Here is a 57,366-nt window from a genome sequence, read left to right as displayed (position 1 = left end):
CGAACCCTTGCAACCCGAGATACGCCGCGACAAGATCGCCCGGCTCCTGGTTCATCCCGCTGACTCCTCCTTCCCGCGAAGAAAGAAGAGCCATGGATGAACCGGAGCGCCTACGCCGTCAACTCAGACCCGGCACTCCACGGAAAGGTGAGAGGAGCCTCATTTGAGACGCACAAGTCTCCATTATCTGGATCACTGAAGAAGCAGGAGAAGTCGCCACTCGTGTCGGCCGCCGCGACGCCGACGGCGAACTGAGCCTGGCCCGACCGAATCGACCAGCTCAGCGGTGCCAGCCTGTTGAGAACGACAGCGCTGCCGAGGGCTTGGTCGTAGCCCCCGACAAGCAACTCCCGGGTCGGAAGCGCTTCTCGACCCCCGATGACAGGGGCGAGCGAGTTTGTCGGCTCCTCTCGATGTCCCGTGCTGAGACGCTCACAGCGTGATCCTCGCCCACGGGTTGTGGGGTAGCCCGCAGCGCTGGAGGATCTTCAGCTTGAAGTACTCGGGGTCGCGATAGCCGCGGGCCTGGAAGCGCAGGGCGGCGATCTGGCTGTTGCGTGACTCGGCCAGCCCCAGCGGCACGTCGTGCTGGTGGCCGGCGATGACCGCGTCGAGATGGGAGGCGAGCCGGTTCGCAACCGTGCGGAACTCGGGCAGCGCGGCGTCGAACACGGCGAGGATCCACTCCTGCAGCCGCTCGCGCAGGACGCCGAAGTAGCGCCACGGATGCCGGAGGATCGCGCGCAGCTCCTCCTTGAGCAGGTAGCCGCGGTAGAGTGGCTGGTTGAGCTCGACGAGTCGTCCGAGCACGAGCTTGTCGCGGTGCCCGAGGTTCTCGCGCGCCGACAGCAGCAGCCACTTCTTCACCTTCAGGGTCCGCCCGAGTTCATCCCGCGGCGCCGCCGAGAACAGCCGCCGGCGCAGCTCGTCCAGCGCCCGGTTGGCCCACTGCACGATGTGGAAGCGGTCGAGGATGTGCACCGCGTGCGGCAACCGCGCGGCGATGATGCGCAGGTAGCCCAGGTCGCTCACGACCCCGCGCAGGCGACGGCGACCCTTCGCGCCCAGCGCGCGCAGCAGCGGCAGCAGCCCGCGGCGCCCCTTGCCGTCGCCGATCCAGACGACGCGTCCGTTCTCGAGGTCGGTCACGATCGTGAAGTACTCCCGGCCGCCGGTACGCGAGACCTCGTCGACGCCGATCCAGCGCAGCTCGGCCAGCGCCGCGGTGCGGTCCCCGAGCGCCAGCGCGATCGCCCGTCCGTCCACGCGCGCCACCGTCTCCCACGCCAGGCCGGCCATCTTCGCCACCGCCGAGATCGGCAACCGTGTGCACAACGCCGCCAGGCGCTCGAAGAAGCGGCGCGTCATCCGGAAGCCCGGCATCGCGAAGGGAAGCCGCTCCACCCGTGTCCCGCCGCAGCACGCCAGTCGCACCGGCTGCACCTCCAGGTACGTCTCCATGTCGCCGAGCGAGCAGTCCCGCAGCCAGATCGGGACGGGCTCCGTGAACAGTCCCCGCGCGTGGCGCCGCCCGCAGCCCGAACACTCATGCTGCCCCGTGCGCCGCTCGATCCGGACCACCTTCACCCGGCCCCGCCGCGGATGCCGCGCCTGCACCACCGCGACGACTTCGAACCCTTGCAACCCGAGATACGTCGCGACAAGATCGCCCCGCTCCTGGTTCATCCCTCTGCCCCCTCTCTCCCTGGTCGGAAAGAAAAGGGTACGGATGAACCGGAGCGCCTACGCCGTCAACTCAGGCGCTGCGCTCCACGGAAAGTCGAGAGGAGCCTGATTTTTCCCGACCGGTCGAAGCTGAACGAGGTGTTTCTTTGGAATGTGGTCAACGATGAGCGTTTCTGGCAACGCTATGCGACCGCCCAGCCGTTCATCCGCCCCTCCGAGATAAGAAGGTCATGGATTCCGCTTCCCCCACCCGACGAGCAGACCGCCATCGCCCGCATCCTCGACGCCGTGGACACCGCGCTGGAGCGCACCCGCGCGGCGGTCGAGCGGGCGCGCGAGCTTGAACGCTCCGTGCTCGAGGACACCTTCGAGAGCCTGCACGCCCAACACGTTCAACTTCGAGAGTTCACCGCTGACGTGCGCTATGGAACATCAAAGGCGTCGAGCGAGAGAGCGTGGGGGAACCCGGTCCTGCGTATCCCAAACGTCGTTGCCGATAGGCTCTCACTGGGCGACTTGGCGTTGGTGGACCTGCCGACCGGCGATGTCGAGCGTTTGAGTCTGCACGACGGTGATCTCCTGCTCGTACGCACGAATGGCAACCCACACTATGTTGGGCGATCGGTCGTGTTTCGACGTCCCGACGCACGCACATGGGTTTACGCCTCGTACCTGATTCGCGTGCGCCTGAAGGCAGGGCTACTGCCGGACTTCGTGAACGTCTTTCTTGGGCTCGAGCGTGGACGACGTGAGCTACTGCGCCGAGTTACAACCTCTGCGGGCAACCACAACATCAACTCGAATAGCATTCGGCTCCTGAGATTGCCGGTGCCTGCTTCACAGGACGAGCAGGCGCACCTCGTGGAGATCGCGAGCGCGTGCCGGACACACGTCGACGCGCTCAGAGCAAAGGCAGCAGCGCTGGAGGTCTTGAAGAAGTCCCTCATGCACGACCTCCTCACCGGCCGCGTGCGCGTGACGAACCCCGCGAAGGTCGCTGCGTCATGAGCGAGTACCGCTACGTGGAGCAGCCGATCCTCCGTTGGCTGTGTGGCGAACCGAAGCCGCCGGAGTACGCGGCCGGAGGCCTCGGCTGGACGTATCGCGATGAGACTGCGATGGCGGCCTTCGATCGGCCGCTGGATGACCCGCTGGTGGAGAAGCTGCTCGTCGCGGCGATCCTGCGCATCAACTCAGGCGTGACGACCGAGGCGCAGGCCAGGTTCGCGGTCGCGGCCTTGCGCAAGACGATGTCGCAGCCGGACAGGCTGACCGCGAACCGCCAGACGCTCGACCTGCTGCGCGATGGCGCCAAGGTGGTGCTCGCGCCGGGAGCGGACGCGACCACGGTCCAGTTCATCGCGTTCGAGCCGGACCGCCAGCGCCTGAACGATTTCACCGCCACCAACCAGTACCGGGTGCAGGGCGTGAAGCAGTGCCGCGAGGACACGGTGCTGCTGGTGAACGGCATCCCGCTCGTCATCGCCGAGTACAAGAGCTACGTGGCGAGCGGCAAGGACTGGCGCGAGGCGGTCCACCAGCTCCACCGCTACCAGCGCCAGGCGCCGCTCGCGCTGACGCCCAATGTCTTCTGCGTCGCCGCCGACGAGGACGAGTTCCGCTTCGGCACGGTCCTTTTCCATGATGCGGGCAAGGAGGACATCGAGCGGCACCTCGACTGGTGGAGCCGCTGGCTGAGCCTCTATCCCGAGCAGCACGGATGGTGGAACGATCCGGCGTCGAAGGACCCCGACGATCCGCTGGAGGTGCCGGTCAAGGGCCTGCTGCGGCTCAAGCCCGCCCACCTCCTCGACTTCCTCCAGCACTTCGTCGTCTTCGAGACGAAGAAGGGCGTCACGACCAAGAAGGTCGCGCGCTACCAGCAGTTCGAGGCGGTGAACGAGCTGGTGGATCGCACGGTCTCGCTCGCCGGCCGGCCCGTGGACACGCAGGAGCGCACGGGGCTCGTCTGGCACACGCAGGGCTCCGGCAAGTCGCTCACGATGATCTTCGCCGGGCAGAAGCTCCGGCGGCACCCCGCGCTCGGCAACCCGACGGTGCTGATCGTCGTTGACCGGCGCGACCTGAAGACGCAGCTCTCGGATGACTTCGACGCCTGCGATTACCCGAACGTCGAGAAAGCGCTCGGCGTCGAGGACCTGAAGCGCAAGCTCCGCGCCGACTGGCGGGGCACGCTGGTCACCACCATCCAGTCGTTCCAGAAGATGGAGGGACTGGCGCCGCTCACGCGCGACAACATCATCAGCCTGGTGGACGAGGCGCATCGCTCGCAGAAGGGCGACGGCACGGAGAGCTACGCGATGACCATGCGCGTGAAGCTGGCGAACGGCTTCCGCTACGGCTTCACCGGGACGCCCATCGACCGGACGATGCAGAACACGCACCGCGACTTCGGCCCGCTCAAGGACGGCGTCCAGGAGCGCTACCTCAGCTACTACGGCATCCGGCGCGCCATCCAGGACGGCGCCACGCTCGAGGTGCACTACCTGCGCGACAAGGTGCCGTTCAAGGTGGACGAGGCGCCGCTCAGCCTCGGCTTCGAGCAGATCTGCGAGGAAATGGAGCTCGAAGACGAGGAAGCGAAGGACTTCGTCCAGCGCCAACGCTCCCAGTGGAAGGAGCTGGCGCGCCATCCCAACCGGGTGGAGATCGTGCTGGAGAAGATGCTCGCGCATTTCCTCGAGCACCCAGACCCCAATGGCTTCAAGGCGCAGCTCGTGGCCGTCGACCGCAAGGCGTGCGCGGCGTACAAGGCCGCGCTCGACGCGAAGCTCGTGGCCCGTGGCCTGCCGCCGGAATGGTCCGACGTGATCATCTCGTCGGCGCAGAACAGCGAGCCGGAAGTCGAGCACTTCGAGTACGCGAAGGCGAAGCAGGACGAGCTGATTGATTACTTCAAGCTCACGCCCGCGGAGTGGGAGGCCTGGAACCGGGAGCGCCACGGGGTCGACCGGAGCCAGTGGCGGCCGCCGCTCAAGATCCTCATCGTCTGCGACCGCCTGCTGACCGGCTTCGACGCGCCGGTCGAGCAGGTCATGTACCTCGACAAGCCACTGCGCGACCACAATCTGCTGCAGGCCATCGCGCGCACCAATCGGCCGCTGCCTTCGATGAAGAAGCGCACCGGCGTGGTCATGGACTACTTCGGCGTGTTCACGAACCTCGAGAAGGCGCTCAACTTCGACGAGAGCATTCGCGAGGAGTCGCTCATCGACTGGGACGCGCTGCGGGCCCTGGTGCCCGGCGAGGTGGCCCGGTGCATGGAGACGTTCAAGGGCATCACGCGGGCCGACACCCGCGAATGCCTGCTCGCGGCGCTCGCGCGCCTGCGCGACCCCGATGCCGCCAAGAACTTCGAGCAGAACTTCCGGAGCCTCGAGAGACTGTGGGAGGCCATCGCGCCGGACCCGTGCCTGTATCCGCACCGCCACGAGTACAACTGGCTCTGCGGCATCTACGTCGCGCATCGGCGCCGCCAGCGCGGCAGCAAGGACACGTACGGCGAGCTGTCGGCGAAGACGCGGCAGCTCATCCAGGAAAACACCACGTTCCTCGACGTCGCCGAGGCGCTTCCGGTGTTCAAGATCGACGAGGACTACGGGGCGAAGCTGGACGAGCTGCCCACGCCCGCGGACAAGGCCGCCGCGCTCGAAGCCATGCTCACCGGCGAGCTGTCGGAGGACGACCCGAGCTTCATCTACCACCAGCTCGGCGAGCGCCTCCAGCGCGTGAAGGAGCGCAGGGATGCCTCCGATGAGGCGATGGCGAAACGGCTGCGCGAGCTGGAGGAGATCGCAGCGCAAGCCGCGGCGACGAAGCAGGAGCCCGAGAGACTTGGGCTGACGCAGCCGGGCGAGTACGGGCTCTTCACCATCCTGCGCGCCCATGCCCCCGTCGCCGCGGAAGGCTACGTTGCCGAGTGCGCCCGGCGCATGGGGTCGCACCTGCGCACGAACGGGCTGCTCGGAACCGGCTGGAGCAACTCGATCGGTGGCCGGATGCGCGTCGAGCAATCGCTGCTCGCGGAGTCGTGGAATCCGTCCTACGAACAGCTCGGTTTCGATCGCGATGCGGCAGATCCGGCGTTCCTCAAGCCTGCCGTGAACGAGCTGGCGAAGTCCGATGGCGCGGGCTGACGCCATGCAGTCCGCGACTCAGCATCGGATCCGGCTCCGCGGCCGCGTGGTGGACTACCGGCTGGTCCGCTCGAAGGCCGCCCGCAAGCTGCGCGTCCGGGTGGGGCCGAACGGAGTCGAGGTCGTGCAGCCGAGTCGGCGCAACGGTGAGGAAGTCGCGGAGTTCCTTTCGACCAACAGGGACTGGATCCTCGATCAGCTCGAGCGAGCGGAGCGGTTGCGCGGTGCACGGCGGCCGGCACAGCGCCGTGTCGGCGAGATCCTCTTCAGAGGCGAGCCGACCCGGGTTCGGGTCGAGATGACCCCATCGCGCTCAGCAGGCAACATCGTTCGCCTGGTCGACAGCGAGATCGTCGTGTCGCGCGGCCCACGCTCGCGCACCCCTGTCGCGCGCAGCCTCGAGTGCTGGCTACGTCGTGAGGCCCGCCGGGCGATCGAGAGACATCTCGTGGCGGTGATGGGCCGCCTGGGTCAGCGCCGGCGGCGTGTGTACGTGATGGGCCAACGCACCAAGTGGGGCAACTGTTCGGCGCTCAGGAACCTCTCGTTCAACTGGAGACTCATCCTCGCGCCCGACTACGTGCTCCGATACCTCGTGACGCACGAAGCCGTCCACCTGGCCGTCCCGGACCATTCCGCGAAGTTCTGGCTGACCGTGCAGGGCCTTTGCAGCGACACGGAGAAGGCCAAGCAATGGCTGTGCAGACATCAAGCGCACCTGCAGGTCGAGTTGGCGATCATTCTGGATGGGGCGCCCAAGGGCGGGCGTCTAACAACAGCATGCAGCTGACGGCGCCACGCGCCGCCGCTGATGCTGAGCGTTGGGCGCCAAGGGCATGACCGCATGGACACCGCAGGTAGCGTACCAGGGGGCCAGGACAGACATGTCGCGAAACATCGAGACCGTAAACACCTACCTGGACGGCTTTCGCAAGAATGATCACGAGCAAATCCTGTCCTGCCTGACTGACGACATCGAGTGGACCGTGTTCGGCGCCTTCCATCTGACCGGCAAAGCGGCCTACGACAAGGCCATCGACGGGGCGCCTGAGTTCATCGACCCCCCCGAGCTGGAGGTCGTCCGCATGGTTGAGCAGGGGGACGTCGTCATGGCAGAACTCACCGGCAAGGCGAAGCGCGCCCGGGGCGGCGAGATGCGCATGTCGATGGCCGAGGTGTTCGTCATGCGCGGCGGCAAGATCGCTGAACGCCGCGCCTGGGTGATCGTTCTCACGGAGAACGATTACCGCTGAGCATTGGCACGCGTGATAATGAGCCCGCACGAGGATGCACATACGTTGGCGCATGACTTGAGTTGGGCGGACCCGGCTTTACTGAAAGGAGATTCGAGAGTGCTGCGAGGTACGATGAGAGTCAATCCCTCCGATGAGACCATCAAGATTGGTCCCCTCGGGATTCGGTTCCTCCTCACGAGCGATGATTCCAACGGCGGCGCGTCGGTGTTCGAGATGCTCGTACCCGTTGGACAAAAGCTGGCGGCACCGGCCCACAAGAATGACGCCTACGAGGAGATCATCTACGGCATTGAGGGCGTTCTTGCCTGGACAGTGGACGGCACGCCCATCGAGGTTGGCCCTGGACAGGCGCTGTGCATCCCACGAGGCGCGGTGCACCGTTTCGACAATCTCGGCAGCGTGGACGCGAAACAACTCGTTCTCATAACTCCTGCGATCATGGGGCCCGCGTACTTCCGCGAAGCTGCCGAGGTAATCGGCGCCGCGGCGGGCGGCCCGCCCGACCGCGCGAAGATGATGGATGTCTTCAAGCGACACGGCATGACCGTGGCCCCGCCTCCGCTTGGCAAGTAGCGGGCGGGTTACATGGCCTTCCGCGTGGCACACGAACGCGACGTTTTCCGTGTTCGGGAGCCTCGGGAACCGTTTTTGAGAACGAGTGTAGCGACGAAGCCGCCCAACAACCGGTTGCAGCGGACGGTCCGCTGCGCGGCCCGCAGCTGAACCGGAACGTTAGACCGCATGGTCTCGCTGTATTGCTGCCTTCCAGGATGGCCAGTCGGCGTCAAGCAACCCTCTATCTGCCTCAGCCTCATGCGGCCGCAATCGAGCGGCTGCGCATGACCTACAACCCCGTCCAGCACGCACTGATCCGTGCGCATGTCACCCTCTGCCGTGAGGATGAGGTCACGGACTGGCGCGAGGTGGCCCAGCGTCTCACGGCTGTCGGACCGATCGCGATCACCCTGGCGTTTGGCGCCCCGGTGCGGGACGGCCACCTCGTGACCTTGCCGGCAACGGGGTCCACCGCGTCCTTCGATCACCTGAGAGCCATCCTGCTCTCCCGACCCGACGCGCCGGTCCGAAAGCATGCGCCGCACATTACCGTGATACATCCTCGAAATGGCGTCTGCTCGGACGAGGCCTTTGCAGCGATCCTGGAGGGCCAGCCCCCCTTCACCGTCACCTTTCGGGAGGTCACCCTGATCGCTCAGGTGGATGGCGGAGTGTGGCAGGATAGCGTCCTCGGGAGAGATCATTCGTAGGACGCTCGTGCAGTCAAACAACCGCATGCACTTGACGAACGGGCGCCGACAGAGAGAGTTATGAGGATCCCCTCGCTCATGCGTCCGTTCGCAAGCGATGCGGGGCGTCTTGCGGAGATGGCCGAGTAGACCCGCCTCCGTCCTGAGGAGCGGACCGTCCGCTGCACCGCCCGCCGCTGAACCGGAGCGTTGGGCGCCGGAAGGTCGACAGCCAGGCAATCGTTTCTACGCAGATTGGAGCACATGTGACTTCCGAAGCGAAGAACGTTGATCTGGTGCGCGCTCTATACTCTGCGTTCGCTGCCAAGGACATACCGAGTATCCTTACTCTCCTCTCGGAGGACGTTGAATGGGGCGAGCCTGAGAATCCATTCAATCCCGCCGGTGGCACAAGAAGGGGACACCCCGGCTTTCTGGAGTGGATCACTATCGGGAAGAACGCGGAAGAGATCCTCGTTCTCGCACCGGGACAGATGCTGACGGATGCCGATTCAGTTGCTGTTGTCGGTCACATGAAGTGCCGCGCCATATCAACCGGCAAGGTCTACGAGTCCGATTTTGTTCACCTCGTCACGGTCCGCGACGGAAAGATCAGCCGGTTTCAGGAGTTCTTCGACACGTACATTGCGGGCGAGGCGTTCCGTCCATGACTCGCAACTGTACTGGCGCCCCCGTCACATCTCCTTATACCCGGCGACGCCCAACCTCGGCGTGCAGCGGACATGCTACGCTCGCCGCTGCCGCCAGACGTTAGGCGCACCAACACAGAGGGTCTCGTGGACTCGACTAGATCGATTCGCGCCGGCGGCTGGAGCCTCATTCTCGGGGCCATCTCCTTCATGGTGGTCTTCGCGTTTCTCGCAGCACGCTTCGACTACCCGGCTGTCCTTGACGGGCCAGCAAGCACCGTGTTGCCGAAACTTCTGGCCACGGGCAGTACCGGCCGGGCTGTCTGGGCCATATATGCCTTCTTGCCACTCGTATGGATCCCGGCCGGGGTGGGCGCCTATCATGCTCTGCGCCATACTCATCCTGGCGCCATGTTCCTTGCCCTTCACACGGCGATTATCGCCGCACTGAGCATGATGTTGGGTCTGATGCGGTGGCCGAGCATTCACTGGCAGTTGGCAGAGCATTACACCTCGGCTGATGCCATCGAGCGTAGTACCATTGGCACTCTGTTCGACGGGCTGAACTCATACCTCGGCAATTATGTCGGAGAGTTCCTCGGCGAGCTCAGCTTCAGCACGTTCTTCCTGCTGTCGGCGTGGGCGTTGTTACGTTCCCGGGCCGTGCCCCGCTGGCTTGCAGTTGTGGGGTTCTTCACCGGGGTAGCGGGTCTGGTCGGCATGTTCCGCAATGTCACATCCGCCGTGGACATGGTGGCAGCCGTGAACAATTACCTTCTACCAATCTGGATGATCGGGCTGGGCATCATACTTCTCCGGTGGCCTCCACGTGCAGCCCCGGCGGCGGGCGCCTAATTTGAGTTAGACGGACAAGAAGGAGGGTGGGTACTGGTGACCAACGTGCGATCCGAGTTGGCTTCGGACCACGACGCGGTCCGTCAGATCCATACGGCAGCCTTCGCGAGGCCAACCGAGGCCTCGCTGGTCCACAAGTTGCGCGGGTCCTCGGGCAGCATCTCGCTGGTAGCAACTGAGGCCGGTGGGGTCGTCGGCCACATCCTGTTCACGGCCGCGAAGGTCATGGGGAAGCAATTCCGTGTGGCGGGGCTGGGTCCCATGGCCGTCAGTCCGGCGCGGCAGCGAAGCGGCATCGGTTCGGAGTTAGTCCTGCGCGGGCTGGAGGCCTGCCGTATCGCGGGATACGAGGCAGTCGTGGTCGTGGGCCATGCCGAGTACTACCCACGCTTCGGGTTTCAGCGCGGCAGCAGCTTCGAGCTACGGTGTCAGTTCGACGTCCCGGACGAGGTGTTCATGGCCACAGAGTTGCAGCCTGGGGCCTTGTCAGGCGGTGGCGACCTACAATATGCGCCAGAGTTTTCACAGGCATAGGCATGGGGGCGACATGCCACCGAACAACGGCATGCGGGCGACGGCGGGCGCGGACCGCCAGGGCCGGCCCGCAGCGCCTGCCGACGCCCGGCGCGCCTGATGCCGGGCGTTCGACCGACGGAACTTTGAGGCGGAAATGAAGCCGGAAGAACTGCTCGAGCGTATCGTCGACGGCCGCACCGACTTGGTTTGGGACTATGTTGCTCAAGGCCACGCCGCGACCTCTGTAGCCGCCGACGGCCTACCGCTCGTGCGGTGGTGTGCATACTACGGAGACGTGAGCGCGATGCGGTTCCTCCTGGACCGCGGCGAGTCGTTGTCGCCGCTCGGGCAGAACCATGGACTGCACGGCGCGGCCTTCCATGGCCATTGGCAACTCTGTGAGTTCTTGATCGAGCAGGGGGCCGACGTCAATAGAGCCGCGGAAGACACCGGCGAGGCCCCGCTGCATGCCGCGCTGTGCACACCCCGTCGTGGCGCGCACGACCTCGTCCTGCGCGTCTTGCTGGCCCGCGGTGCGGACCCTCATCGTGTGACGAAGCCCGGGGCCACGACCGGGGCGTTCATGCGGGATTGCCGAACCAAGGGTGAGACGCCTCTGCATCGTGCTGCTGCCTTCGGTTCGGAAGATGCGATCGACCTACTCCTTCGTGCGGGTGCAGCACGCGAAGCGAAGGACATGAACGGCGATACGCCGCTCAGTTGGGCAAGTTGGTACGTGCGCCCTGACTCGATCCTGAGGCGATTGTGCTACGGGACGTATACGATTCACCCCGACAGAACGACAATGCAGGCAGCCCTGCTCGGGAGACCCCATGAGCAGCCATGAACGGTCGAACAACCGGTTGCGGAGGACGGCGCTGCGCGCCGCCGCCGAACGGGAACGTTAGCCAGATGCACGACACTCACCGCTCGGGAGACGAATGAGTCACGAGACCGGATCCGTGACCGGTGGGCCGCGCCTCCTGCTTCGCTTGGAAGGGCTTGCGGTCCTGGTGCTCGCGGTGGCCCTCTACGCGCGAAGCGGGAGCTCCTGGTGGCTGTTCGGCGCACTGATCCTCGCGCCTGACCTGGCCCTGCTCGGATACTTCGCCAGCCCGCGCGTCGGGGCCATCGCCTACAACGCGCTTCACACATTTCTAGGACCTACGGTTGTGATTGCCTTCTGTCGGGGTGCAGGGACCGGTACCGCGGTCGCGCTCATCTGGGCGGCGCACATCGGCATGGATCGTTCGATCGGACTCGGACTCAAGTACGCGGCGGGATTCCGGTTCACGCACCTTGGGTCCGTCGGGGCTAGCGACGGCACACGACACACTGACTAACGATGGTTGGTGCCGACGGTCACGGCAGAGAGGCGGCGGCTGCACCGCCGCATCATTGGGAGTGCCCGCAGCACAACCTGACGTTGGGCCGCAGAACGGGTTGCATCCTGATGTGCCGTGGCATCGCGGTGAGGACGTCTTGAAATGAGCTCCACACTCCCAGGGGGTCGGTGCCTCACGCACGCTGACAGAGAGGGCCGCCCGATTCCGGAACACAAACCGCGACGAACCTCGCTCGGGAGTTCGTGAATGGCAGACAAACCGCGAACGGCCGCCACGCCCCAGCCGCCCTCTGGGTCGGAGCGCGTCTCACCGCAGGCGGTGAGCCAGCTGCGCAAGCGGCTCATCAAGGGCGAGGACGTCGTCGACTCGAAGACCTGGGCCGGCTCCATCCCGACCGCCTTCGGGATCGCGCCCCATCTGCGATTCGGCGCGAGCCGATGGTTCAACCTGGTGTGGCTGCTTCCGCTGGGTTGGGTGTTGCTGCTGCTCGGAGTCGCCATGGCGCAGTACCTGCGCGGCATTCCCGCCGTCGAGGCGTTCGTGCAGAGTCATCCCGGCGCGGGCTTCGCAACCACCTTTGCCGCGCCGATGCCGGCCTGGTTGCGCGTCCAGCACTTCCTCAACTTGTTCCTCCTCTGCTTCATCATCCGGGCCGGCGCGCAAATCCTCGCCGATCATCCCAGACTCTACTGGACGCGACACTCGACGCCTGGGAAGGAGTGGCTCCGGATGCAGACGCAGGTTCCATCCACTCCGCTCTGGACGGCGAAACAGGACTCCCTCACGCTGCCCGGGCATCTTGGGCTGCCGGGCATCCGTCATTCGATCGGGCTGGCCCGATGGTGGCACCTCGGCATGGACACGCTGTGGCTCGCGAACGGACTTGTTTTCTACGTGCTGCTCTTCGCGACCGGAGAATGGCGCCGGATCGTCCCGACGAACTGGCACGTGTTCCCCGATGCCGCCTCGGTTCTGCTTCAGTACCTGTCCTTGAGTTGGCCGGCCAACGACAGCTGGGTCGCGTACAACGGCCTCCAGATGCTCGCCTACTTCATCACGGTCTTCATCGCGGCGCCGCTCGCGTTCGTGACCGGGCTGGGCATGTCACCCGCGCTCTCGACCCGGTTCCATGGCGTCAGCAAGAGGCTCAGCATCCAGACCGCCCGCTCGCTGCACTTCCTGGTCCTGTGCTGGTTCCTCTTCTTCATTTTCATTCACGTCACCCTGGTCTTCGCCACCGGCATGTTGCGCAACTTGAACCACATCTATGCAGGGACCGACGCGAACGGTTGGGTCGGTTTCGTCATCTTCGCCGGCTCGATGGTGGTCGTCGCGATCGCGTGGGTGGCGGCCACGCCCTTGACGCTGCGACACCCGCGCTGGGTTCAGAGAGGCGGGTATGCGCTGATCGGCCCGGCGCAACGCCTCTTCGAGCACCTCGATTCCAAGCCGGGGACCTACGCGGAGAAGGACATCTCGCCGTACTTCTGGCACAACGGCGAGTATCCCGAGACGCTGGAGTATCAGGCGCTCTTCGACAACCATTTCGCCGACTACCGGCTGCGCATCGGGGGGCTCGTCGCGAATCCCGTCGCGTTGAGCCTCGAGCAGTTGCGGGACCTTCCGCACCACGAGCAAATTACCCAGCACTTCTGCATCCAGGGCTGGTCGGGCATCGCCAAATGGGGTGGCGTCTCGATGCAGAGCATCCTCGATCTCGTCAAGCCGAAGGCGGAGGCGAAGTGGGTGGTGTTCTACTCGCTCGGCGACGGCGCCGACGGGGGTCGTTACTACGACGCGCACCCCATCGAGCAGATGCGGTATCAGTTGACGATGCTCGCCTACGACATGAACGGAGAACCGCTCTCCTATGGCCACGGCGCGCCGCTTCGACTGCGCAACGAGGTCCAACTCGGCTTTAAGCAGGTGAAGTGGATCGCCGGCATCGAGTTTGTTGCCCGCTTCTCCGAAATCGGTGGCGGCCACGGCGGGTACAACGAAGACCACGAATTCTACGGGTATCGGCAGTCGATCTGACTCCCCTGCGGGGCGGTCCAGCAGCCGGTCGCGGCGGCAGGCGCCGCGCGCCGCCGCTGACGCCGGGCGGCCGGCCGACGAGCTCCAGCGTTGTCCGGCCATTGGCGGTGGAGGCGAAAGGTGACACGAGACACCGACTTCCAGGCTGCTTTGTAGGTCGTGCTGTCCCGCGACACCGGCGTCGCGGCGACCTGTCGCCACTCGTCGAAGGAAGTGCGATGCGATGAGCCCGTGCTGCGGCCTCACTGCGCATTGAAGTTGGCCTTGGGGGCAGCGATGCAGGGCTTGTGGACGATCATCGGAGTCAGGGACGTTCCTCGTAGCGTTGCCTGGTATCAGCGGCTTCTGGGGCAGCCGGCCGCGCGGCCGGCGCATGACTATTTCGGGCAGGTCTTCGACGCGGATGGAACCGTCCTGCTCTGTCTCCACCGCTGGGGCGACCACGGTCACCCATCCCTCGCCAGCCCTGACCGCGCGGAACCTGGCAATGGACTGCTTCTCTTCTTCCGCGTGGAGGCCTTTGATCAGGCGCTGGATCGCGCACGCGGCCTTGTCGCGGCGCTCGAGGCGGAGCCTGGCGTCAATCCGAACACGGGCACCGTGGAGTTCGCGCTGCGAGACCCCGATGGGTACCACGTCACGGTCAGCGCGCTTTCCACGGACTAGCGATCCCTTCGGGCCCCTGCCGCCACGCGGCGGCCTTCGCGCTCCCTGCGCGTCGTGAATCCTCCGGGTTGGACGCCCGGGAGCTTCGGACTGCTTTTGTCTCCGCGGGGAGACGGCTACATTGCGGGGCATGGGTGGCCGGCCGAAGTTGGGGCGGAGGCATTCGCGGGCTTCCGAGTACATTCGTGAACGGGCGGCTTCCGAGGGCAGCGAGGCGCGGCGGGTCAAGGACGCGCTGGCGGCGCGCGGGCTGGCGCCTCGAAAGCGGTTCGGGCAGAACTTCCTCGTCCGCGAGGATCTCGCCGAGCGCATCGTCGAGCACGGCCGGCTGCACGAGGACGACGTCGTGGTCGAGATCGGGCCGGGGGCGGGCGCGCTCACGCCGCGCATTGCCCGGCGCGTTCGCGCGCTCGTCGCGGTCGAGAAGGACGCGGGGCTCGCCGCGTTCCTGCGCGAGGATCTCGAGGGCTGGGCGCGCGTCGAGGTCGTCGAGGCGGACTTCCTCGAGTTCGACCTCGCGTCGGTGGCGGAACGGCATGGCGCGGAGAAGCTGGTCGTCATCGGCAACATTCCGTACAACGTCACGACGCCGATCCTCGAGCGGCTGTTCGAACAGCGGCGGGTGGTGCGCTCGGCGGTGCTGCTCGTGCAGAAGGAGTACGCCGAGCGGCTCGCGGCCGCCGCGGGCAGCCCGGAGTACGGTTCGCTGACGTTGTTCGCGCGCTACCATGCGCTGCTCGAGCCGCTCATGAACATCCGCGCGTCGGCGTTCTGGCCGCGCCCGGACGTGGACTCGATGCTGATCCGCGCGCTGCTGCGCGAGACGCCGCCGGTCGAGGCGTCCGAGGATCTGCTGTTCCGCATCATTCGCGGCGCGTTTCAGCAGCGCCGCAAGCAGCTCGCGAACACGCTCGAAGGCTCGCTGGGGCTGGAGCGCGGGGGCGTCGAGCGGCTCGGGGCGATCGCCGGCGTGGACCTGCGCCGGCGGGGCGAGACGCTCACGCTCGAGGAGTTCGCGAAGCTGGCCCGCGCGGCGGCGGAACGCGCCTGAGCGCGTCCCGCCCGCGGGCGTTTCAGTGCGAGTGCGCGGCCTCGGCGCTGGAACCCGAAGCGGACGTCGCCTTGGGCGGCGTGCGGCGGGCCTTGACGGACGGCTGCTCCTCGTAGGCCGTGACCTTCGCGAGCATCGCCGGCTGGTCGGCGACCGCGGGCCCGAGCATCCACGCGCCGCTCGTGCGCGAGACGATCCGCCCCTTCGCGTCCAGGCCCAGCTCGGTCACGCCCGCGTACTGGCCCTGTTCGCCGCCGAAGACGACGGTCGTGGAATCGATCTGGCGGCTGCGCTGCAGCAGCGGCACGTTGCGGCCGGCGATGGCGACGTCGATGCCGGGAACGGCGACCGAGAGATCCTCGGTTTCGATCTTGCCGAGCGATGACAGCAGCACGATGACGTTCGCGCCCTGCTTGCGCATCTCGGCCACCGCCGCTTTGGCGGCCGCGGTCGGATCGCTGATCTCCAGCGAGTCCGCCGACGGACCCAGGTTCGCCTTGTCGTTGATGAGCCCGAACAGGCCGACCTTGTAGTTCCCGACCTTCCGCACGATCCACGGCTGGACCAGCGTCCGGTGCGGCTGGCGGTCCCACAGGTTGGCGCACACGACGGGCAGCGGCCAGCGGGCGAGCTGCGCGAGGAAGAACGCGCGGCCGAAGGAAAGCTCGCGGTCCCCGACGCCCGTGGCGGCGAGGTCCAGGTCGTGCATCGCCTCGGTCATGAAGACCGCGTCGTCGCGCTCAGAGGAGCCGTCGGGAAAGAAGCCGCCACTGTCCACCACCAGCAGGTTCGGGTGAACCTTGCGGAGGCTGTCGGCGAAGCCGGCGCGGCGCGAGAGTCCGCCCTTGGGCGTGCTGCAGCCGCAGGGGACGGTCTTTCCCTTCACGTCGCTGGTCGAGAGGATGACGATCTCGTCGGCCGGCGCCGCGGCGGTCGCCGGCGCGGCGTGGGCGCCCGCCGCCATCGCGAGGAACGCCGCGGTCGCCGCGAGCGCGGCCACCCGGCGCGAGACGCCCGGGGCGGTCATCGGCTGGTATCGAAACGGCATTCGCTCGCTCCTTCCGGAACTGGGGACGGTCACGCGGAACCCGTGGTCACACCCCATGATTCTGTCCGGCCGCCAGCGCGGCTTCAAGGGCCACCGGCCGCTTTCGCGCCCGTCCGCGTCAGGAGGTCGCAAGAAATCGCGCCGGAGCGCCTCCCGAAAGCCGCGCGCCCCGCGGACGCGAACGTCCGCGGGGCGCGGGTGGAAGTCGCCCGGGAGCGGCGCTCAGGCGGGCTCGACGAACTTGTAGCCGACCTTGTGCACCGCGACGATGAAGGGCTTCTCGAAGCCCTCACCGAGCTTGCTGCGCAGGTTGGAGACGTGCGTGTCCACGGTGCGCGTCGTGACCCCGAGTTCCTCGTCCACGCCCCAGATCTCCTCGAGCAGCTCCTCGCGGCTGACCGTGCGGCCGCGGTGCTCGATCAGGTACTTGAGCAGCTCGAACTCCTTGAACGAGAGCGCGACCTGCTTCCCCGTCTTGTAGACCTCGCGCGGCTCGAAGCGGACTTCGACGTCGCCGAAGGCGTAGATGGTCGTCGCGGGCGCCCCCGTGTTCATGGGGCCGCGGGCGACGAGGCGCTTGACGCGCGCCATCAGTTCCTTGCTGCTGAACGGCTTGGTGATGTAGTCGTCCGCCCCCAGGTCGAAGCCCTTGACGACGTCCGCCTCGAAGTTGCGGGCGGTCATCACCAGCACCGGGATGTCGCGGTGCCGCTGCCGCAGCTCCTTGAGGACGGTGAAGCCGTCCTTCTCGGGGAGCATGATGTCGAGCAGCACGGCGTCCGGCTTCTGCCGGAGCGCGAGCCGAAGGCCCTCCTGCCCGTTCTTCGCCGTGAGGACCTCGTAGCCGTCGTAACGGAAGTTGTGCGCGAGTCCGTCGAGCAGGCCCTCTTCGTCCTCGACGATGAGGATCTTCTTCTGCATGCGTGTCCCTTCCCGGGGCGCGCGGCCCCTGCGGTCCCGCCTCGGTCCGGCTAGCGGACCGCTTCCTGCGGGGAGGAATTGCCGGCCACCGAAACCGGGATCAGCATCGTGAAAATGCTGCCTTCGCCCGGGGTGCTGGCGACTTCGACGCGGCCATGATGCGCGCGGACGATCTGATCCACAAGCGAAAGCCCGAGCCCGGCGCCCTTCACGGTGTGCACCAGTCCCGTTTCGACGCGGACGAACTTCTCGAAGATGCGCGGCAAATCGTCGGCGCCGATGCCGATTCCCCTGTCCCCCACCGCGATGCTGACCATGTCCTCGCGGGCCCGGGCCACGATCCGGATTTCCTTGCGCTCCCGGGAATACTTCACGGCATTGTCCAGCAGGTTCAGCAGGCAGTGCTGCAGGGCGATGGCGTCCGCCTGGATGCGCGGCAGCCCCTGCGGCACGTCCACCTGCCACTGGAACCCGCCGTCCTCGAGCCGCAGGCGGAAACTCTCCAGCACGTTCGCGACCAGTTCGTCCACGCGGATCGGGACGAGGCGCAGCACCTGCTGTCCCGATTCCAGCTTCGAGAAATCGAGGATGTTGTCCACCAGCTGCGTCAGCCGGTCGGTCTCGCGGAGGATCGCGCGCAGGTACTTCTCCTCCTCCTCCGGGCTGCGGAAGCGTCCCATTTCGAGCGTCTCGCCCGCCAGGCGGATGACCGCGATCGGCGTCTTGAGCTCGTGCGTGACGTTCGAGACGAAGCTGGACTTGACCCGCACCAGCTCCATCTGGCGCAGCATGTAGCGCACGCCCACGACGGTCGCGCCCAGCAGCACCGTCGTCATCAGGCCGATGAACAGCATCTGCGCGATCACGAATCGCTGCGCCACCGCCGCCGGCGAGTTCTCGGTCGCGGCCACGCGCACCGAGTAGTGCCCGAAGGGCCCCGAGAGATCGGCGCTGCGGGCGCTGCCCTCGGGACCGGGCGTCCGCAGCCGCACCACCTCGTGTCCTTCGCGATCGAACACCTGCAGGCTCAGGTTGCGCGTGGACTCGAGGCCGCCGTAGATGTTCGTGCCCGTGCCCAGGCGGTCGCGCACGACGTTGGCCAGATTCGCGGCGAGGAAGGCGCGCGGATTGAACCACCAGCCGCCGGCGCCGATGACGTCGCCCCGGGGTCCCTTGAGGACGACGGCCGCGAACGGGTGGTCGTGACGGCCGCTCGGATCCTCGCCGAACAGCAGCATGTTCGACTCGACCATGATGATGGACAGGTTGTCCATTTCGCTCACGGGCACGAAGACCGGCGCCTCGAACCGGCTCGAGCGGCTCGCCAGCGCCGCGACGATGGCCTCGGGCGGGCCGCCGAGCTGCGCGACGTTCTCCGCCGGCATCACCGCCTCGCGCAACTGCGCCAGCAGCTCGAACTCGAACGATTCCGCGACCCGCGAGGCGAGGTAGGCGTTGTAGCGCGCGCTGTCGGCCCGCACCTGCCGGCCGACGCGCAGCGTGAGCGCCGAGGCCACGATCGCCAGCAGCAGCGCGGGCACCGCGACCGCGCCGACGAGCAGCGCCAGCTTGCGCTGGCGCGAGTGCGTGACGGCGGACTCCGGGCGGGCGTTCATGCGGCGGGAGACTAGAGGACTTTCGGGAATCGGACACCCGCGGCCGGGCCGCCGCCCGCGCCGGGGCCGCGAGCCGCCCCAGCACGACGGCCCGGCTCGCCGAGGCGAACCGGGCCGGACGTGCGAATCGTGGGCGTCAGCTGCGGGTGCGCGCCGCGACCTGCGCGCTCGAGCTCGTGTGCACCTGCTGGACGATCGAGCGGTCGCTCGAGGTGATGAGGAGCTGGCAGCCGCGCTCGACGTTGACGACCTCGCGCACCAGCTTGCCGCTCGCCAGCGCGCCGCGCAGCTTCTTGCACGACGAGCAGAGCTTGGCGCCCGACTGGAGCGCCGCGATCACGCGCTCGTTGTGGCGCGCCACGGCCGCCTGCAGGCCGCGCACGTTCTGCGGGTCGTCGAGCGTGTAGACGATCATCGTGCCGTTGCGCAGCGGCACGACCTGCGCGCGCGCGCCGGTGGCGCGGACGTCGTCGTCGCAGGCCATTTCGTCGGAGCACACGGCGCAGTCGGCGTGCGCCGCCATCGAGTGCATGCTGCAGCCGACCGTGGCCGCCGCCTTCGCGCCCTTCGCCGCGCACGCCGCCTGCATCTCGGCCGTGCACGCGCCCGAGGCCATCATCGCCTTGCAGGCCTCGGCGGACATCGCGCAGTTGCCGGAACCGGCCGCGGCCGCCGTCGCGGCCGTCGCGGACTTCGAGCCGCACGACATCGCGCCGGCGGTCTTCGTGCCGGCGGACTTCGAGCCGCACGATGCCGCGCTGGCGGTCACCGTGCTGGCGGACTTCGAGCCGCACGACGTCGCGCTGGCGGTCTTCGTGCCGGCAGACATCGAGCCGCACGATGCCGCGCTGGCGGTCACCGTGCCGGCGGACTTGGAGCCGCAGGACGTCGCGCTCGCGGTCTTCGCGCTGGCGGACTTCATTCCGCACGCGGAGGTGTTCGCGGCCGACTTCGCATCGCCACACGCGAACGCGGCGGCGGCGCACCAGGCGGTTGCGGCGATGGAAAGAGCGAGGAGTCGCAACAGCTTCATGTCCAACCTCCCGGAAGGTGGAACGGGACCGATCTGGCCCCGCGATCGACGCCAGAAGCATCGGCGCGCGTGGGCAAAAGTTTGTTCGTGAGGCGTGCGTGCGGTGTCAGTGAAGTGCAAAAGGTCCGTGCGGAACCCCTCCCAGCGTGGTTTCGGAACGCGGCAATCCCCGCTGGCGGTTCTTGATTCGCCCGGGATAGTGTGCGATCGAACCTCGTCACGTCATGTCAAAACGTCGCCCCGCCAGAAAAAAGACCGGCCGCGCCCCGCTGGTGCTCGGCCTGGTCACCGTGCTCGCCCTGCTGCTCTTCGGGGGCGGCGAGCTGTGGTCGTTCGTGCGTTCCGACACGGGTCGGTTCCTGATCTGGCGGCACCTGCATCTCGGGGACCGCGCGCACGCGATCCGCATCGTCGGCCGGCACGCGCGCGAGGGCCTGGCCGCCGCCGGCGTACCGGCGGCGCGCGTCCGGGAACTGGCCTCCTCCTCCACCGGCGGACCGCCCGTGCGCTGGCGGGTCGAACTGGAGCGCGGCGAGTCGCCGACCCAGGTCAACTTCGCGGTCACCGAGGCGGTCGAGAAGCTGGGCGCCGAAGTGCTTTCCGCGCGCGAGGAGCGCGGCAAGGACGGCGAACTCGCGGTGAAGATGCTGCTCGGGCTGCCCGGCCGGCCCACGCACGAGCTGCTCGTCGTGCGCCCGGGCGTCGCGGCCGAATCCGTCGAGGCCCACGAGACGCGGATCGCCATCGTGCTCTTCGGCCTCGCCGACGACCCGGTGTCCGCATCGGCGCTGCTCGCACGCAGCGAACCGTTCGCGGTCCTCGCGCCCGCGATCGGCCGCGAACGCGACGCCCTGCTCGAGCGGGCGCGCGCCTCGCACCGCGAGCTGGTGCTGCAGGTGCCGATGGAACCCGAGGACTACCCGCGCGCGAATCCCGGCCCGGGCACGCTGCTCGTCAACATGCCGGCGGGCCGGATCGGCAGGCTGACGCGCCAGTACCTGCAGCAGGCCGGCGACGTCACGGCGGTGGCGAACCTGCAGGGCTCCTTCGCCGCCCAGGACGAACCGTTCATGACCGCCTTCTACAAGGAGCTGAAGCGCGAGGGCGTCTCGTTCCTGCACCTCTCGCCGCCCTCGCGCTCGGTCGCGCGCACCGTCGCGGCCAATCTCGGTGTCGCCTACGACGAACCCGACAGGATCCTCGACGACGAGGCGCGAGCCCGGACGACGAAACCGCTGGAACACGCGTGGGAGGGGCTGCTGGCCCGCGTGCAGGACCGGCACCAGGCGATCGTGCTGCTGCGCGCGAGCCCGACGAGCGTGAAGTGGGCGGGCAAGGCCCTGGAATCGGGCCGGGCGGACGACGTGCGCATCGTGCCGCTCTCGAGCGTGCTCCACCGGATGGCGAAGGGCGAGTAGCTCCCGCTTCCGGCGACGCGATCGCCGGGACCGGCCACCCCGGACCGCGCCGGGCGTCGCATCGCGTGCTATGTTCCCGCGCGATGTTCGACGGATCGAACGCACTCCCCGCATTCGCCGCCGCGGCCACCCGTGAATGGCTGCTCTCCGACGGCCTCGGCGGCTACGCCGCCGGCACGCTGTCGGGCGCTCCATCGCGGCGTGCGCACGTGCTGCTCTCGGCGCCGGCCGCCGCCGGCACGCTCGCCGCGCTGCTGGTGCGCTTCGAGGAAAAGCTCCAGCTCGGCTCCGACTCGCACGAGCTGTCCGCATCGTGGTGGGCGCGCCCGGGCGGCGCGCCGGTCGCGCGCGAGGGCGCGTACGCCGCCCTCGTTGCGTTCGCGCGCGAACCCTGGCCGGCGTGGACGTGGCGGTTCGGCGACGCCGTGATCGAGCGGTCCCTGCGGCTGGTCGAGGGGCACCACGCGCTCGTCGCCTCGTGGACGCTGCGCGAGGGCGGACCGGCGCGGCTGAGCGTCGCGCCGCTGCTGGCGGCGCGCGACCCGCTCGCGCTGCAGCGCGAGAGCCCGGAGTTCGGCGGCGCCATGCAGGGCATTCCCGGCCGGGTGAGCATCGGGACGCTGCCGGGTCTTCCGGGCGTGACGCTGTGGCACAACGGCGTCTTCATGCCCGCGCGCGGCTGGGCGCACGGCATCGCCTATCCGCTCGACGCCGCCGACGGCGACGACGGCGATCCGGCCGGCGAGGGCGAGGACGCCTTCCGCCCGGGCTGGGTGCAGGCCGCGCTCGGCGCACCCGGAGCCGCGCTCCACCTGGTGCTGTCTTCCGAGGAGGCGCTCTTCCGCGCGCTCGCGGCCGAGATGCGACTCGGCGCTCCGCCCGCACGCACGCTCGCCGACTGCGTGGCCGCGCTCGACGGCGCCGCGCGCGCGCGCCACGATTCGCGGCGGCGCACGGCGCTCGCGGGCGCCGACTACACCGCCCGCCAGGCGGCCTCGGCGCGCGGCGGCGCGGGCGAGCTGGCGGCCCGCCGGACCTCGCCGTTCGTGGACGCGGGCGATCCGCTCGTCGCCACGCTCGCGGCGCAGGTGCGCGACGCGCTCGTCACGCGCCACGGCCGGCTCACGCTAGTCGGCGCATGGCCCGAACGCGTGGAGCGCGGCGCCGACGTGCTGCGCGCCGCCGCCGCGCTCGTCTCGCTGCGGGACTTCGACGCCGCGCGCGGGATCGCGCGCGGCTACCTCGAGTACCTCGACGAGGGGCTCGCGCCCGAAGGCTTCGATCCCGCCGACGGCGCGCCGCGTTACGGCAGCCCCGAGCCGTCGCTGTGGCTCATCCATCTCGTGGACCTGCTGGCGCGGCGCGGCGAAGGCACGGCCGGGCACGACGAGTTCCTGCGCGGCACGGCGTGGCCGGCGCTCGAGCAGGTGCTGCAGCACCTGCGCGCCGGGGCGCGCGACGGCGTGCGCTGCGACCACGAGGGCTTCCTGTGGTGCGGCGACGGCGCGCGAGCGCGCGCGGCGGCCGGAACGAACGCGCTCTGGTACCACGCGCTGGTCGCCATGGCGCAGCTCGCGCGGTGGGTCGGCAGGCGCGAGAACGCGGCCTTCTACCTCGCGTGGGCGCACGAGCTGCAGCGCAGCTTCGTCGAGCGCTTCTGGGACGAGGAGGCCGGCTGCCTGTTCGAGGCGCTGACCCCCGGCGGCGTCGTTCGCGGACTGTCGGCGCCGCAACTGTGGGCCGCGGGGCTTCCGCCCGCGCTGCTGCCCCTGCCGCTCGCGCGCAGGCTGCTGCGAACCGTGGACCGCGAGCTGATCGCACGCGGCGGGCTCTTCGACCGCCCGGGCGACGGCGAGCCGCGCGGCGAATGGCTCGGCACCTGGGTCTCGGCGATGCTGCGCGTGCTCGCGCGCGAGCCCGGCGAGCAGGCGCCGGTCTACGCGCGTCTCGAGCGCGTCGTGGCGCACGTCCGCGAGCGCGGCGTGCTGCCGGGCGGGGTGCCGGGCCGGCGCTTCTCGACGCTCGCGGCGGCGATCATGCTGCGCGCCTGGATCGAGGACGCGGACCGCGAGGCGCTGACCGCTCCGAGCCCCGCGCTCTAGCCCGTGTGTGTCACCACGAGTGACACCCTGTGTCCAGTCCGTGGGCAGGGGTGCCAACTTTCCTGCGACCCGGGCGGCGGGGCAGCCGACGCGGCTGGCGGCGAATAGGCTGATCCGGCAACAGCCTCCGGCGGCAGGCGGGTTCCCGGCGCGAGAAAGTCGCCAACCGGCACATGCCTTGCTGTGTATTCACTCCAGGCGTGGGCCGCGCATGCATGGGCGCGGGGCAGTTCGCACGTCCAGGGCTCGTACCCGCTTCGCCGGTCGCCGCCGGATGGCAGTCCGGCGGACTCCCGGCGGAGGATTCCAGGCAGGGTTGTGACGAAGCCGCGGGTGAGGGTCCTCCCTCTCGCTCGCGGTCTTCGTTTGCGCCGCGCCGGCTGTCGGCGCCGGCGCTCGCGGTGCCGTCCAGGGCCTCGACCCGGCACGCCCGTTCGAGGCGCGCGCCCCGACTCCGGGATCCGCTAGCGTCCCGTCGTATCGCTGTCGGCCGGCGCCGGCGTGACCGCGGGCGACTCCTTCTTCTTCCCGAAGCCGCCGAAGAAACGGTCCACGGCCGAGCCCGCGGCCTTCTTCAGGCTGTCACGCGCCGCCTCGAGCTGCTGCTGCGCCGTGCCCTTCGTGCTGTCGGCGGCAAGCCCGAGCTTCTGCTGCAGCGCCTGCGCGGCGGCCGCCTTCGCCTCGCCTTCGATCTTCGCGCGCTGCTCGGCGAGCGCCTGCGACGCCCGGCCCGCGAGCCGGTCGCGCATGGCGCGCGTGTCCCACGCGACGCGCGGCGCCTTCGCCGTGCCGCCGACGTGCAGGTCGAGCAGCATGCGGCCCTTGTCGTCGGCGAGCGCCCCGGCCGCGAGCGCCGACTTCGCGTTCACCGCCGCCACCACCTCGGGCGGCAGCGTGACGCTGACCGCGTAATCGAGCGTGCCGTCGAAGCCGATCGCGCCCGAAAGATTCCATTCGCCGCTCGCGCCCGAGATCGTCACCGCGTCGGTGTACAGGCGGCCGTTCTCGACCCGCAGCGGGAGCTTGAGGTCCTTGAACTTCACCTCCTTCAGCTGCGGGATCTTCACCAGGTCGGCGACCGCCTGCAGCGCCGGACCGGGCCCGAGCTGGCCCTGCGAGAGCGCCGCGAGGCCCATCAGCGTCAGCGTCTTCTTCAGGTCCGCCGGCTCGCTGCCCGCGCCCGCGAACGTCAGGTCGGTGCTGAGCGTGCCGCGCAGCAGGTCGCGCGCCGGAGTCCACGCCGAAAGGAGCGAGTCGGCCTGCACGTCCGCCACCTTGCTCTTGACCTCGAACACCGGCCGCCGCGTATCGCGCAGGTCGAACTTCGCGCTGCCGGTGACCGTGCCGCCGTAGCCCCGCAGCGAAAACGCCGGCGATTCGAGGGCCGCGGGCGCGAGCGCGACCTGCGCGTCCACGCCCCGCACGTCGAGCTTGCCCTGCCGGAGCCGGGCGATGCTCACGTGCCCGCCGCCCTTCGCGTTGGGCAGGAACGGCGCGCCCGGCGTCGTCGGCAGCAGTTCGGCGAGGTCCAGGTGTGGCGAGCGGAACTCGAACTGCACGCCCGCCGGCGGCACCGAGTCGGGCTTCGCCATGAGCGCGAGCGGGCGCGTGACCGTGGCGTCGAGCGTGAACGACGAAGCGCCCGCCTTCGCGGTCAGGTGCTGCACCGCCGCGCGCTGCGGCGAGAGCAGCACGACGCCGTTCACGCCCTCGACCTTCCTCGGCAGGTCCTTCGCCTCGACGCTCACGTCCTTGAGCTCCGCGCGGCCGTCGAGCGCGATCGCGCCCGGGTCCTTCGCGCGGCCGCTGCCGCGCACGTCCACGTTCGCGCGGCCGGCGAGCTTCGTACCCGGCGCGGCCAGCATCGGTGCGATCGCGGCGAGGTCCACGTTGCCGCGAACGGCGAAATCCACGATCGGATCGGCGAGCCGCCGGGCGCGGAACGCCGCGCGCACCGGCTGGCCCGAGACGGTCGCCGCGAGGTCGGGAATCGAAACCGTGTCGGGCGCGAAGCGCGTCGTGAAGCTCAGGCCCTCGACGCCCACGGGCGCGCCGGCGTACTTGAAAGCCGCGTCCTTCACGGTGAGCCAGCCTTTCAGCTCCGGCAGCGCCGCCGCGGCGCCCGGCGCCGGGGCCCCGCCCTTCGCGGCGAGGTCGAACGCCATCCTGCCGCGGCCCGAGACGCCCTTCACCGCCTTCGCGTCGGCGACGGCCACCCACGCCAGCACCTGCCCGAAGTCCACGCCGTCGCCCCTCGCGCGCAGGTCGTAGCGCGCCTTCGGGCCGACGTCGTCCACGAGCCCCGAGAGCGCCAGCTGCGTGCGGCCGAGCTCGAGCGCCAGCTTCTCGAGCGCGAGCCGGTTCTGCTTCGCGTCGAACTTGCCCTTGTGTTCGAGCTTGAAGACCAGCTTCGCGAGGCCCTGGTTCAGGTCCGACATGCGCGCCGCCGAGAGCGGCCCGAACGCGAGGTCCGAGATCTCGGTCTCGCCTTCGGTCGCGACGCGCGCGCCGCCGCCTTCGGTGGCGAGCGAGGTCGTCGTGCCGAGCTGGAACGCGGTGCGGCGCCCGGCCGCGACGTCGTCGAGCAGCACGCGGCCGTCGCGGATCGCGAACGTGCGCACGTCGAGGTCCATCGCCGGCGCGGGCGCGCCGGGCTTCGGCGGCGCGCCGAGGCTGTCGAGGTTCGTGGTGCCGTTCGCGCGCAGGACGACGTGCAGCTCCGGCTCGACGATCGCGAGCCGGCGGACCTTCACCTTCCGGCCGAGCAGCGCGAAGACGTCGAGGTCCAGATCGATCGAGCGCGTCGAGAGCGCCGAGCCTTCCGCGAAGCCCCCGGGCTCGGCCAGCTCGAACTTCCTCACGGTCAGCCGCACCGGCGGGAACAGCCCGACCGAGGCACCTTCGAAGCGCGCCTCGCGCCGCAGGGCGGTCTTCATCTGCGATTCGACGAGCGCCTTGACGCGCGCGGGCGGCAGCAGGACGGCGAGCGCGATCCAGGCGACCGCGACGAGAGCGACGACGACGCCCGCGGCGACGAGCAGCGCGCGGGCCGGCGAGGACTTCGAAGGAGTGGCGTTCATGCGCGGGACTATAGCGCCGGCGGGTCGACGGGGAACCCGCCCGACCCGGCGTGGGCGCGATCCGCTTGGACGCGCGCGCGCCGCGGGCTACTCTCGCGGCCCTCATGACCCCCGTCCACGCCGCCGTCTTCGCCACGCTGACCGAGCACCGGCTGGTTTCGGTGATCCGCGCCGCGCGCCCCGAGTGGGCGTACGAGGCGGCGAAGGCCGTGATCCGCGGCGGCATCCAGTTGGTCGAGATCACGTACTCGGTGCCCGACGCGCCCGCGGTGATGGCGAAGTTGCGCGGCGAGAACGCGACGATCGGCGCGGGCACGGTGCTCACGCCGACCGAGGCGCACGCGGCGCTCGAGGCGGGGGCGCGCTTCCTCATCGCGCCCAACCTCTCGCCGGCGGTGGCGGCGGTCGCGCTCGAGTCGGGCGTCCTCTACTGCCCGGGCTCCTACACGACCACCGAGATCGTGGCCGCGCGCGAGCAGGGCGCGCACGTGGTGAAGGTCTATCCGGTCGGCGTCGCGGGCGGGCCCGACTACATCCGGATCATCCGCGACCCGCTGCCGCACATCCCGTACCTGGCCGCGGGCGGCACGAACCTCGGCAACGTCGGGCCGTTCCTCGACGCCGGCTGCGTCGGCGTCGGGCTCGGGGCGTCGCTCGCCGACCCGGCGCTCGCCGCCGCGGGCCGCTTCGACGAGATCGAGGCGCGCGCCCGCGCGTTCGTCGCGCTCATCGGGAAGCGCCGCGCCGGGGCGACCGCGTGACGCGACGGCTGCTCGCGGCCGTCTCGCTGGTCCTGCTGCTCGCGCCCGCGGCGCGTGCGTCGGTCGAGGAGTTCTCGAGCTACCAGCTCGCGCGCATGGAGGAGGACGACGAAAACTTTCTCGATCACTGGCTGACCCGCGTGCCGGATCACTGGCATCGCGAGTTCGCGGCGTCGCCGAACGCCTTCCGTACCAGTCAGGGCTGCTACACGTCGGGTGAGTGGTACATGCGCCACGACCTCAAGGCGCGGGCGGCGCTCGGCGCCAGATCGTGGCTCGACATCGGCTACCTGCAGGTCAACGACAACATGGCGTCGTGGGAATGGCTGCGGCTCGATTTCCGCTGGGCCAGTCGCGGCGCGGGAACGTTCGGGTTCCGCTTCGTGCCCACGCCCGACAAGAGCCGGCAGGACTTCGCAGCGCTCTGGGACTGGGGGGCTCCGGGCGATCCGCTTCAGATCGGGGCGGCGTTCACCCTCGAGGACGCGTTCAACTCCCTCTGGGAGTTCCGGCAGGACCGCGTGGGCAATCACAACGAGCCCTACCGGGCGCATCCTCTTGAGCCGGCGCTGCGGATCGCGTCCGAAGGGGCGCACCACCGCGTGGAGTTCAACGGCAAGTGGCTGACGCCTTCCCGCAAGGCGATACGCGATCCTGATCCCACGAAAGACGGTTCGTATTCTCTACTCGGAACCAAGGCCGACCTGCTCGCGCAGACGACATTCTCCTGTTGGAGCGCTGAGGGCCGTTTCGAGACCGAACAGGTCCGCTCTGCCGAGTCGTCCGTGCTCCTGCCGGGCGATGGCTACCAGTTCCGCCGGCGCTGGCGGGGCGAGGTCGCGCTCCGGCGCGAACTCGGCAGGAGCTGGTCCGCCGAGGCGCGCGGAGCCTACCAGGACCGGGCGCAGGACTGGCGGCCGCCCATCGGGCCTGCGACATTCCGCGCGCTCGACCGCGGACTCTCACTCGAGATGGCGGGCGAGCCGGTCCGCGATTGGCGGCTGCGCGTCGGCGTCATGCACGACCGCGTCGGCATCGCCGAGACCGGCAGCGTCCCCGACTGGACGTGGGGAACGCGCAAGGAGTCGCGCGCCTATGTCGGGCTCGAGGCGCGTTTCGGCAGGGTTCGCGTGCAGGGCATCGAGGGCATCGAGCTCGATCACGAGGCCTACGACGTCACGTTTCACCACGACAAGGGTTTTCTGCAGCTGCAGACGGTCTTCTGACCCGGGGAGGGGAGCATGAAGGGCTTCATCGCATTCCTGAAGGAGACGAACGCGCTGGCTCTGGCGATCGGCGTCATCATCGGCGGGGCCGTCGGCAAGGTGGTCAGCTCGATCGTCGGCGATCTGCTCATGCCCCTCATCAGCCTGGCGATGCCGGCCGGCGACTGGCGCGAGGCCAAACTCGCGCTGACCCACAAGGCCGACGGCAGCGTGGACAAGGCGCTCGGCATCGGCGCGTTCAGCGGCTCGGTCGTGGACTTCGTGATCATCGCGTTCGTGGTCTACGTGGTCACGAAGCAGCTCCTCAAGCCGGCGCCCGCGCCGCCCGCGCCGGCGACCAAGCAGTGCGGCGAGTGCCTCGAGACCATTCCCGCTGCGGCGAAGAAGTGCCGCGCGTGCGGAAGCGCCGTCTAGCCCGACCGGGAACGACACGCGGTGGCCGCGGGACGGGCCGCGGCCACCGCTCACGACTCGATCCCGAGCGATTCCGCGGCCGCCGAATCTGCGGCGGCGGCCGAGTCGGCGGCCGCCTTCGCCAGACTGTCCGCGTAGGCTCTGGAAAGAATCGCCTCCCAGTCGGCGGTGTGGTCGAGCGCGCAGGCCGCGCTCGGCTCGCTGCCCTTCGAGAACGGCACGCGCATCGGCGCTGGGCAGTCCTCGCGCGCGCGCAGGCCCGACCACGGATCCACCCACACCAGCGTCTCGCCCGGCGCGGGCGCGAACGGCTCGGGCGGAAAGCCGTCCAGCACCCGCGTCATGATCCCGGCCCACGCCGGCAGCGCCACGCGCACGGCCGGGCGCGCCAGGCTTTGCGGCTGGTCGTAGCCGATCCACACGGCCGCCGTGACCACGGGCGTGAAGCCCACGAACCAGGCGTCGTGGTAGTCGTTCGTCGTCCCGGTCTTGCCGCCGCACGGGCGCGCGAAACCGTAGGTGGAGACGAGCGGGTTCGAGATGCCGAACGTCACCACGTCCTCGAGCAGGCCGCGGGCGAGCGAGGCGGCCTCGGGCGGCAGCACGTCCACGCGCTTCCCGCCCTCGAGGCGCAGCGCGCGCCCGCGGCCGTCGAACACGGCGCGCACCGGCGTGGGCTCGCGCCGCCATCCGCCGTTCGGAAAGACGGTGTAGGCGTCGGCGAGCGCGAGCGGCGTCACCTCGTGCGTGCCGAGCCCGATGCTCGCGACCGCCGCCGGCCGGCCGAGCCCGAAGCGCTCGGCATAGCGCGACACGGTTCCGGCGCCGACCCTTTCGACCAGGTTCGCGGTGGCGACGTTGAGCGACTTGGCGAGCGCCTTGGCCAGCGTCACGCTCGCGTGATAGTCGCCCTCGTCGTTGCGCGGCTTCCACGGGCCCTCGGGGGTCGCGAACTCGCGCCGCAGGTCGGGCAAGGTCGAGCCGGCGGTGAACTTCACTCCACCGCGGCGCGCATCGAGGGCCGCCGCGTAAACGACCGGCTTGATCGCCGAACCCGGCTGGCGCAGCGCCTGCGTCGCGCGGTTGAAGTCGCCGCGGCCGGGGTCGCGGCCGCCGACCAGCGCGCGCACCTCGCCGCTTTCGTTGTCGAGCAGCACGAACGCGCCCTGCAGCGGACCCCGGCCGCGGCCGCGCCAGCCTTCCTGCGCGTCCACGCCGGCCGCGAGGCCGGCCTCCGCCGCCTGCTGCCAGACCGGATCGAGCGCGGTCATCACGTCGAGCCCCCAGCCTTCGAGCGCGCCCTTCGGCAGTCGAGTCCCGAGATACTGGCGCACGTAGGAGACGTACGAAGGAAAACGCTGGCGCAGTGGCGGCGATGGCTTCAGCCCCAGCGGCCCGGCGGCCGACGCGGCCGCGCTCGCGCTGTCGAGCGCGCCGACTTCGACCATGTCGCGCAGCACCGCGGCGCGCCGGCGCCGCGCCTGGTCCGGACGGCGCAGCGGCGAGTAGAGGTTGGGCGCCGGGATGACGCCGACCAGCAGCGCCGCCTGCGCGGTCGAGAGCGAGTCCACCGGCACGCCGAAGAAGCGCCGCGAGGCGTCGGCGACGCCGGCGATGCCGCCCCACTCGTCGCGCCCGAAGTAGACGCTGTTGAGGTACATCTCGAGCACGCGGTCCTTGCCGATCACGCGTTCGAGCATCACCGCGAGCGGCATCTCGGCGAGCTTGCGCGCCAGCGAGCGCTGCTGGCCGAGAAAAAGTCCGCGCGCGAGCTGCTGCGTGATCGTGCTCGCGCCCTGGCGCACGCCGCCCGCGCGCACGTTCGCGACCAGCGCGCGTGCGTTGCCCTTGAGGTCCAGCCCCCAGTGCGAGCGGAAGCGCCGGTCCTCGGCCGCGATCGCGGCCTGCTGCAGCACGCGCGGGATGCGCGCGAGCGGCACGAACTCGCGCGCCACGTTGTTCGAGTCGGCGAGGGTCGCGATCAGCAGCGGCTCGATCGCCGGCGGGGGCGGCGCGGCGTCGGCGCGATCGGCGCGCGAGGACCGGGCCGTGCCGCGAGCGCGCAGGCTCCGCCCGGTTCGCGGGGCCGCCGGCTCCCCCGCGTCCTGCAGGCGCCGCACGGCGGCGATGCGCCCCTGCTCGATGCGCAGGCGCACGCGTTCGGGCGCGGCGGCGCGCCCCGGCACGGCGGCGAAGCCCCTGAGCCAGATCTCGGCGCCCTCGGCCGTCGGCGCCCACTGGCCCGGTGCGCGGACGACGTACGCTTCGCGGTAGCCGCGCGCCGCCAGCTCGGCGCGCAGCCACGGCACGGGCGCCAGCGCGCCGCGCACGAGCGGAATGTCGGCCGACCAGACGCGCGAGGGAAAGGCCCACGCGGGGCCCGTCGCGTGCCGCGCCTCGAAGGCGCGCACGCGCTCGACGAAGCGCGCGAGCAGCGCGGCGGCCCCGACCAGCAGCAGGACGAGCGCCACGCGCCAGCGGCGCCTGAATCGCCGCGGCGCGGACGCGCCGGCGGGCGCGCCCCGGAACTGAGGAGGAACGGTCGCCATCTGGGCGGCGACTGTAGGGGTCTTTGCCGGAGCGCGAAACCGGGCGAGCGGAGAGTTAACCCGACCTATTCATGAACCGTGAGCCGAGAGTGACGGATGCCCGTGAAGCGCAAGGAGCAGGGCTGGACAGCGACGCAGTCGTGTCGGTGACACGTCGAGGAAGCTGGCCAGCCCTGCGACGCAGCGATTCGCGGGCAGCCGTCACTTGCAGGCCATGGGTTCATGAACAGGTCGGGTTATGGTGCGCGGGTTCGCCTTCGCCGCCGTCCCACCCGGGGCTTTCCCGCCATGCGCCCTTCGACCGCAGGTTCGTTGTTCGTCGTCATCGCCCTGTGCTGCGCCGCGCAGCCCGGCCAGGCCGCGCGCGAGTCGCGTCCGAGCGCGACCGAGCTGGTTTCGCTGCGCGCCGCTTCGGCGCTCGCGCTCTCGCCCGACGGCGGGCGCGTCGCGTTCCTGCTCGCGAGCGCGACGTTCGATTCGACCGCGCAACCGAAGGAGGGCGACGACGGCGCGGGCTGGAAGCGCGAGCGCCAGGTCTGGGTCGTGGACGCGGCGAGCCACGAGGCGCGCGCGCTGACGCACGGAGACGCCGCCGCTTCGGGCCCGTGCTGGTCCCCCGACGGGCGGACGCTCGCGTTCGTGCGCGAAGCCGGAGGCAAGGCCGTCCTGCAGCTGCTGCCTCTTTCCGGCGGCGAGGCGGCGAAGCTCGCGACCGGCGCTCTCGAGCCTTCCGAGCCCGCGTTCTCGCCGGATGGAAGGTTCATCGCGTTTCTCGCCGACGCGCCCCCCGATGCGAAAGAGCGGCGCGCGCGCCGGGCGCGCGGCGGAGCGATCCACTGGGAGCACGAGTTCGCGCCGGCGCGGCTGTGGATCGTCCCCGTGGCGGGCGGCGAGCCCCGGCTCGTCCCGGCGGGGCCCAACGTGGTCTCGTTCGCCTGGTCCCCCGACGGCAGGAGCTTCGCGGTGCTGACGAGCGAATCGTCCGACCCCTACCTCGTCTCGAGCCTCAACCGGCTCGCGATCGTGGACGCCTCCGGCGCACGGCCGGCGCGGCCGGTGCCGCGCGCGCCGAGCTTCCACACCCGGCCCGCGTGGTCCCCCGACGGCCGGTGGGTGGCGACGCTGTCGCTGAACGGCGGGCTGTCGAACCCGAACGCGCTGCTCGTCTGCGACGCCGCGAGCGGGGCGGTGCGCGATCTGGCGCCCGACGCCGATCGCACGTTCATGGGGTTCGCGTGGGCCGCGGACTCGAAGTCGCTGGTCGCGGTGGTCAGCGCGCGCACGGCGACGGTCTTCGAGCGCTTTCCGCTCGCGGGCGCGCCGCGGGCGCTGCCGACCCCCGCCCGCACCGTCACGAGCGCGCTGGTCGCGAACCCGGCGGGAACCCGGCTCGCGTTCCTCTCCGCGACCGATCGCACGCCCGAGGAGGTGACGGTCTGCGACCCGGACGGCGGCGAGGTCTCGGTGCTCACGGCGCTCAACCCGCAGGTCGCGGCCTGGCGCGTCGGCGACACCCGACTCGTGCGCTGGAGGAACGCCGAGGGCATCGCGATCGAGGGCGTGCTCACGACCCCGGCCGGAATGAAGCCGGGCCTGCCCGCGCCGCTGGTCGTGCTGCCGCACGGCGGGCCCGACGAGGTCACCACGACGCGCTTCTCGCCGCTGGTGCAGTACTTCGCCTCGCGCGGCTACTCGACGCTGCGCCCGAACTACCGCGGCTCGTTCGGCTACGGCTTCGCGTTCTACGCCGCCAACCGCAACCGCTTCGGCGAGGTGGAGCAGGCGGACATCGAAAGCGGCGTGGACGAGCTGATCCGCGAGCGGCTCGCCGACCCGAAGCGGCTCTACTTCGGCGGCTGGTCGTGGGGCGGCTACATCACGACCTGGACGATCGGCCACGTGCAACGCTATCGCGCCGCGGTCGCGGGCGCCGCCGTCTCGGACGTCTTCCATTCGTACTCGCTGAGCGACATCAACCACGGCGTCGCCGCGCGGTGGGAGTTCGAGGGCGATCCCTGGAGGCAGCCGGAACATTTCGACCGCGTGAACCCGATCCGCTTCGTCACGAACGTGCGGACGCCGCTGCTGCTGCTGCACGGGCAGGCGGACCGGCGCGTGCCGTTCGCCGAAAGCGTCCAGTTCTACCGCGCGCTCGCCGATCTCGGCCGTGAAGTCGAGTTCTGGGCCTATCCGCGCGAGGACCACGGGTTCGTCGAGCCCGCGCACCGGGCCGACTACATCCGACGCTGGGCCGACTGGTACGACGCGCACTGAGCCGCGGGCGGCGGCGGGAGGCCTTGCGCGCCCCTGCCGCCGCCCGTAACCTGCGCGCCGCCACGCTCAATCAGGCTTTCGAGTCCCGTCGGCCGGGGCTTCGCACTTCCGTACCGCAAGGAGATTCTATGCGCGCACGTCTCTGGCTCCTGCCGCTGCTCGCGACCGCCGTGTTCGGCGTCGGGGCCGCGGTCGCCGAACCCATCGGAGCCCACTGGGAGTTGTCGCCCTTCGGCGGCTTCACGTTGTTCGATCCCAAGCTGCGCTACCCGGGCAGCAACGTGCCGCTCGCCGACGACCTCTACCTGGGCGGCCGGTTGAGCTACGAGACGCGCTCCTGGATCGGCCTCGAACTCGCCGCCGGCACGACGCCGACGGCCGAGGACCTGGCGAGCGGCGCGCTCGGATACGACTTCTTCCACGCCTCGGGCAACCTCGTGATCTCGCCGGCGAAGCGCCGCTGGGGCACGCCCTACGCGTTCGTCGGCGGCGGCTACGCGCAGCTCAAACCGTCCTCCGGCGAGAAGCGGGAAACGGGCTCGATCGAGTTCGGCGGCGGCGTGAAGCTGTGGATGACCGACGGCGTCGGCCTGCGCTTCGAGGCGCGCGACATTTCGTTCAAGCCGCTCGAGAACCTCGGCCCGCAGAACCATTTCCACAACGTCGTGCTGGGCGCCGGCCTGACGCTCGCGCTCGGCGCGACGCCGCGCGACACCGACGGCGACGGCGTGCCCGACCGCAGGGACAAGTGTCCGGCGACGCCGAAGGGCGCGACCGTGGACGCCACCGGCTGCCCGAAGGATTCCGACGGCGACGGCGTCTTCGACGGCCTCGACAAGTGCCCCGACACGCCGAAGGGCGCGACCGTGGACGCCTCGGGCTGCCCGAGCGACGCCGACGGCGACGGCGTCTTCGACGGCATCGACAAGTGCCCCGACACGCCGAAGGGCGCGACGGTGGACGCCACCGGCTGCCCGAAGGACTCCGACGGCGACGGCGTGCTCGACGGCCTCGACAAGTGCCCGAACACTCCGACCGGCGCGAAGATCGACTCCACCGGCTGCCCGGTGGACAGCGATGGCGACGGCGTCTACGACGGCCTCGACAAGTGCCCGAACACCCCGGCCGGCCTGAAGGTGGACTCCGACGGCTGCCCGATCATGGTTTCGGAGCGCGAGACCGAGTTGCTCGACACCGGGCTCATCCGCCTTCAGGACGTGAACTTCGAAACCGGCAAGGCGAACCTGCTGCCCGACGCGTACCCGGCGCTGGATGCGGTCGGGGCGGTCATGCTCAAGTGGCCGCAGCTGCGCATCGAGGTCGGCGGGCACACGGACTCGCGCGGTTCGGAAGGCCTGAACCAGCGCCTGTCGCAGGCGCGCGCCGACTCGGTGCTCGCGTACATGCTGCGCAAGTACCCGGCGCTGCCGCCCGCGCAGTTCACCGTCAAGGGTTACGGCGAGTCGAAGCCGCTCGTGCCGAACACGAACGACCTGAACCGCGCGAAGAACCGCCGTGTCGAGTTCACGGTGATCAACAAGGAAGTGCTCAAGAAGGAAGTCGAGAAGCGCCGCCTGCTCAAGGAGAGCGAAGGTTCGGCCGCGCCGGCGCCGACGCCAGCGCCCGCGGATACGACGAAGAAGCAGTAGCGGCCGTCCGGATCACGAAGGGCCGGCGCGAACGTTCGCGCCGGCCCTTTCGCGTGCGCGCCACTCGCGTCCGGCTTGCGTCGCGCCGGACGCCGCGCGAGGCTGCGTTCGTTCCGACGGCAGGCTTCGGGAGGATTCCCCATGTCCATTGACGACGATCGCGACCTCGAGGGCCTGCGCGCCATCGGGCGGATCGTGCGCGCCGCGCTCGAGGCGATGCGCGCCGCCGTCGCTCCCGGCGTCACCACGGCCGGGCTCGACGCCATCGGCGCGGACGTCATGCGCGCGCACGGCGCCCGCTCGGCGCCGCAGCTCGTCTACCGCTTTCCCGGGGTCACGTGCATCAGCGTCAACGACGAGCTCGTGCACGGCATCCCCTCGCCCGATCGCCGGCTCGCCGAGGGCGATCTGGTGAAGCTCGATGCGACGTTCGAGAAGGACGGCTACATGGCCGACGCGGCGATCACCGTGCCGGTGGGCCGTGTCTCCGGGCGGGCGCTGGCGCTGGCGGCGTGCGCGGAGCGCGCGTTCGAACGCGCCCTGCGGGAGGTGCGCCCGGGCCGGCGCGTGCGCGAGGTGGGCGCGGCGATCGAGCGCGAGGTGCGCCGCGACGGCTTCTCGGTGGTCCCGGCCCTGCAGGGGCACGGCATCGGCCGCACGATCCACGAACAGCCGATGGTGCCGAACTGGGACGATCCCTCGGCGTCCGCGGTGCTGACCGAAAACCTGGTGATCACCGTCGAGCCGATCATCGCGATGGGGCGCGGCGACGCGTTCGAGGCGGCCGACGGCTGGACGATCCGCACCGCCGACGGCTCGCTCGCGGCGCACCACGAGCACACGCTCGTCGTCACCCGGCGCGGCCCGCTGCTGCTGACCGCGGCCTGAAGGGCGCGCGCACCGCGCCGGCGCACCCGGGCGTCAGCGCTTCGGACCGTCCCTGCGGCGCAGGATCACGAACGTGTCCTCACCGGCGGTCGTGTCGGCCACGGCGGCGGTGTCGTAGGCCGCCATCGCCTCGAGGCGCTCGGGCAACGATCGGAAGGGCGCGCCGACGCCGGTGAACACCTCGCCGTGCCGCAGCAGCGCCGCCCGCACGACCAGCCAATCGGGACGCTTCGCCGCGAGCAGGTCGGCGTACCAGCCCGGTCCCTGCCGCCGGCGCCGCGCGACCTCGGGCGAGACCAGCCCGACCTCGTCGAGAATGCGCAGGTCGCGCGCGCGCCAGCCGATCGTGCCGATCGGCTCGAGCATCAGCGTTTCGCCCGGCCGCGCCCGCTGTTCGACATAGTTGCCGAGCGTTCCGAACGCGTTGCCTTCCACGGCAGCCCGCCCGGAATAGAGCCGCGGCTCGTACATCCAGTGCCCCGCGATCGCGAGCAGGGCGGCGACGTACGCGTACGGGCCGTTCACCATGCGTGGCAGCCCGACCGCCGCGAGCAGGATCCAGGCGAACAGCGGCGTCATGAAGTACCAGTAGAAGTACACGGCGCCGGCCGCCACGTAGCCCGCCCACACGAGCAGCGCCGCGACCGCCGCGGCCGCGAGCGCGGTCGTTCTCGCCTTCCAGAGCGCGACGGCGCCCGCGGCCGCCGCCGGCGAGACGAGCACCGCGACGAGAAAGAAGTTCTTGCCCTCCGAGGTGCTGGCGAGGCCGTTGTTGAACGTGAACGGCAGCGCCCAGTCCCACCAGTGGCGTGACGCCGCCGGCCCGGGCGTGCCATAGATCGCGGCCTTCGCCAGCATGCTCTGCGGCAGCGGCGAGCCGAAGTAGAGCGCCAGCACGCCGAAGACGGCCGCCACGATGCCCAGCGCGACCAGCCGGTCGCGCCTGCCCGCCCAGATCGCGAGCGCCCCGGCGGCGACCAGTCCTTCGGGACGGAACACGCCGAGCAGGCCGATCGCGGCGCCGGCGAGCGGGTGACGCCGGTCCACGAGCCAGGCCGAGAGCGAGATCAGCGCCAGCATCGCGCCCATCTCGAGGCCGCTGGCCGGCATCGCCGCGAAGAACGGCCACAGCGCGAAGAACGCGCCGAAGCACCAGGCGCTGCGCCGCGACGCGTGCCGCTCGAGCAGCGCGCCGAGCGCGAACAGCGTCACCAGGTCCGCCGCCACGAGCGAGACCCGGGTCCACAGGACCGGGTCCTGGCCGAGCCGCAGACCGAGCGCGACCCACGCCATCCACGGCGCGGAGGTGAACCCGAAGACGCGCTCGCCGGGGTTGAAGACCGCGCCCAGCCCGTGCGCGAAGTTCCACGAGTAGCGGAACGTGATGTAGGCGTCCTCGGCGGCGACCGGGATCAGCCTCGCCATCCACAGGCGCGTGGCCAGCAGCAGCAGCGCCGGCACGAGGAAGGGGCCGCGCACGTCGAGCCATGGCAGCGCGGTGGACGGCGTCGCCGCGGGCGCGGTGGCGGAAGCGGCCGCGCGCGGGCGGCGGGTGCGGTTCATGCGGGCGCGGCTCCGGGTGCGAATCGGGCGTCGGGACCGGCAATGCTACCGCGCGCGAGCGCCGCCTGCCCAACGTCCGACGCGTCGGGAGGGCCGGGCTCGGACCAATCGGCCAGGGCGGGACCGCGGTGCGTCCGACGAGGGCGAAGCCATGGATGGCGGGAGCCCGAGTGGATGCAGCGCGGCGAGGCAGGATGCCGAGCAAGCGGGCCGCGGTCCCGCCGTGGCCGATGTGCTCGAGCCCGGCCCGACTAGTCCCTCTCCCAGCGGGCGGCGAGCCGGCGCGCGAGCCAGAAGAAGCCGGCGGTGAACAGCGCCAGCGCGAGCAGCTGCGGCCACAGCGCCACCAGCGGCTGGTCGCGCCAGAAGACCTTGAGGTAGCCGTCCAGCGCCCAGGCGTTGAAGCCCACCAGCGAGAACTTCTGCATGCCCTCGCTCATCAGCGGCCGGGGGAACATGCTGCCGCCGATGCCCGACAGCGTCAGGATGATCAGGTTGGCGAGCGCCTGCAGCTGCTGTCGCGTGCGCGACAGCGTCGCGATGACGAGCCCGAACGAGGCGCAGCAGGCGGCCGTGAAGACGGTCATCACCGCGAACCCCGGCAGGTGGTCCGCGAGCGGCAGCCCGAAGACGAGCGCGCCCCACACGTACATGATCGTGATCTGCAACACGCCCAGCCCGGCGATGTGCAGCCACTTGGCGAGCAGCAGCTGCGTCATGCTCACGCGGCTCGACAGCACGCGCTCGAGCGTGCCCGTTTCGTTTTCCTCGATCAGCGAACCGCCGGAGCCGCTGGCGCTGAACATGAGGAACATGACGGCCACGCCGGCGGCGTAGAACGACACGAAGCCGCTGGGCTTGCGCTCGCGCCCCACCACCTGCTCGACGCGCGTGCGGGCCGGCATCAGGTCCTCCACCGGCGTCGCAGCTCCGGTGGCCCCGAACTCGGCGGCCTCGGCGCGGCCCGCGGCGAGCACCGCCCGCTGCAGCAGCCCGGCCGCCATGGGCGGCGCGACCGGGTCGGAGGGGTCGGTCAGCAGCACGACCGCCTCGCCCCGGCCGTCGAAGCGCGACAGCGACGTGTCGATGCCGGCCGGCAGCACCATCGCCACCGAACACTCGCCTTCGCGCACCAGCTGCTCGGCGCGCGCGCGGGTGAGCGGGAACCTCGTCGTGTCGCGCGTGCCTTCGGCGCGCCACGCGGTGTGCACGCGCAGGCCCGGGTCGGCGGCGAGCGCCGCCACCAGCCGCTCGCTCACGGCCGTGTGCGATTCGTCCACCACGAGCAGGTCCACGCGCCGCGTGCTCGGCCCGCCCTGCTGGCCGAAGATCATCGCGAAGATGGTGAAGAACACGACCGGCACCACGAACACCAGCATCAGCGCCGCCCGGTCCCGCATCAGCTTCTTCCACGCCACCTGCGCCAGGATGCGGATCATTCGCGCAGCTCCTTTCCGGTGAGCGCGAGGAAGACCTCGTGCAGCGTCGCCGAGCGCACCTCGAGATCCTGCGCCGCGAGTCCGGCCGCGCGCACGCGCGCGAGCAGCGCGGGCAGGTCGGTGGCGATGTCGGCGACGTCGGCGTCCAGCTCGCGGCCGCCCGGGGCGAGGGTGAAGCCCTCGGGCGCCGCCATCGCCGGCCGTTCGAGTCGCACGCGCACCCGCCGGCCGGCAAGGCCCGCGTGCGCCACCAGTTCGGACAAGCTGCCGGCCGCGACCGCGCGGCCGTGGTCCACGATCACGATCCGGTCGCAGCGCGCCTCGGCTTCGGCGAGGTCGTGCGTCGTGAGCAGCAGCGAGGCGCCGCGCGCGCGGAGCACCGCCAGCATGTCGAAGATGCGCTCGCGGCTCTGCGGGTCCACTCCGACCGTGGGTTCGTCGAGCAGGATCACCTTCGGCTCGTGCAGCACGCCGCAGGCGATGTTGAGCCGGCGCTTCATGCCGCCCGAGAACGTTCCCGCCTGCGCCTTCGGGCGGTCGCCGAGCCCGGTCCACTCGAGGGCCCAGCGGACGCGCTCCGCGAGCGCGGCCCCGCTCACCCCGCTCAGGCGGCCGAAGACCTCGAGGTTCTCCCGGGCGGTGAGGGACGGATAGACCGCGATCTCCTGCGGCACGATGCCGAGCTCCGGCCGCGGCGTGTGCGGCGCGAGGTCGCGGCCGAGCAGCGTGAGCACGCCGCCGTCGAGCCGCAGCCGGCCGGCCAGGGCGCGCACGAGCGTGGTCTTGCCCGCGCCGTTCGGTCCCAGCAGGGCGAGCAACTCGCCCTCGCGCAGCTCCAGCGACAACCCGCGAAGCGCTTCGGTGGCGCCGAAGCGCCTCCGGGCCTCCTCGATCTGCAGCACCGCCATGCCGGCCTCCTCCGCCCCGTGTCCGTGCGAACCGATCGGGTTCGCGGCGTCGGAGGGGCAGGATGCCCGCGGCGGCGTGCGCCGGCGAGGCGCGTGCGCCGAACGGTCCTTCGAGGCGGACGAACGGTGTTCCGGCGCCTCCCGCGGGTCGCCCGGCTTGCCGCCTGCGGGTGTTCCGCCTATCGTCCGGCCCCGAACGGACCCGCACCTCGCACGACTTCGAGTTCCGCAGCTCTCGGCCCGCAGGAGGTGGACCCCATGCGCTTCCGTATCGCACTCACTACGTTCCTGCTCGCGGGTGCCTGCGCGTTCGCCGCCGGCATCGCGAGCGCCGCCGCTCCGGAGGGAAGCCTCTACTGGATCACTCCCATGGCGGGCTACGGCCTCTTCTCGGACAAGCATCTCTATCCGACCGACGCACCCCTCAAGGACGCGCCCGTCTTCGGCGCCCGGGTGGGCGCGCGCCTCAACACCTGGTGGGGCCTCGAAGCGGCCGGCGCGTACTCGAAGCCGAAGGAGGACAACGCCCGCGGTGACGAGGCGACGGTCCTCAACGTCTCCGGCAACCTGATGTTCACGCCCGTCACCTGGAACATCGGCGGGCCGTACCTCGCCGCCGGCGGCGGCTACGTCCGCTACGACACCGACGTGACCGGCGTCGAGGAGTCGCACTTCGGCACCTTCGAGCAGGCGCTGGGCTGGCGCGCGTGGATGGGCGACCACATGGCGCTGCGGCTCGAGGGCCGCAACGTCCTCAGCGTTCCGCACGAGCACTGGACGCGCTCGAACAAGGCCGACCAGCAGCTGTGGGCAGGACTCGACTTCGCCTGGGGCGGCACGCCGAAGGACACCGACGGCGACGGCGTTCCCGACAAGAAGGACAAGTGTCCCGACACGCCCGCGGGCGCGACCGTGGACGCGACCGGCTGCCCGACGGACTCCGACGGCGACGGCGTCTATGACGGCCTCGACAAGTGCACCGGCACGCCCAAGGGCGCGACGGTGGACGCCTCGGGCTGCCCGAAGGACTCCGACGGCGACGGCGTCTACGACGGCATCGACAAGTGCCCGGACACGCCCAAGGGCGCGACGGTGGACGTCACCGGTTGCCCGAAGGACTCCGACGGCGACGGCGTGCTCGACGGCCTCGACCAGTGCCCGAACACCCCGACCGGCGCGACGGTGGACGCCAAGGGTTGTCCGACGGACTCCGACGGTGACGGCGTCTTCGACGGCATTGACAAGTGCCCCAACACCCCGGCCGGCCTCAAGGTGGATTCCGAGGGCTGCCCGATCGAAGTGACCGAGAAGGAAACGCAGTTGCTCGACACCGGCATGATCCGGCTGCAGGGCGTCAACTTCGAGACCGGCAAGTCCGACCTGCTTCCGGACTCCTACCCGGCGCTCAACGAGGTCGGGACGGTGCTCCGCAAGTGGAAGCAGCTGAACATCGAGATCGGCGGGCACACGGACTCGCGCGGCACGGCGGCGTCGAACCAGAAGCTGTCCGAGGCCCGGGCGCAGTCGGTGCGTTCGTACCTGCTGACCACCTTCCCGGACATCGATCCGAACCAGCTGACCGCGAAGGGCTACGGCGAGTCGCGGCCGATCGCCCCGAACAACAACGCGCTCAACATGGCGAAGAACCGCCGCGTCGAGTTCGTGGTGACCAACAAGGACGTCCTCAAGAAGGAAATCGAGAAGCGCAAGCTGCTCACGAAGTAGCGCCGATCGAACTCTCCGCACGGCAAGGGGCCGCGGCAGCAATGCCGCGGCCCCGCCGCTATTTCGGGGCGAATCCCGCAGCGGCTGCGGCTGTCGCCCCAGCGACCGCCATGGCCGCGGAGAGCGTCCTGCACGCGCCCGCCTCGCGGGGCGCGAGGCGCGCCCGCAAGCTCCTCGCCGCCAACGGAGGTTGCGAATCGCACGCCGGGCGGGGCGCACGGCGCCGGCGTGCCCCGCGGGGAACGGTCGTTGCGCTACAGGTCCGGCATGAGACGCCCCGCCGAAGCCCGTATCGCCGGCGGAGCGCCTGGAGCGAACCCCGGAGGAACCCGAACGTGACGACCCGACCCCTGCTTGGCGCGCTTTCGCTGGTGCTGGCCGCGGGACTGTTCGTGGCGGGCTGCTCGAGCCTGCCGACCTCGCCCGCGGAGCCTCCGGCCGGCGGTCCGCCCTCGGGCAACACCGACTCGACCTCGACCGAAACCCCGGCGCCGGCGGTAAGCGTCTCGCGGTCCAAGTACGTGCGCGCCCTGCTCGGCGGCACCGTCGCGGCGGGTAACTTCCGGGTCGTGATCCCGGTCGGCGCGCTCTCGGGCGACGCCATCGTCACCGTGCGCCAGCCCGACGTCACCAGGCCGGTCGTCGAGCTGAGCATCACGCCCGAGGAGCGCAACCGCTTCCTCGTTCCGGTGCTGCTCGTCGCCGACGCCAGGCCGATGGAGCCCACGCTGGTGTCGCTGTCGTACCTGTCCTGGTGGAACCCGGATTCCTCGAGCTGGGAACGCTGCGGCGGCGTGTCGGTGAACCTCGCGACCGTTTCGATCACGGCCCCGCTCTCGCACTTCTCGACCTATCGCGTCGAGACGGACGGCAAGGCGGGCTGGTAGTCCGCGGCAGGTTTCGGGCGGACGCGCGGGCCGGAGGCGACTCCGGCCCGCGGCGCTTCTTGGTGGCGGCCGCTCAGCGATGGCAAGATGCGCCGCGCATCGCCGTTCGCTCCCGGCCACCACCCGAGGCCCGTTCATGACCATCGCCACGCCCGGTTTCACGGGACCCGACGCCGACGAGTTGATCGCCGTCCGTCGCGACCTGCACCAGCACCCCGAGCTCGGCTTCGAGGAGGTGCGCACCTCGGGCATCGTCGCGACCCGATTGCGGGCGCTGGGACTCGAACCGCGCACCCAGGTGGGCCGCACCGGCGTGGTCGCGACGCTCCGCGGGGCGCGGCCGGGACGGACCGTGCTGCTGCGCGCCGACATGGACGCGCTGCCCATCCACGAGCTGAACGAAACCCCCTACCGTTCCAAGGCCGACGGCAAGATGCACGCGTGCGGGCACGACTGCCACGTCAGCATCCTGCTCGCGGTCGCGCGCAGGCTCGTCGCCGGGGCGAAGGATCTGGCCGGCAACGTCGTGTTCGTCTTCCAGCCCGCCGAAGAGCTCGGCGGCCCCAAGGGCGGCGCCGAGGCGATGATCCAGGACGGCCTGCTCGAGGACACGAAGCCGGACGCCGCCTTCGGCCTGCACGTCTGGCAGGACCTGCCGGTGGGGGTCGTGGGGGTGACCGCCGGGCCGTGGATGGCGGCGGTGGACGAGTTCACCGTGACCGTTCGCGGCCGCGGCGCGCACGCAGCGATGCCACAGGTCAGCCGCGATCCCGTCGTCTGCCTCGCGCACATGGTGACCGCGCTGCAGTCGATCGTGTCGCGCAACACCGATCCGTTCCAGCAGGCGGTGGTGAGCGTCACGCAGCTGCGCGCGGGCACGGCGTTCAACATCATTCCCGAGAGCGCGTGGATGAACGGCACCATCCGGATCTTCGATCGCGACCTGTGGGCGGCGATCCCGGGCCAGTTCGAACGCGTGGTGAAGGGCGTGGCGCAGGCCATGGGCTGCGAGACCGACGTGCTGTTCGAGCGCGGCAACCTGCCGACGGTCAACGATCCGGCGATGTGCGCCCACGCGCGCGCCGCCGCCGCCGAGGTGGTGGGAGCCGAACGGGTGCGCGACGACGTGCGCACCATGGGCGGGGAGGACTTCTCGGCGATCCTCGCCCGCGTCCCGGGCGTTTTCATCGCGGTGGGCTCGCGCAACGAGTCGCGCGGGCTCGTTCACGACCACCATCACCCGAAGTTCGACGTGGACGAGGACGCCCTGCGCATCGGCGCCGAGGTTCTCCTGCGCACGGCGAAGAGGTACCTCGCGTCATGACGACCCGGCTCCGCTCCGTCCTGCCCGCACTGATCGCGTTGCTGCTCGCGGCCGCCTTCGTCCCCGCGGCCCGCTCGCAGGACGACCTGCCGACCAATTGGCGCGACGCGCAGTCACTGCTGCGCGAGGCGGCACGCGACACCGTCGGGCGCGGCGAGGACCCCGTCCGCCTCGGCGCGCTCGGCCAGCTGCTGGTGCGGCTCGGCCGCTTCAACGACGCCGAACGAGTGCTGCAGCGGGTGCTCGCGGTGCGCCCGGCGGACCCTGCGGCGCTCGCGGGCCTGGGCAAGATCGCGCTCTACCGCCATCACGTTCCCGAGGCGGAGAGCCTGCTCGTCGCCGCCGGGTCCGCCGATGGGGCCGCGCGTGACCTGTACGCGGCGCGCCTGCGCACCGGCGACTGGAAGGGCGCGGCGGCGCTGGCCGAGGCGGTCGGCGACCTGGGCCGGGTGCCGCTGCTCGAGCGACTTCAGGAAGTCCAGGCTTTCGAGCTGCTGCCGGGACCGGACTCCGACGCCATCGGCTTCGTCCGCTCCTTTCCCGTGCCGATCGTCAAGGCGCGCCTGAACGGACACGTGGTGCTCGCGGCGATCGACCCGGGCTCGCCCGGCGTCCTCGTGGACCCGTCGGCGATGCGGGCCAACGGCGTCGAGCGGCTGGCCGGAGAGCGCGCGGTCTTCTGGCTGGGCTCGCGCGTGGCCGCGAGCAACGCCCTCGCGCGGAAGCTCGAGCTGGGGCACATGGGGCTGGCGAACGTTCCGCTCGCCGCGACGTCACTCCACCGCTACAGCATCGACGTGAACCCGCTCGGCCGCGACATCGGGCTCGTCATCGGCCTGGACTTTCTCGAGCACTTCGGCGTGACCCTCGACTTTCGCGCCCAGAGGATCGAGCTGGCCCGGCCCGGCGCGGCGGTGACGGCGCCGGGACAGCGCGTCCCGTTCGAGCGCTGGACCGAGAACCAGCTCGTCGCCTGGGGCACGATCGGCGGCGGGCGGCGCGTGTCCATGATCGTGGGCACCGGCCTGCCGGGAGCCGGCTTCGGCGGCCCCGCGGACGTCTTCGACGAGCTCGGGCTGCGGCCCGGCAAGATGGCGAATCTGATGCGCGGCCCCGGCATGCTCATGCAGGGCCGGCCGTGGACGCAGGTGCCGGTGCCCACGCTCGCGCTGGGCGGTGTCGTCGGCGACCGCGTGAGCGGCTGGATGGGCGCGATGGATCCGGGCGAGGCGTGGAGCGAGGGCGCGCGCCTCGACGGCGTGCTCGGTCCGGAATGGTTCCGCGGTCGCCGCGTGACGTTCGACTGGGCGAAGCACGAGATGGTGTTCGCGAGCCGCTGATCGGCGGCGGCGCGCATCGCTCCGCGTGGCGCGCGGCCGCGCCTACGGCTGTTGTTGCGCCCCGCCTTCGCGTTCGCCACCCGCTGCCCCCGAGCCGGGGGCCCTGCGGTGGTTGTCGGCGCCGGGGTTTCGCACCAGCGTTCCGCCGATGCGCACGTTGGCGCCGTAGTCGTAGACCAGCTTGCCGCCCTTGAAGCCGGAGACGCCGACGAGCGCCGCGGCCGCAAGCTGCAGGATCAGCGCGAGCGCCGAGACGGCGCCCGCCGCTCCGCCGGCCAGGCGTGAGGCCACGACGTACGCCACGACCGCAGCCCCCGAGGCCCACAGGGTGTAGCGCCCCCACGCGGCGTGCCCGTCAATGGCGTCCTCCGGCACGCCCTGCTCGTGCTCGGGGACACGGTGCGCGATCTGGCCGGACTGCACCGCCGCGAACGCCCCGAGGAAACCGAACACCAGCAGCAGCACCGACGTCCTGCGCACCCACTCGCGATCGAACAGCCGGCCGACGATCGCGAAGAAGGCGCTGAAGACCAGCAGCGCCACGGGCGTGTGCACGATCTGCGGGTGGAACCGGCCGAGAAGGTCCATGACGCTTCGCTCTCCTGAAGAAGTGGGCTGCGGATGCGGTCGCGCGGAAATCCCGGGCAGGACCGTAGGGTTTCGGCGCGGAGGGACGCAAGGGCGCCCGGTGGCGGATGCCGATTCGCCGGAAGTCCTCTAGTCTCCCGCGTCGTGGACGCCCCCCGTCCCCATCCGCTGCGTTCGGTCGTCTCGGCGCTCGTCGTGCTGGCGCTCGACGCGGCGCTGCTCGCGCTCGGGCTCGGCGACCCCGGACTGCTGCTGCGCGACCCGCGCGCGTTCGCGTTGCTCGTCGTCTGGGGCCTCGCCGGTTTCACGCTCGCGTTGCTGCGCCCGGTGCGCGGCCAGGACGCCACCGCGTCGAGCCCCGATCCGCCCGTGATGCTCGCGTTGTTCGTGCTGCCGCTCGTGGCCGCGCCGCTCGGCGCCTACGGCGCGGCGCACGCCCTGTTCACGCTGCCCTGGGCGAACACCGTTTCCTGGTGCGGCGTCGCGCTGGTCGCCGCCGGGCTGTGGCTGCGCATCGCGGCCATGGCCCGGCTCGGCCGGCGCTTCTCGCCGCTCGTCGCGCTGCAGAAGGGACACACGCTCGAGACCGGCGGGCCCTACGCGTTCGTGCGGCACCCGGGCTACCTGGGAGCGCTGCTCGCCTGCCTCGGCGGGTCCGTCGCCTTCGGCAGCGCGCTCGCCCTGCCGGCGCCCGCGCTCATGCTGGTCGCGCAGCTCGCCCGCGTGCGCCGCGAGGAAAAGCTGCTCGCGGTGCGCTTCGGTGACGAGTGGTCGCGCTACGCGGCCCGCACCGGCGCGCTCCTGCCGCGACCGGGCCGCCGGGGCTAGGCCGGCGCCGGCAAGGCAGCGTTCGTCGCCCGCCGCTGGTGCGTCCGAACCGTGGTGCCGAATCGGGGAATATCCACTAGACTGCCGCGCCATGCGCATTCTCTACCATGTGATGTCGGCGCCCGCGCCGCTCGGCCTGCTGTTCCTGGCGGCCACCGAGCGGGGGCTGCGCTATGTCGAATACATGGAGCGCAGGAGCCTCAAGCGCATGATCGCGGCGCACGCGAACGACCATCCCGGCGCCACGTGGGAGCCTTCGGTCCGCGAACTTCGACCGCTCGTCGAGCAGGTCGAACAGTATTTCTGCGGAACGCGCAAGACGTTTCAGGTGCCGCTCGATCCGGCCGGCAGCGAGCATCAGCGCCGCGTCTGGCGGGCGCTCGCCGGGATTCCCTACGGCGAGACGCGCAGCTACGGCGACATCGCGAAGGCGATCGGCGAGCCGCGGGCCGCGCGCGCCGTCGGGCTCGCGGCGAACCAGAACCCGCTCGTCATCGTCGTGCCCTGCCATCGCGTGATCGGCGCCGACGGCAAGCTGGTCGGCTACGCCGGCGGGTTGCCGCGCAAGAAGGCGCTGCTCGCGCTCGAGTCCCGCTTTCGCGGCCTGCAGGACGTGGACGGCGACCGCGTCATCGAACAACTCCACGTGAAGGTGAGCCGGCCGGCCGCACGCCCGCGCGCGAAGAAGCCGTCGAAGCCCGCGCGCCGGCGCCCCGCGGGCGTCGCGGCCGCCCCGGCGGCGCGAAGCGCGCCGCCCGCGAAGGCCGCGCGCCGCGTCGCCGCACCGGCCCCTTCGAAGACCCGCGCCACCTGAACTGATCCCGGTCCGGCCGGTGGCCACCCCACAGGAGCATCCATGAGGAACCGCTGGCCGTTGCCCGCCGTCGCCGCGCTCGTCGCCGCGCTCGCATTTCCGCACGCGCTCCGCGCCGGACAGATCCGCGTGAACGTCTCGAACTACGCCTTCACGCCCTCGAGCGCGAGCGCCAACCTCGGCGACCACATCGTCTGGGTCTGGACCGGCGGAGCCCACACGGTGACGAGCGGCGACTTCAACACCGATCCGATCCTCACCGGCGACGGCCTCTTTAACTCGAGCCCGACGGGCTTCTCGCCCGTGGGCGCGACCTTCTCGTGGAAGTCCACGGTCACCGGCTCGCGCCCCTACTACTGCCAGCCGCATGTCCCCGAGATGGCGGCGACGCTGAACCTCGTCGCTTCGGGCGCCGCCGGCGTCGCGGATTTCCGCCTGACCGAGGTTCAGTTCAACGCCGCCGGAAACCTCGACCTGATCGAAATCGCGAACCTCGGCGCGGCCGGAAACCTCGGCAAGTACCGCCTCAAGGTCGCGGGCTTCGCGGTGCAGACGCTGCAGATCGGCGCGTCCACCGACATCGTCGTGGCCGGCGGCGGGCGGGTCGTGCTGCACTGCAACACCACGGGCACGAACAGCGCGACGGACCTCTACCTGCCCGCGATCACCAACCTGCCGGATCAGGGCTCGGTCGCGCTCTACGTGCCCAACACGATCTACACGTCGCTCGCGAACGCCGACCAGATGATCGATTTCGTCCAGTGGGGCGCCGGCGGACAGGAGAACGAGGCGACCGCGCAGGCCGCCGGCTTCTGGGCCGCCGGGGCCGCGATCCTCAACGTCGCGTCGGGCCACTCGATCGAGTTCTGCGGCCAGCCGGGGCAGTACGGCGCGGCCCAGTGGCACGAGATCTCGACGCCGAACTTCGGCGGCGACGGCAACTGCGCGACACCGACGTTCGGCACGACCTGGGGTCGGATCAAGAGCCTCTACCGGTAGTGCTCGTAGCCCCGGCCGGGCAGCGGCTCCTCGCGACCGTCCTCGCGCTGCAGCAGCAGCGCCCCCGCCGTCGCCGTGAACTGGCCGATCCGGAAGAGCGGCGTGCCCGCTTCACGCGCGGCCTCGGCGCAGGCGTCGAAGCGCCCGGGCTCGATCGCCAGCAGCAGCTCGTAGTCGTCCCCGGGCGAGAAGCGCAGGCGCTCGATCCAGTCGCCGGGCGACGCCGGCGCATCGTTCCCGGCCGGGACGGGCAGGGCCGAGAGCGCGTGCGCCGCCTGCACGAGCTGCGGGTCGTCCGGCAGCTTGCGCGCCAGCACGACCGCGCCGACCCCGCTGGCGGAGCACAGGTGTCCGAGGTCGCCCGCGAGCCCGTCCGAAAAATCGATCGCCGCGTTCACGCCCCCCGACTTCGCCATCGCCGCGGCCGCGCGCACCCGGCTCGGCGGGTGGGCGAACGCCTCGAGCAGACCCAGCGGCGCATGCCGCGGCGATGGCGGGCTCGTCGCCGCCGCCAGCGCGAGCAGCGCGGCGGCGCGGCCGGGGTGTCCGGTCACCGCCAGCACGTCGCCCGCGTGTGCGCCGGCGCGGCTCCAGTACCGGTCGCGCTCCACCTCGCCGAGCAGCGTCACGCTGAACCAGGCGGGCCCGTCCGTCGCCGACAGGTTGCCGCCCACGACGGCCGCGCCGTCCTGCCACAGCGTCTCCGCCATCGCCGACTCGATCTCGCGCAGCTCTCCGGCGTCCGCGCGCCCGGGCGCACCCACCGAAACGAGCGCCCAGCGCGGCTGCGCCGCCATCGCGGCGAGGTCGCTCAGGTTCGCGACCGCGAGCCGGCGGCCGATCGCCCGCACGTCGAGCAGTCCGCGGTCCCAGTGCCGCCCCTCGACGAACGCGTCCGTCGTCGCGACGAGGTCGCGGCCGACGTGCGGTCGCAACACCGCCGCGTCGTCGCCGGGGCCGAGCACGACGCCCTCGCCGCGCGGAAGCGCGGCCACGATCCCGCGAATGCGCTCGAACTCGCCCGGCGTCTCAGGCGGCATGCCGGTCCCCCCACTCGCGGGACGCCGGCAGGAGCACGGCCAGCAGCAGCGCGGCGACCGCCGCGAGCGCGGCGCCGAGCAGGAACGTCACCGCCGGGCCGGCTCCCTCCCACAGCGCGCCGGCGACGATGCTCGCGGGCAGCAGGGCGAGACCCGCGACCGTGGCGTGGACGCCGTAGGCGGTCGCGCGCAGGTCGCGCGGCACGAGATCCGCGATCAGGCTCTTCGCCTGCCCGTCCATGAGCGCGCTGTGCAGCGCGAGCAGCAGGAAGGCGGCGACGACGCCCCACCGGGTCGCGTGCAGGGCGAGCATCGAGTAGGAAGCCGCGTAGGCCGCGTAGGCGGCCCACAGCAGCGGGCGGCGCCCGACCCGGTCCGACAGGCGGCCGAAGGGGAGCGCGAGCAGCGCGAAGGCGACGTTGTAGGCGAGGTAGACGAGCGACACCTGGCCGGCGCTCCAGCCGGCCGACTGCGTCCTCAGCAGGACGAACGCATTGCTGCTGTTGCCGAGCTGGAACACCGCGTCCACGATCAGGAAGCGCCGGAACGCCGGCCCGAGCGCGCCCGCCTGGTGGCGCACCGAGCGCGCGATGCGCGGCGCGGCCGGCGCGGCCTTCACGATCAGCGCCAGCACCAGGACCGAAAGGAGCGCGGGAATCCCCGAGACGAGGAAGATCCGCCGGTAGCCTTCGCTCCCGAGCCGTTGCCAGTGCGACAGCAGCCACCAGCCGAGCAGCGGGCCGATCGCGGCGCCGAGCGTGTCCATGGCGCGATGCAGGCCGAACGCGCGGCCGAGGTCCGCGGGCGCGACCGAGTCCGCCAGCAGCGCATCGCGCGCGGGCGTGCGCAGCGCCTTGCCGAGCCGGTCGGTGAAGCGCATGCCGAGCACGAAGCCCCAGGTCGAGGCGAGCGCCATCGAGGTCTTGGCCGCGCCGCTGAGCGCGTAGCCGAAGACCGCGAATGGCTTGCGCCTTCCCATGCGGTCCGACAGCCAGCCCGAAGACAGGCGCAACACCGAGGCGGCGCACTCGGCGACGCCTTCGATGACACCCAGGCTCACGACCGACGCGCCGAGCGTCACGGTGACGAACAGCGGGAGGATCGGCGTCAGCATCTCGGTCGAAACGTCGGTCAGCAGCGAGGTCCAGCCCAGCGCGACGACGTTGGGCGGAATGCGGCCGGGCGTGACGGCCTGCGGGCTTTCGACTCGGGCGGGCGCCATGGTCGGGCAGCCTAGTGGACTTCCTGCGCTTCGGCATCAGCCGCTAGATTCCCGGCCGACGCCTGTCTCCGGAGCCCCGCGCGGGCCGGCGGCCGGCGACCTCCCGAGCACACGAGGGAACCACTTTCATGGCGACGACCTACACCAGCTATCTCAAGGTGGACGAGCTTCTCAGGCTCCAGCAGCCGCTCTCCGACGGCCCCCAGCACGACGAGATGCTGTTCATCGTCATTCACCAGGTCTACGAGCTGTGGTTCAAGGAGCTGCTCCACGAGGCCGACTTCCTCGCCGCGGAGTTCGGCCGGCCCGGCCAGGGGCGCGCCCTCGGAACGCTGCGGCGCATCCTCACCATCCTGAAGGTCGCGGTCGCGCAGATTGACGTGCTCGAGACCATGACGCCGCTTGAGTTCCTGTCGTTCCGGGAACGGCTCGAGTCCGGCAGCGGGTTCCAGTCGTACCAGTTCCGCGAGTTCGAATTCGCGCTTGGACACAAGACGGCGGCCGCCCTCGAGCGCTACCCGCGGGACAGCGACGCACATCGCCGCCTGCAGGCGCGGCTCGAACGCCCCACGCTGTGGGACGCGTTCCTGCGCATGCTCGCCGGCCGCGGCTACGCCGTTCCCCCCGGGCTGCTGGCCCGCGACGTGCGCGCTCCCATCGAACCCTCGCCGGAGCTCCAGGCCGTCCTCGTCCAGGTCTACCGGAGCGACGTCGCGACCGCGGGCCTCTGTGAGCGGATGCTGGACCTCGACGAGGGCCTGCAGGAGTGGCGGTACCGGCACGTCAAGATGGTGCAGCGCACGATCGGCTCGAAGCCCGGAACCGGCGGCTCCTCGGGCGCGGCCTACCTGATGACGACGCTCCATCGACCTCTGTACCCCGACCTGTGGGAGATCCGGTCGCAGCTGTGAGCCCTCCGTCCATCACGCTCGCGGCGCTGCGGCGCACGCCGAATCCGCTGGCCGCTCACTACGGACGCTTCCGTGTCGGCGAGCGGGTGCTGCTCACCGGGCACTCGCATCAGGCGTGGCCCGACGTCACGCGCGAGGCGCAGCTCGAGGCCTGGGACGACGCCGCCCGCGAGGCGGACGGGAAGTGGGAGCGCGCGTTCGCACAGGCGTCGCTGGTGCGCGCCGGGTTCGCGCGCCGGCTCGGCGCCGGCGCGGAGGAGATCGCCCTCGGCCAGAACACGCACGAGCTGGTGACGCGCTTCCTGTCGGCGCTGCCGCTCGAGTCCCGGCCGAAGCTGGTCACGACCGACGGCGAGTTCCACACGCTGCGCCGCCAGCTCGACCGGCTCGGCGAAACGGGGCGGCTGCACGTCGTGAAGCTGCCCGCGCGCCCGGTCGCGACGCTGGCCGAGCGGCTCGCGGGCGAGGTGGATTCGCGCACCGCCGCCGCGCTGGTTTCGTCGGTGCTGTTCGAGACGGCCGAGATCGTGCCGCATCTTTCGCGCCTGCTCGCGGCCTGCCGGCGCGAAGGGGCCGAGCTGCTGGTGGACGCCTACCACCAGGTCAACGTCGTCCCCTGCGACCTCGACGCCGACGGACTCGGAGACGCGTTCGTCACCGGCGGCGGCTACAAGTACTGCCAGCTCGGCGAGGGCTGCTGCTTCCTGCGCGTGCCGCCGGCCCGCGAGCATCTGCGGCCGGTCCTGACCGGCTGGTTCAGCGAGTTCGCGCTGCTCGCCTCCCGGCCCGCCGCCGGGGTTCCGTACGGCGCGGGGCCGGGGCGCTGGGCCGGCTCCACGTACGATCCCGTCTCCCACTACCGGGGCGCGCGCTCATTCGCCTTCCAGGACGAGCAGGGTCTGAGCCCGGCATTCCTGCGTGAAACGAGCCTCCACCAGGTCGGGTTGCTGGCCGCCGGGTTCGACGACCTGAATCTCGACCCCGGGGTGGTGACCCGCGATCGCGGCACCCCGCCGGCCGGCATGGGCGGGTTCCTCGCGCTGCGCTCACCGCGTGCGGCGGAGCTCTCGGCCGCCCTGCGAGGGCTCGGCGTCTGGACGGACACCCGGGGAGAGGCGCTGCGCCTGGGCCCCGCCCCGTACCTGTCCGACGCGCAGCTCGAAGCCGCCCTGGCGGGGCTCGCGGAGGTCGTGAGGGGGTAGTGACGGACGGCCCTGGGGACATTTCCGGTATTGACGCTGGGCGCCGGTGCGGCCGAAGCTCATGGGTGCCGCGCGGCGAGCCTTCCCCCCGCCATGCGCGGCCGGCCGCCCCGGGGTCCAGATGAACGTCCGGCAGATTCTTCGGCGTTCGCAGACCATCGTCGGGCTCGCCAGGGATGCGCGAAGCCTGACGTCGGTACCGCGTCGCCTGAGCCAATTGCGAGCGCGCCAGTCGCTGATTGACGCGTACCTTCGATCGCATCCGGTGCGCAAGCTGCACCTGGGGGCGGGGCCCGCGCTGCTCGAGGGCTGGCTCAACACCGATCTGGCGCCGGCCTCCGCCTGCGTCGCCTACCTCGACGTCACGAAACCCTTCCCGCTCGCGGACGCGTCGTTCGACTACGTCTTCAGCGAGCACATGATCGAGCACATCCGCTGGCCCGAGGGACGGTTCATGCTCTCGGAGTGCCGGCGCGTGTTGCGGCCCGGCGGAACGCTGCGCGTCGCGACGCCGGACCTCGAAATGTTCGTGCACCTGTATGGCCACCAGGACGATCCGCGCGGGATGCGCTACGTGCGCTGGGTCACCGACCGCTACCTGGACGGACAGCAGCCGTGCAGGCCCTCCCTGGTCATCAACAATCTGTTTCGGAGCTGGGGTCACCAGTTCCTGTACGACGGCGACCTGCTGGCCATGACGCTCGGGGAAGCGGGCTTCGCGCGAATCCGCCGCGCATGCCCCGGAGTCTCGGAGCACGAGGCGCTGCGAGGGATCGAGTCCCACGGGAGGCTGGTCGGCGACGAGGACATGGGTGCGTTCGAGACGCTGGTCTTCGAGGCTTCCCGGCCGGCTTGAGTCCAGCGGGCGAATGACTCCGCCGGCTGGCATCCCTATGGAGAATGGCGTAGGTTGCCGCCATGACGGAAACGGCTAGCCGACCGAAGCCCGCTCGGCGGGCGAGCCCGGACGACCCGGTCGCCGGCAGGATCCGCCAGCGGCGACTCGGGCTGGGCTGGTCGTTCAAGCGGCTGAGCGAGGCCACGAGCGGCCTTGCGCCCTCGTTCCTGTTCAACATCGAGTGCGGCCGCAAGGTGCCGAGCGAGGACGTCGCCGCGCGCATCGCGCACGCGCTCGAAGACGGCGCCTTCGAGGCGACCTATCGTGCCTGGGCCCGCGCGAAGAGCCGCGGGCGCACCGGGCGCATGGACCACGAGGCGATGCTGCGGGCCTGGGAGCAGCTGCGAAACCCGTTCGGCTCTCCCCCGCCGGCGGCCCGATCCGTGTCGGCGCCCCCGGCAACGGGCCCCGGCGCCACCGTCCGCGACGGCAGCCGACTGCGCATCCCGGTGCTGGCGACGCCGCGCGACCCCGGCGACGGCGTTCGCCCGCTGCCCGAAATGATCATCAACACCCTGAGCCTCGACCCGGGACTGTGGGGCCACGACTCCGGCCTCGCGCGGGAGCGGTTCGAACGGCTGCGCCGGCCGTTCGCCTTCCCGCTCGAAGAGCCCCAGGCCGCGAGCGTGTCGTTGCCGGGCGGATACCTGGCCATCGTGACGCGCGAGCCGGTCGGCGAGCCGGCGCCTCGCGCCGTCTACGTCCTGCACTGGAACGACCGCCTGGAGCTCGCGCGCGGGGTGACTCTCGCGGGCGGACCGATCCCCGAGACGCTCCGCAGGGCGGGTCTCGAATCCGCCTCGCAGATTCTCGCGGCCGTCATCGGCCGCATTGATCTGCTCCTGCCCGACGTCCGGTCGTGAACCGTCCCGCCGTCCCCCTCCGAATCGCCCCGATCGACGCGCCGACACTCGAGTCGGTGAAGCCGCGGCCGCCGGACCTCCGCCCGGCGCTCGAGCCCTACCGCGTGCTGTTCCCGCTCGGGGCGCTGTTCGCGATCGCCGGAGCCGCACCCTGGCTCGTGGCCGCGGTCATGCCCTCGCCGTGGCCGGGACCGATGCACGCCGGCCTCATGATCCAGGGATTCGAGCTGTGCTTCGTGACCGGCTTCCTGTTCACCGCGCTGCCCGCTTTCACCCATGGCGAGAAGTGCCGCCCCTGGGAGCTCGCGGTCGTGACCGCCGGAGCGGTCGGGTTCGGCGGGCTTCAGGCGGCCGGGCTGGTGGCCGCGGCGGGCCTCGCGTTCGGCCTCACGCTTCTCTTCTCCCTCGTCGCACTCGCGCGCCGGGTGCGATTCGGCGGGGCCGCTCCTCCGGAGGAGTTCCTGCTGGTCGGCCTGGGCGTCGTGCTCGGCGTGCTGGCCGGGCTGGCGCAGGCGCTGTTCGCGACCGGCCTGCTCGTGGAGCCCGCGCCCCGGTTCGCGCTGCGGATGGTGTCCCGCGGCATGATGCCGGCGCTCGTTCTCGGGCTCGGCGGCCTGCTCGTGCCGACGTTCGCGATGATGAAGGATCCGCTCGCGATCGTCGGCGTCGCGCGCGCGGGCCAGCGGCTGCCGCGTCGCGTCTTCGTCCTGGCGATCGGCGCGTTGCTCGTGTTCGCGCTCGTGTGCGAGGCGCGCGGCGCCGCCGCCCTTGGCGCCTGGTCCCGCGCGATCGCCGGGCTCGTCAGCACGATGCTCGCCTGGAAGCTGTGGCGTCCGCCGGGGCGGCGCGTCGCGCTCTCGTGGGCGCTCTGGGTCGCGGGCTGGTGCGTCGCCCTCGGCCTCGTGGCCGCGGCGGCCCTGCCCGCTTACGAGGTCACCGCGTGGCATGTCGTGTTCATCGGCGGCTACGGCCTGCTCACGCTCGCGATCGCCACGCGCGTGGTGGTGTCGCACGGCGGGCACGAGATGCGCGAGGAGGGCGCGGTGCTCGGCCCGGTCGCCCTGCACGCGGTCGCGGTCGCGCTGGTGTTGCGCCTGGCCGCCGACGGGGCCGCCCCCGCGGCGCTGCGGCGCGACGCGCTCGCGGCGGGTGCGTGGGTGGTGGCCTGGGTCTGGTGGATCGCGCACGCCTGGCCCCGCATTCGCCGGACGCGGCGCCGCATGATGACGCCGCCGGGCGCTCCGAAGCGCTGAGCGGCGGGCGGCCGCGGGCGCTGGCCGCGGCCGCGCCCGCGTCGTAGAGTCGCGTGCCCGCGAAGGCGCGGGACCCGCGCCATGCCCCCTTCCGACGACACATCGGCCATCCAGGTCCGACGGCTTCAGCCGCGTGACGCCCCCGAAGCGCTGTCCTTCCTCGACAGCGATCCGGTCGCGAACGTCTACCTGGTCGCGCTCGTGCTGCGCGACGCTTTCGCGCGCCCCGGACACACCTGCTGGGCGGCAAGCCGTCGCGGGCGGCTCACCGCGCTGCTCTACCTCGGCGGCAGCTCGGGCGCGGTGTTGCCCATCGGCGACGACCGCGAAGCGCTGCGCTTGCTCGGCGAAATCGCGTCGCCGCTTGGGACACCGCCCCGCTTCCAGGTGATCGGCGCCCAACCGTCCGTCGCGGGGTTGCTCGAGACCTACCCGGGAGGCGGGCTCGAGCCGCGCCTGCGAAGGCGCCAGATCTACATGGCGCTCGCTCCGGGCGCGTTGCCGGTGATCCCCCGCCTGCCCGAGCTGCGGCCGGCGCAGCGCGAGGACTACGCGCTGGTCTACGAATCCGGCGCGCAACTGCGGGCCGAGGAGCTGCTCGAGGATCCGCGCGAGGAGGACCCGGTCGCCTACGCACGCCGGACGGAGGAGGAATGCCGCGACGGCCACACGTACGTGTGGCGCGACGACCGCGGGCTCGTCTTCCGCGCGAGCATCAGCGCCCTGACGTCCGAAGCCGCGCAGGTTTCGGGCGTCTGGACCGCGCCGCCGTGGCGCAACCAGGGGGTCGCGCGCCGGGCGCTCGCGGAGCTTTGCGTGCGGCTGCAGGAACGAACGCGCGACGTATGCCTGTTCGTGAACGACACCAACGCGCCCGCGATCTCGCTGTACCATCGCCTCGGTTTCGCCGACCGGCTCGCGTGGGCCTCGGTCTTCTTCGTCCACCCGTCCTAGCCCGACCTGTTCATGAGCCCATGGCCTGCAAGTGCCGCCTGCCCGCGAATCGCTGCGTCGCAGGGCTGGCCAGCTTCCTCGACGTGTCACCGACACGACTGCGTCGCTGGCCAGCCCTGCTCCTTGCGCTTCACGGGCATCCGTCACTCTCGGCTCACGGTTCAT

At 71.0% G+C, this 57,366-nt stretch carries 49 protein-coding genes; 36 read left to right on the top strand and 13 right to left on the bottom strand.

The window, feature by feature from the left end; all coding sequences use genetic code 11:
• Positions 1 to 432 precede the first annotated feature (432 nt).
• Positions 433 to 1,587: an ISL3 family transposase gene (locus tag IT347_14920; GenBank protein ID MCC6350878.1), complete on the bottom strand. Its 1,155-nt coding sequence runs from the start codon at positions 1,585 to 1,587 to the stop codon at positions 433 to 435.
• Here IT347_14920 and IT347_14915 point away from each other — a divergent pair.
• The 14 genes from IT347_14915 to rsmA all read left to right on the top strand — a co-directional run bounded on the left by IT347_14915 (position 1,549) and on the right by rsmA (position 15,464).
• Complete coding sequence (locus IT347_14915) at positions 1,549 to 2,694, top strand: restriction endonuclease subunit S (protein ID MCC6350877.1); 1,146 nt, start codon at positions 1,549 to 1,551, stop codon at positions 2,692 to 2,694. The two genes, IT347_14920 and IT347_14915, sit on opposite strands and share 39 nt — an antisense overlap.
• Entirely contained in the window at positions 2,691 to 5,843 is a 3,153-nt protein-coding gene (locus IT347_14910; protein MCC6350876.1) for a type I restriction endonuclease subunit R, read from the top strand. Before IT347_14915 ends, IT347_14910 begins: the two co-directional genes overlap by 4 nt.
• A gap of 4 nt (positions 5,844 to 5,847) precedes the next feature.
• Positions 5,848 to 6,633: a DUF45 domain-containing protein gene (locus tag IT347_14905; protein ID MCC6350875.1), complete on the top strand. Its 786-nt coding sequence runs from the start codon at positions 5,848 to 5,850 to the stop codon at positions 6,631 to 6,633.
• 94 nt (positions 6,634 to 6,727) lie between these two features.
• Positions 6,728 to 7,096, top strand: coding sequence for a nuclear transport factor 2 family protein (locus IT347_14900; GenBank protein MCC6350874.1), 369 nt, complete (start codon positions 6,728 to 6,730; stop codon positions 7,094 to 7,096).
• 114 nt (positions 7,097 to 7,210) lie between these two features.
• Positions 7,211 to 7,672 carry a cupin domain-containing protein gene (locus IT347_14895; protein MCC6350873.1) on the top strand — a complete coding sequence of 154 codons (462 nt, stop codon included), beginning with the start codon at positions 7,211 to 7,213 and terminating at the stop codon, positions 7,670 to 7,672.
• Positions 7,673 to 7,938: 266 nt separating this feature from the next.
• Positions 7,939 to 8,364: a 2'-5' RNA ligase family protein gene (locus tag IT347_14890; GenBank protein ID MCC6350872.1), complete on the top strand. Its 426-nt coding sequence runs from the start codon at positions 7,939 to 7,941 to the stop codon at positions 8,362 to 8,364.
• A 245-nt stretch (positions 8,365 to 8,609) separates the two neighbouring features.
• The gene (locus tag IT347_14885; GenBank protein ID MCC6350871.1) at positions 8,610 to 9,014 is read left to right on the top strand and encodes a nuclear transport factor 2 family protein; all 405 of its coding nucleotides are present in this window, start codon (positions 8,610 to 8,612) and stop codon (positions 9,012 to 9,014) included.
• A gap of 126 nt (positions 9,015 to 9,140) precedes the next feature.
• Positions 9,141 to 9,848 carry a DUF4386 domain-containing protein gene (locus IT347_14880; GenBank protein MCC6350870.1) on the top strand — a complete coding sequence of 236 codons (708 nt, stop codon included), beginning with the start codon at positions 9,141 to 9,143 and terminating at the stop codon, positions 9,846 to 9,848.
• A gap of 33 nt (positions 9,849 to 9,881) precedes the next feature.
• Positions 9,882 to 10,382: an N-acetyltransferase gene (locus tag IT347_14875; GenBank protein ID MCC6350869.1), complete on the top strand. Its 501-nt coding sequence runs from the start codon at positions 9,882 to 9,884 to the stop codon at positions 10,380 to 10,382.
• Positions 10,383 to 10,518: 136 nt separating this feature from the next.
• Entirely contained in the window at positions 10,519 to 11,211 is a 693-nt protein-coding gene (locus IT347_14870; GenBank protein ID MCC6350868.1) for an ankyrin repeat domain-containing protein, read from the top strand.
• 94 nt (positions 11,212 to 11,305) lie between these two features.
• Positions 11,306 to 11,707, top strand: a complete 402-nt coding sequence (locus IT347_14865) for a DUF4260 domain-containing protein (protein ID MCC6350867.1) — start codon at positions 11,306 to 11,308, stop codon at positions 11,705 to 11,707.
• 249 nt (positions 11,708 to 11,956) lie between these two features.
• Entirely contained in the window at positions 11,957 to 13,747 is a 1,791-nt protein-coding gene (locus tag IT347_14860; GenBank protein ID MCC6350866.1) for a molybdopterin-dependent oxidoreductase, read from the top strand.
• A 276-nt stretch (positions 13,748 to 14,023) separates the two neighbouring features.
• Positions 14,024 to 14,413 carry a VOC family protein gene (locus tag IT347_14855; protein MCC6350865.1) on the top strand — a complete coding sequence of 130 codons (390 nt, stop codon included), beginning with the start codon at positions 14,024 to 14,026 and terminating at the stop codon, positions 14,411 to 14,413.
• Between the two features lie 130 nt (positions 14,414 to 14,543).
• Positions 14,544 to 15,464, top strand: coding sequence for a ribosomal RNA small subunit methyltransferase A (gene rsmA, locus IT347_14850; GenBank protein MCC6350864.1), 921 nt, complete (start codon positions 14,544 to 14,546; stop codon positions 15,462 to 15,464).
• 22 nt (positions 15,465 to 15,486) lie between these two features.
• On the opposite strand, the gene IT347_14845 is transcribed toward rsmA, so the two are convergent.
• From IT347_14845 to IT347_14830, 4 genes are all read right to left on the bottom strand, one after another.
• Positions 15,487 to 16,512: a hypothetical protein gene (locus IT347_14845; protein MCC6350863.1), complete on the bottom strand. Its 1,026-nt coding sequence runs from the start codon at positions 16,510 to 16,512 to the stop codon at positions 15,487 to 15,489.
• A gap of 222 nt (positions 16,513 to 16,734) precedes the next feature.
• Positions 16,735 to 17,433 carry a response regulator transcription factor gene (locus tag IT347_14840; protein ID MCC6350862.1) on the bottom strand — a complete coding sequence of 233 codons (699 nt, stop codon included), beginning with the start codon at positions 17,431 to 17,433 and terminating at the stop codon, positions 16,735 to 16,737.
• A 50-nt stretch (positions 17,434 to 17,483) separates the two neighbouring features.
• A complete protein-coding gene (locus IT347_14835; GenBank protein MCC6350861.1) occupies positions 17,484 to 19,049 on the bottom strand; it encodes a HAMP domain-containing histidine kinase in 1,566 nt (521 codons plus the stop codon).
• Between the two features lie 136 nt (positions 19,050 to 19,185).
• On the bottom strand, positions 19,186 to 19,581 hold the full coding sequence (locus tag IT347_14830) for a hypothetical protein (GenBank protein MCC6350860.1): 396 nt from the start codon (positions 19,579 to 19,581) through the stop codon (positions 19,186 to 19,188).
• On the opposite strand from IT347_14830, the gene IT347_14825 reads away from it, so the two are divergent.
• From IT347_14825 to IT347_14815, 3 genes are all read left to right on the top strand, one after another.
• A complete protein-coding gene (locus tag IT347_14825) occupies positions 19,580 to 20,173 on the top strand; it encodes a hypothetical protein (protein MCC6350859.1) in 594 nt (197 codons plus the stop codon). The two genes, IT347_14830 and IT347_14825, sit on opposite strands and share 2 nt — an antisense overlap.
• 133 nt (positions 20,174 to 20,306) lie before the next feature.
• A complete protein-coding gene (locus IT347_14820) occupies positions 20,307 to 21,500 on the top strand; it encodes a divergent polysaccharide deacetylase family protein (GenBank protein ID MCC6350858.1) in 1,194 nt (397 codons plus the stop codon).
• Positions 21,501 to 21,565: 65 nt separating this feature from the next.
• Positions 21,566 to 23,602, top strand: a complete 2,037-nt coding sequence (locus IT347_14815) for a glycogen debranching enzyme N-terminal domain-containing protein (GenBank protein ID MCC6350857.1) — start codon at positions 21,566 to 21,568, stop codon at positions 23,600 to 23,602.
• A 464-nt stretch (positions 23,603 to 24,066) separates the two neighbouring features.
• Here IT347_14815 and IT347_14810 read toward each other — a convergent pair whose 3' ends face one another.
• Positions 24,067 to 26,682 carry an AsmA family protein gene (locus IT347_14810; protein MCC6350856.1) on the bottom strand — a complete coding sequence of 872 codons (2,616 nt, stop codon included), beginning with the start codon at positions 26,680 to 26,682 and terminating at the stop codon, positions 24,067 to 24,069.
• Between the two features lie 104 nt (positions 26,683 to 26,786).
• Here IT347_14810 and IT347_14805 point away from each other — a divergent pair, with 104 nt between their 5' ends.
• From IT347_14805 to IT347_14795, 3 genes are read left to right on the top strand one after another with little or no spacing between them, the layout of a single operon-like run.
• Complete coding sequence (locus IT347_14805) at positions 26,787 to 27,443, top strand: bifunctional 4-hydroxy-2-oxoglutarate aldolase/2-dehydro-3-deoxy-phosphogluconate aldolase (GenBank protein ID MCC6350855.1); 657 nt, start codon at positions 26,787 to 26,789, stop codon at positions 27,441 to 27,443.
• Positions 27,440 to 28,669, top strand: a complete 1,230-nt coding sequence (locus IT347_14800; GenBank protein MCC6350854.1) for a hypothetical protein — start codon at positions 27,440 to 27,442, stop codon at positions 28,667 to 28,669. Before IT347_14805 ends, IT347_14800 begins: the two co-directional genes overlap by 4 nt.
• A gap of 15 nt (positions 28,670 to 28,684) precedes the next feature.
• Positions 28,685 to 29,083, top strand: coding sequence for an MscL family protein (locus IT347_14795; protein ID MCC6350853.1), 399 nt, complete (start codon positions 28,685 to 28,687; stop codon positions 29,081 to 29,083).
• 50 nt (positions 29,084 to 29,133) lie between these two features.
• On the opposite strand, the gene IT347_14790 is transcribed toward IT347_14795, so the two are convergent.
• Complete coding sequence (locus tag IT347_14790; GenBank protein MCC6350852.1) at positions 29,134 to 31,554, bottom strand: transglycosylase domain-containing protein; 2,421 nt, start codon at positions 31,552 to 31,554, stop codon at positions 29,134 to 29,136.
• A 366-nt stretch (positions 31,555 to 31,920) separates the two neighbouring features.
• Here IT347_14790 and IT347_14785 point away from each other — a divergent pair, with 366 nt between their 5' ends.
• From IT347_14785 to map, 3 genes are all read left to right on the top strand, one after another.
• Positions 31,921 to 33,906 carry a S9 family peptidase gene (locus IT347_14785; protein ID MCC6350851.1) on the top strand — a complete coding sequence of 662 codons (1,986 nt, stop codon included), beginning with the start codon at positions 31,921 to 31,923 and terminating at the stop codon, positions 33,904 to 33,906.
• A gap of 128 nt (positions 33,907 to 34,034) precedes the next feature.
• Positions 34,035 to 35,555 carry an OmpA family protein gene (locus tag IT347_14780; GenBank protein ID MCC6350850.1) on the top strand — a complete coding sequence of 507 codons (1,521 nt, stop codon included), beginning with the start codon at positions 34,035 to 34,037 and terminating at the stop codon, positions 35,553 to 35,555.
• 141 nt (positions 35,556 to 35,696) lie between these two features.
• Complete coding sequence (gene map, locus IT347_14775; GenBank protein ID MCC6350849.1) at positions 35,697 to 36,443, top strand: type I methionyl aminopeptidase; 747 nt, start codon at positions 35,697 to 35,699, stop codon at positions 36,441 to 36,443.
• Positions 36,444 to 36,476: 33 nt separating this feature from the next.
• Here the strand turns inward: map and IT347_14770 are convergent, their stop codons facing one another.
• The 3 genes from IT347_14770 to IT347_14760 form a co-directional block, all read right to left on the bottom strand.
• Positions 36,477 to 38,006, bottom strand: a complete 1,530-nt coding sequence (locus IT347_14770) for a hypothetical protein (GenBank protein MCC6350848.1) — start codon at positions 38,004 to 38,006, stop codon at positions 36,477 to 36,479.
• A gap of 251 nt (positions 38,007 to 38,257) precedes the next feature.
• Positions 38,258 to 39,445 carry an ABC transporter permease gene (locus IT347_14765; GenBank protein ID MCC6350847.1) on the bottom strand — a complete coding sequence of 396 codons (1,188 nt, stop codon included), beginning with the start codon at positions 39,443 to 39,445 and terminating at the stop codon, positions 38,258 to 38,260.
• Positions 39,442 to 40,353: an ABC transporter ATP-binding protein gene (locus IT347_14760; protein MCC6350846.1), complete on the bottom strand. Its 912-nt coding sequence runs from the start codon at positions 40,351 to 40,353 to the stop codon at positions 39,442 to 39,444. Before IT347_14760 ends, IT347_14765 begins: the two co-directional genes overlap by 4 nt.
• 258 nt (positions 40,354 to 40,611) lie before the next feature.
• Here IT347_14760 and IT347_14755 point away from each other — a divergent pair, with 258 nt between their 5' ends.
• The 4 genes from IT347_14755 (at position 40,612) to IT347_14740 (ending at position 45,629) form a co-directional block, all read left to right on the top strand.
• Positions 40,612 to 42,078: an OmpA family protein gene (locus IT347_14755; GenBank protein ID MCC6350845.1), complete on the top strand. Its 1,467-nt coding sequence runs from the start codon at positions 40,612 to 40,614 to the stop codon at positions 42,076 to 42,078.
• 335 nt (positions 42,079 to 42,413) lie between these two features.
• The gene (locus tag IT347_14750) at positions 42,414 to 42,965 is read left to right on the top strand and encodes a hypothetical protein (protein MCC6350844.1); all 552 of its coding nucleotides are present in this window, start codon (positions 42,414 to 42,416) and stop codon (positions 42,963 to 42,965) included.
• Between the two features lie 136 nt (positions 42,966 to 43,101).
• Positions 43,102 to 44,289, top strand: coding sequence for an amidohydrolase (locus IT347_14745; GenBank protein ID MCC6350843.1), 1,188 nt, complete (start codon positions 43,102 to 43,104; stop codon positions 44,287 to 44,289).
• Positions 44,286 to 45,629 (top strand): aspartyl protease family protein, encoded by a 1,344-nt coding sequence (locus tag IT347_14740; GenBank protein ID MCC6350842.1) that lies wholly within the window; start codon positions 44,286 to 44,288, stop codon positions 45,627 to 45,629. Before IT347_14745 ends, IT347_14740 begins: the two co-directional genes overlap by 4 nt.
• Before the next feature lie 42 nt (positions 45,630 to 45,671).
• Here IT347_14740 and IT347_14735 read toward each other — a convergent pair whose 3' ends face one another.
• Positions 45,672 to 46,217 (bottom strand): DUF2231 domain-containing protein, encoded by a 546-nt coding sequence (locus IT347_14735; protein MCC6350841.1) that lies wholly within the window; start codon positions 46,215 to 46,217, stop codon positions 45,672 to 45,674.
• Between the two features lie 144 nt (positions 46,218 to 46,361).
• On the opposite strand from IT347_14735, the gene IT347_14730 reads away from it, so the two are divergent.
• The 3 genes from IT347_14730 to IT347_14720 all read left to right on the top strand — a co-directional run bounded on the left by IT347_14730 (position 46,362) and on the right by IT347_14720 (position 48,858).
• On the top strand, positions 46,362 to 47,045 hold the full coding sequence (locus IT347_14730; protein MCC6350840.1) for an isoprenylcysteine carboxylmethyltransferase family protein: 684 nt from the start codon (positions 46,362 to 46,364) through the stop codon (positions 47,043 to 47,045).
• A 91-nt stretch (positions 47,046 to 47,136) separates the two neighbouring features.
• The gene (locus IT347_14725; GenBank protein MCC6350839.1) at positions 47,137 to 47,859 is read left to right on the top strand and encodes a methylated-DNA--[protein]-cysteine S-methyltransferase; all 723 of its coding nucleotides are present in this window, start codon (positions 47,137 to 47,139) and stop codon (positions 47,857 to 47,859) included.
• Between the two features lie 42 nt (positions 47,860 to 47,901).
• On the top strand, positions 47,902 to 48,858 hold the full coding sequence (locus tag IT347_14720) for a hypothetical protein (GenBank protein ID MCC6350838.1): 957 nt from the start codon (positions 47,902 to 47,904) through the stop codon (positions 48,856 to 48,858).
• On the opposite strand, the gene thiL is transcribed toward IT347_14720, so the two are convergent.
• Together thiL and IT347_14710 are read right to left on the bottom strand one after the other, a co-directional pair.
• Complete coding sequence (thiL, locus tag IT347_14715) at positions 48,849 to 49,898, bottom strand: thiamine-phosphate kinase (protein MCC6350837.1); 1,050 nt, start codon at positions 49,896 to 49,898, stop codon at positions 48,849 to 48,851. The two genes, IT347_14720 and thiL, sit on opposite strands and share 10 nt — an antisense overlap.
• Positions 49,888 to 51,120, bottom strand: a complete 1,233-nt coding sequence (locus tag IT347_14710) for an MFS transporter (GenBank protein MCC6350836.1) — start codon at positions 51,118 to 51,120, stop codon at positions 49,888 to 49,890. The genes thiL and IT347_14710 overlap by 11 nt, the downstream gene beginning before the upstream one ends.
• Before the next feature lie 128 nt (positions 51,121 to 51,248).
• Here IT347_14710 and IT347_14705 point away from each other — a divergent pair, with 128 nt between their 5' ends.
• From IT347_14705 to IT347_14680, 6 genes are all read left to right on the top strand, one after another.
• Entirely contained in the window at positions 51,249 to 52,031 is a 783-nt protein-coding gene (locus IT347_14705; protein ID MCC6350835.1) for a tryptophan 2,3-dioxygenase, read from the top strand.
• A 26-nt stretch (positions 52,032 to 52,057) separates the two neighbouring features.
• Positions 52,058 to 53,233 (top strand): kynureninase, encoded by a 1,176-nt coding sequence (locus tag IT347_14700; protein ID MCC6350834.1) that lies wholly within the window; start codon positions 52,058 to 52,060, stop codon positions 53,231 to 53,233.
• 121 nt (positions 53,234 to 53,354) lie between these two features.
• Positions 53,355 to 54,089: a methyltransferase domain-containing protein gene (locus IT347_14695; protein ID MCC6350833.1), complete on the top strand. Its 735-nt coding sequence runs from the start codon at positions 53,355 to 53,357 to the stop codon at positions 54,087 to 54,089.
• Between the two features lie 62 nt (positions 54,090 to 54,151).
• The gene (locus tag IT347_14690; GenBank protein ID MCC6350832.1) at positions 54,152 to 54,994 is read left to right on the top strand and encodes a helix-turn-helix transcriptional regulator; all 843 of its coding nucleotides are present in this window, start codon (positions 54,152 to 54,154) and stop codon (positions 54,992 to 54,994) included.
• A complete protein-coding gene (locus IT347_14685; protein ID MCC6350831.1) occupies positions 54,991 to 56,247 on the top strand; it encodes an NnrS family protein in 1,257 nt (418 codons plus the stop codon). The genes IT347_14690 and IT347_14685 overlap by 4 nt, the downstream gene beginning before the upstream one ends.
• Positions 56,248 to 56,328: 81 nt before the next feature.
• The gene (locus tag IT347_14680) at positions 56,329 to 57,201 is read left to right on the top strand and encodes a GNAT family N-acetyltransferase (GenBank protein MCC6350830.1); all 873 of its coding nucleotides are present in this window, start codon (positions 56,329 to 56,331) and stop codon (positions 57,199 to 57,201) included.
• Positions 57,202 to 57,366: the final 165 nt, after the last annotated feature.

The sequence above is a fragment of the Candidatus Eisenbacteria bacterium genome (assembly GCA_020847735.1).
Classification (GTDB): Bacteria; Eisenbacteria; RBG-16-71-46; order RBG-16-71-46; family RBG-16-71-46; genus CAIXRL01.
The sequence above is the reverse complement of the archived record's forward strand: the minus strand, read 5'-3'. Positions and strand labels throughout refer to the sequence as shown.

Coding starts and splice junctions, on each gene's coding strand:
- IT347_14870 (MCC6350868.1), top strand. CDS start 10,519: ATGAAGCCGGAAGAACTGCTCGAGCGTATCGTCGACGGCCGCACCGAC.
- IT347_14755 (MCC6350845.1), top strand. CDS start 40,612: ATGCGCTTCCGTATCGCACTCACTACGTTCCTGCTCGCGGGTGCCTGC.
- IT347_14910 (MCC6350876.1), top strand. CDS start 2,691: ATGAGCGAGTACCGCTACGTGGAGCAGCCGATCCTCCGTTGGCTGTGT.
- thiL (MCC6350837.1), bottom strand. CDS start 49,898: ATGCCGCCTGAGACGCCGGGCGAGTTCGAGCGCATTCGCGGGATCGTG.
- IT347_14830 (MCC6350860.1), bottom strand. CDS start 19,581: ATGCACTCGATGGCGGCGCACGCCGACTGCGCCGTGTGCTCCGACGAA.
- map (MCC6350849.1), top strand. CDS start 35,697: ATGTCCATTGACGACGATCGCGACCTCGAGGGCCTGCGCGCCATCGGG.
- IT347_14690 (MCC6350832.1), top strand. CDS start 54,152: ATGACGGAAACGGCTAGCCGACCGAAGCCCGCTCGGCGGGCGAGCCCG.
- IT347_14900 (MCC6350874.1), top strand. CDS start 6,728: ATGTCGCGAAACATCGAGACCGTAAACACCTACCTGGACGGCTTTCGC.
- IT347_14805 (MCC6350855.1), top strand. CDS start 26,787: ATGACCCCCGTCCACGCCGCCGTCTTCGCCACGCTGACCGAGCACCGG.
- IT347_14820 (MCC6350858.1), top strand. CDS start 20,307: ATGTCAAAACGTCGCCCCGCCAGAAAAAAGACCGGCCGCGCCCCGCTG.
- IT347_14780 (MCC6350850.1), top strand. CDS start 34,035: ATGCGCGCACGTCTCTGGCTCCTGCCGCTGCTCGCGACCGCCGTGTTC.
- IT347_14725 (MCC6350839.1), top strand. CDS start 47,137: ATGCGCATTCTCTACCATGTGATGTCGGCGCCCGCGCCGCTCGGCCTG.
- IT347_14890 (MCC6350872.1), top strand. CDS start 7,939: ATGACCTACAACCCCGTCCAGCACGCACTGATCCGTGCGCATGTCACC.
- IT347_14860 (MCC6350866.1), top strand. CDS start 11,957: ATGGCAGACAAACCGCGAACGGCCGCCACGCCCCAGCCGCCCTCTGGG.
- IT347_14785 (MCC6350851.1), top strand. CDS start 31,921: ATGCGCCCTTCGACCGCAGGTTCGTTGTTCGTCGTCATCGCCCTGTGC.
- IT347_14695 (MCC6350833.1), top strand. CDS start 53,355: ATGAACGTCCGGCAGATTCTTCGGCGTTCGCAGACCATCGTCGGGCTC.
- IT347_14865 (MCC6350867.1), top strand. CDS start 11,306: ATGAGTCACGAGACCGGATCCGTGACCGGTGGGCCGCGCCTCCTGCTT.
- IT347_14795 (MCC6350853.1), top strand. CDS start 28,685: ATGAAGGGCTTCATCGCATTCCTGAAGGAGACGAACGCGCTGGCTCTG.
- IT347_14705 (MCC6350835.1), top strand. CDS start 51,249: ATGGCGACGACCTACACCAGCTATCTCAAGGTGGACGAGCTTCTCAGG.
- IT347_14680 (MCC6350830.1), top strand. CDS start 56,329: ATGCCCCCTTCCGACGACACATCGGCCATCCAGGTCCGACGGCTTCAG.
- rsmA (MCC6350864.1), top strand. CDS start 14,544: ATGGGTGGCCGGCCGAAGTTGGGGCGGAGGCATTCGCGGGCTTCCGAG.
- IT347_14855 (MCC6350865.1), top strand. CDS start 14,024: ATGCAGGGCTTGTGGACGATCATCGGAGTCAGGGACGTTCCTCGTAGC.
- IT347_14770 (MCC6350848.1), bottom strand. CDS start 38,006: ATGAACCGCACCCGCCGCCCGCGCGCGGCCGCTTCCGCCACCGCGCCC.
- IT347_14710 (MCC6350836.1), bottom strand. CDS start 51,120: ATGGCGCCCGCCCGAGTCGAAAGCCCGCAGGCCGTCACGCCCGGCCGC.
- IT347_14915 (MCC6350877.1), top strand. CDS start 1,549: ATGCTGCCCCGTGCGCCGCTCGATCCGGACCACCTTCACCCGGCCCCG.
- IT347_14845 (MCC6350863.1), bottom strand. CDS start 16,512: ATGCCGTTTCGATACCAGCCGATGACCGCCCCGGGCGTCTCGCGCCGG.
- IT347_14740 (MCC6350842.1), top strand. CDS start 44,286: ATGACGACCCGGCTCCGCTCCGTCCTGCCCGCACTGATCGCGTTGCTG.
- IT347_14735 (MCC6350841.1), bottom strand. CDS start 46,217: ATGGACCTTCTCGGCCGGTTCCACCCGCAGATCGTGCACACGCCCGTG.
- IT347_14720 (MCC6350838.1), top strand. CDS start 47,902: ATGAGGAACCGCTGGCCGTTGCCCGCCGTCGCCGCGCTCGTCGCCGCG.
- IT347_14825 (MCC6350859.1), top strand. CDS start 19,580: ATGCTGCAGCCGACCGTGGCCGCCGCCTTCGCGCCCTTCGCCGCGCAC.
- IT347_14840 (MCC6350862.1), bottom strand. CDS start 17,433: ATGCAGAAGAAGATCCTCATCGTCGAGGACGAAGAGGGCCTGCTCGAC.
- IT347_14835 (MCC6350861.1), bottom strand. CDS start 19,049: ATGAACGCCCGCCCGGAGTCCGCCGTCACGCACTCGCGCCAGCGCAAG.
- IT347_14765 (MCC6350847.1), bottom strand. CDS start 39,445: ATGATCCGCATCCTGGCGCAGGTGGCGTGGAAGAAGCTGATGCGGGAC.
- IT347_14810 (MCC6350856.1), bottom strand. CDS start 26,682: ATGAACGCCACTCCTTCGAAGTCCTCGCCGGCCCGCGCGCTGCTCGTC.
- IT347_14895 (MCC6350873.1), top strand. CDS start 7,211: ATGAGAGTCAATCCCTCCGATGAGACCATCAAGATTGGTCCCCTCGGG.
- IT347_14905 (MCC6350875.1), top strand. CDS start 5,848: ATGCAGTCCGCGACTCAGCATCGGATCCGGCTCCGCGGCCGCGTGGTG.
- IT347_14745 (MCC6350843.1), top strand. CDS start 43,102: ATGACCATCGCCACGCCCGGTTTCACGGGACCCGACGCCGACGAGTTG.
- IT347_14760 (MCC6350846.1), bottom strand. CDS start 40,353: ATGGCGGTGCTGCAGATCGAGGAGGCCCGGAGGCGCTTCGGCGCCACC.